General features: G+C 74.2%; 50 protein-coding genes, 3 tRNA genes and 1 riboswitch. Of the genes, 28 read left to right on the top strand and 25 right to left on the bottom strand.

All coding sequences use genetic code 11. The features are described 5' to 3' along the window. Nucleotides 1–47: 47 nt before the first annotated feature. The 3 genes from ACFQ11_RS21010 (at nt 48) to cobM (ending at nt 2722) form a co-directional block, all read left to right on the top strand. A complete protein-coding gene (locus tag ACFQ11_RS21010; RefSeq protein WP_378301130.1) occupies nt 48–458 on the top strand; it encodes a pyridoxamine 5'-phosphate oxidase family protein in 411 nt (136 codons plus the stop codon). A 307-nt stretch (nt 459–765) separates the two neighbouring features. After that, nucleotides 766–1974 carry a precorrin-6y C5,15-methyltransferase (decarboxylating) subunit CbiE gene (gene cbiE, locus ACFQ11_RS21005; RefSeq protein ID WP_378301128.1) on the top strand — a complete coding sequence of 403 codons (1209 nt, stop codon included), beginning with the start codon at nt 766–768 and terminating at the stop codon, nt 1972–1974. Nucleotides 1975–1978: 4 nt separating this feature from the next. Beyond that, nucleotides 1979–2722: a precorrin-4 C(11)-methyltransferase gene (gene cobM, locus ACFQ11_RS21000; protein ID WP_378301126.1), complete on the top strand. Its 744-nt coding sequence runs from the start codon at nt 1979–1981 to the stop codon at nt 2720–2722. A 12-nt stretch (nt 2723–2734) separates the two neighbouring features. Here the strand turns inward: cobM and ACFQ11_RS20995 are convergent, their stop codons facing one another. After that, nucleotides 2735–3766 carry a cobalt-precorrin-5B (C(1))-methyltransferase gene (locus tag ACFQ11_RS20995; RefSeq protein ID WP_378301124.1) on the bottom strand — a complete coding sequence of 344 codons (1032 nt, stop codon included), beginning with the start codon at nt 3764–3766 and terminating at the stop codon, nt 2735–2737. Nucleotides 3767–3777: 11 nt separating this feature from the next. On the opposite strand from ACFQ11_RS20995, the gene ACFQ11_RS20990 reads away from it, so the two are divergent. Then, complete coding sequence (locus ACFQ11_RS20990) at nt 3778–4572, top strand: cobalt-precorrin-6A reductase (RefSeq protein ID WP_378301122.1); 795 nt, start codon at nt 3778–3780, stop codon at nt 4570–4572. Here the strand turns inward: ACFQ11_RS20990 and ACFQ11_RS20985 are convergent. From ACFQ11_RS20985 to ACFQ11_RS20960, 6 genes are read right to left on the bottom strand one after another with little or no spacing between them, the layout of a single operon-like run. After that, nucleotides 4547–6049: a precorrin-2 C(20)-methyltransferase gene (locus ACFQ11_RS20985; RefSeq protein WP_378301120.1), complete on the bottom strand. Its 1503-nt coding sequence runs from the start codon at nt 6047–6049 to the stop codon at nt 4547–4549. The genes ACFQ11_RS20990 and ACFQ11_RS20985 overlap by 26 nt on opposite strands. Further along, entirely contained in the window at nt 6049–6669 is a 621-nt protein-coding gene (locus tag ACFQ11_RS20980; protein WP_378301118.1) for a precorrin-8X methylmutase, read from the bottom strand. The genes ACFQ11_RS20985 and ACFQ11_RS20980 overlap by 1 nt, the downstream gene beginning before the upstream one ends. After that, the gene (locus ACFQ11_RS20975) at nt 6666–7952 is read right to left on the bottom strand and encodes a precorrin-3B synthase (RefSeq protein WP_378301116.1); all 1287 of its coding nucleotides are present in this window, start codon (nt 7950–7952) and stop codon (nt 6666–6668) included. Before ACFQ11_RS20975 ends, ACFQ11_RS20980 begins: the two co-directional genes overlap by 4 nt. 42 nt (nt 7953–7994) lie before the next feature. Further along, nucleotides 7995–9539, bottom strand: coding sequence for a glycoside hydrolase family 43 protein (locus tag ACFQ11_RS20970; RefSeq protein ID WP_378301114.1), 1545 nt, complete (start codon nt 9537–9539; stop codon nt 7995–7997). Further along, complete coding sequence (locus ACFQ11_RS20965) at nt 9536–11881, bottom strand: beta-glucosidase family protein (RefSeq protein WP_378301112.1); 2346 nt, start codon at nt 11879–11881, stop codon at nt 9536–9538. The genes ACFQ11_RS20970 and ACFQ11_RS20965 overlap by 4 nt, the downstream gene beginning before the upstream one ends. Then, nucleotides 11881–12951 carry a LacI family DNA-binding transcriptional regulator gene (locus ACFQ11_RS20960; protein WP_378301110.1) on the bottom strand — a complete coding sequence of 357 codons (1071 nt, stop codon included), beginning with the start codon at nt 12949–12951 and terminating at the stop codon, nt 11881–11883. The genes ACFQ11_RS20965 and ACFQ11_RS20960 overlap by 1 nt, the downstream gene beginning before the upstream one ends. Nucleotides 12952–13227: 276 nt before the next feature. Here ACFQ11_RS20960 and ACFQ11_RS20955 point away from each other — a divergent pair, with 276 nt between their 5' ends. The 5 genes from ACFQ11_RS20955 (at nt 13228) to ACFQ11_RS20935 (ending at nt 17970) form a co-directional block, all read left to right on the top strand. Then, nucleotides 13228–14517 carry an extracellular solute-binding protein gene (locus tag ACFQ11_RS20955; protein ID WP_378301107.1) on the top strand — a complete coding sequence of 430 codons (1290 nt, stop codon included), beginning with the start codon at nt 13228–13230 and terminating at the stop codon, nt 14515–14517. Continuing rightward, nucleotides 14514–15521: a carbohydrate ABC transporter permease gene (locus tag ACFQ11_RS20950; RefSeq protein ID WP_378301105.1), complete on the top strand. Its 1008-nt coding sequence runs from the start codon at nt 14514–14516 to the stop codon at nt 15519–15521. Before ACFQ11_RS20955 ends, ACFQ11_RS20950 begins: the two co-directional genes overlap by 4 nt. Continuing rightward, nucleotides 15518–16351 carry a carbohydrate ABC transporter permease gene (locus ACFQ11_RS20945; RefSeq protein ID WP_378301103.1) on the top strand — a complete coding sequence of 278 codons (834 nt, stop codon included), beginning with the start codon at nt 15518–15520 and terminating at the stop codon, nt 16349–16351. The genes ACFQ11_RS20950 and ACFQ11_RS20945 overlap by 4 nt, the downstream gene beginning before the upstream one ends. 75 nt (nt 16352–16426) lie before the next feature. Continuing rightward, complete coding sequence (locus ACFQ11_RS20940; protein WP_378301101.1) at nt 16427–17095, top strand: haloacid dehalogenase type II; 669 nt, start codon at nt 16427–16429, stop codon at nt 17093–17095. Between the two features lie 161 nt (nt 17096–17256). Continuing rightward, nucleotides 17257–17970: a DUF899 domain-containing protein gene (locus ACFQ11_RS20935; protein WP_378301099.1), complete on the top strand. Its 714-nt coding sequence runs from the start codon at nt 17257–17259 to the stop codon at nt 17968–17970. A 39-nt stretch (nt 17971–18009) separates the two neighbouring features. Here ACFQ11_RS20935 and ACFQ11_RS20930 read toward each other — a convergent pair whose 3' ends face one another. Further along, nucleotides 18010–18213 carry a DUF397 domain-containing protein gene (locus ACFQ11_RS20930; protein WP_378301097.1) on the bottom strand — a complete coding sequence of 68 codons (204 nt, stop codon included), beginning with the start codon at nt 18211–18213 and terminating at the stop codon, nt 18010–18012. 17 nt (nt 18214–18230) lie between these two features. Continuing rightward, on the bottom strand, nt 18231–19100 hold the full coding sequence (locus ACFQ11_RS20925; RefSeq protein ID WP_378301095.1) for a helix-turn-helix domain-containing protein: 870 nt from the start codon (nt 19098–19100) through the stop codon (nt 18231–18233). 182 nt (nt 19101–19282) lie between these two features. Between ACFQ11_RS20925 and ACFQ11_RS20920 the strand changes: the two genes are divergently transcribed. From ACFQ11_RS20920 to cobN, 4 genes are all read left to right on the top strand, one after another. Beyond that, a complete protein-coding gene (locus tag ACFQ11_RS20920) occupies nt 19283–20089 on the top strand; it encodes an ATP-binding protein (RefSeq protein ID WP_378301138.1) in 807 nt (268 codons plus the stop codon). Nucleotides 20090–20099: 10 nt separating this feature from the next. Further along, entirely contained in the window at nt 20100–20894 is a 795-nt protein-coding gene (locus tag ACFQ11_RS20915) for an SAM-dependent methyltransferase (protein WP_378301093.1), read from the top strand. A 42-nt stretch (nt 20895–20936) separates the two neighbouring features. Then, nucleotides 20937–22100: a hypothetical protein gene (locus ACFQ11_RS20910; RefSeq protein WP_378301091.1), complete on the top strand. Its 1164-nt coding sequence runs from the start codon at nt 20937–20939 to the stop codon at nt 22098–22100. 581 nt (nt 22101–22681) lie between these two features. Then, nucleotides 22682–22799, top strand: a riboswitch (cobalamin riboswitch). Between the two features lie 61 nt (nt 22800–22860). Beyond that, nucleotides 22861–26394: a cobaltochelatase subunit CobN gene (cobN, locus tag ACFQ11_RS20905; protein ID WP_378301089.1), complete on the top strand. Its 3534-nt coding sequence runs from the start codon at nt 22861–22863 to the stop codon at nt 26392–26394. An 18-nt stretch (nt 26395–26412) separates the two neighbouring features. Here cobN and ACFQ11_RS20900 read toward each other — a convergent pair whose 3' ends face one another. The 3 genes from ACFQ11_RS20900 to ACFQ11_RS20890 form a co-directional block, all read right to left on the bottom strand. Further along, nucleotides 26413–27039: a CE1759 family FMN reductase gene (locus tag ACFQ11_RS20900; protein ID WP_378301087.1), complete on the bottom strand. Its 627-nt coding sequence runs from the start codon at nt 27037–27039 to the stop codon at nt 26413–26415. Continuing rightward, complete coding sequence (locus tag ACFQ11_RS20895; RefSeq protein WP_378301085.1) at nt 27036–28124, bottom strand: LLM class flavin-dependent oxidoreductase; 1089 nt, start codon at nt 28122–28124, stop codon at nt 27036–27038. Before ACFQ11_RS20895 ends, ACFQ11_RS20900 begins: the two co-directional genes overlap by 4 nt. A gap of 72 nt (nt 28125–28196) precedes the next feature. Continuing rightward, nucleotides 28197–29111, bottom strand: coding sequence for a MerR family transcriptional regulator (locus ACFQ11_RS20890; RefSeq protein ID WP_378301083.1), 915 nt, complete (start codon nt 29109–29111; stop codon nt 28197–28199). Nucleotides 29112–29182: 71 nt separating this feature from the next. On the opposite strand from ACFQ11_RS20890, the gene ACFQ11_RS20885 reads away from it, so the two are divergent. Continuing rightward, nucleotides 29183–29944, top strand: coding sequence for a maleylpyruvate isomerase family mycothiol-dependent enzyme (locus ACFQ11_RS20885; RefSeq protein ID WP_378301081.1), 762 nt, complete (start codon nt 29183–29185; stop codon nt 29942–29944). A 323-nt stretch (nt 29945–30267) separates the two neighbouring features. After that, nucleotides 30268–30960 (top strand): hypothetical protein, encoded by a 693-nt coding sequence (locus tag ACFQ11_RS20880; RefSeq protein ID WP_378301079.1) that lies wholly within the window; start codon nt 30268–30270, stop codon nt 30958–30960. Here the strand turns inward: ACFQ11_RS20880 and ACFQ11_RS20875 are convergent. Together ACFQ11_RS20875 and ACFQ11_RS20870 are read right to left on the bottom strand one after the other, a co-directional pair. After that, a complete protein-coding gene (locus tag ACFQ11_RS20875; RefSeq protein WP_378301077.1) occupies nt 30929–32812 on the bottom strand; it encodes a HEAT repeat domain-containing protein in 1884 nt (627 codons plus the stop codon). The two genes, ACFQ11_RS20880 and ACFQ11_RS20875, sit on opposite strands and share 32 nt — an antisense overlap. A 42-nt stretch (nt 32813–32854) precedes the next feature. After that, the gene (locus ACFQ11_RS20870) at nt 32855–33436 is read right to left on the bottom strand and encodes a YceI family protein (protein WP_378301074.1); all 582 of its coding nucleotides are present in this window, start codon (nt 33434–33436) and stop codon (nt 32855–32857) included. 62 nt (nt 33437–33498) lie between these two features. Here ACFQ11_RS20870 and ACFQ11_RS20865 point away from each other — a divergent pair, with 62 nt between their 5' ends. The 7 genes from ACFQ11_RS20865 to ACFQ11_RS20835 all read left to right on the top strand — a co-directional run bounded on the left by ACFQ11_RS20865 (nt 33499) and on the right by ACFQ11_RS20835 (nt 39481). Then, nucleotides 33499–34341 (top strand): universal stress protein, encoded by an 843-nt coding sequence (locus ACFQ11_RS20865; protein ID WP_378301072.1) that lies wholly within the window; start codon nt 33499–33501, stop codon nt 34339–34341. Between the two features lie 102 nt (nt 34342–34443). After that, nucleotides 34444–35415 (top strand): CHAP domain-containing protein, encoded by a 972-nt coding sequence (locus ACFQ11_RS20860; RefSeq protein WP_378301070.1) that lies wholly within the window; start codon nt 34444–34446, stop codon nt 35413–35415. A 40-nt stretch (nt 35416–35455) separates the two neighbouring features. Then, nucleotides 35456–35528: transfer RNA gene (locus ACFQ11_RS20855), tRNA-Gly, on the top strand. 28 nt (nt 35529–35556) lie between these two features. Next, a tRNA-Cys gene (locus tag ACFQ11_RS20850) sits at nt 35557–35627 on the top strand. A gap of 18 nt (nt 35628–35645) precedes the next feature. Continuing rightward, nucleotides 35646–35717: transfer RNA gene (locus tag ACFQ11_RS20845), tRNA-Val, on the top strand. Between the two features lie 408 nt (nt 35718–36125). Then, nucleotides 36126–37778, top strand: a complete 1653-nt coding sequence (locus ACFQ11_RS20840) for an ABC transporter transmembrane domain-containing protein (RefSeq protein WP_378301065.1) — start codon at nt 36126–36128, stop codon at nt 37776–37778. Then, nucleotides 37775–39481: an ABC transporter ATP-binding protein gene (locus ACFQ11_RS20835; RefSeq protein WP_378301063.1), complete on the top strand. Its 1707-nt coding sequence runs from the start codon at nt 37775–37777 to the stop codon at nt 39479–39481. The genes ACFQ11_RS20840 and ACFQ11_RS20835 overlap by 4 nt, the downstream gene beginning before the upstream one ends. Here the strand turns inward: ACFQ11_RS20835 and ACFQ11_RS20830 are convergent. From ACFQ11_RS20830 to hsaA, 7 genes are read right to left on the bottom strand one after another with little or no spacing between them, the layout of a single operon-like run. Beyond that, entirely contained in the window at nt 39478–40989 is a 1512-nt protein-coding gene (locus ACFQ11_RS20830) for a bis-aminopropyl spermidine synthase family protein (RefSeq protein ID WP_378301061.1), read from the bottom strand. The genes ACFQ11_RS20835 and ACFQ11_RS20830 overlap by 4 nt on opposite strands. A 23-nt stretch (nt 40990–41012) precedes the next feature. After that, entirely contained in the window at nt 41013–41768 is a 756-nt protein-coding gene (locus ACFQ11_RS20825; protein ID WP_378301059.1) for an SDR family NAD(P)-dependent oxidoreductase, read from the bottom strand. 7 nt (nt 41769–41775) lie between these two features. Further along, nucleotides 41776–42012, bottom strand: a complete 237-nt coding sequence (locus ACFQ11_RS20820; protein ID WP_378301057.1) for a hypothetical protein — start codon at nt 42010–42012, stop codon at nt 41776–41778. Next, nucleotides 42009–43160 carry a Rieske 2Fe-2S domain-containing protein gene (locus ACFQ11_RS20815; protein ID WP_378301055.1) on the bottom strand — a complete coding sequence of 384 codons (1152 nt, stop codon included), beginning with the start codon at nt 43158–43160 and terminating at the stop codon, nt 42009–42011. The genes ACFQ11_RS20820 and ACFQ11_RS20815 overlap by 4 nt, the downstream gene beginning before the upstream one ends. Beyond that, the gene (locus ACFQ11_RS20810) at nt 43157–44839 is read right to left on the bottom strand and encodes an FAD-dependent oxidoreductase (RefSeq protein WP_378301053.1); all 1683 of its coding nucleotides are present in this window, start codon (nt 44837–44839) and stop codon (nt 43157–43159) included. Before ACFQ11_RS20810 ends, ACFQ11_RS20815 begins: the two co-directional genes overlap by 4 nt. A gap of 57 nt (nt 44840–44896) precedes the next feature. Continuing rightward, entirely contained in the window at nt 44897–45406 is a 510-nt protein-coding gene (locus tag ACFQ11_RS20805; protein ID WP_378301051.1) for a flavin reductase family protein, read from the bottom strand. Continuing rightward, the gene (gene hsaA, locus ACFQ11_RS20800) at nt 45403–46569 is read right to left on the bottom strand and encodes a 3-hydroxy-9,10-secoandrosta-1,3,5(10)-triene-9,17-dione monooxygenase oxygenase subunit (protein WP_378301048.1); all 1167 of its coding nucleotides are present in this window, start codon (nt 46567–46569) and stop codon (nt 45403–45405) included. The genes ACFQ11_RS20805 and hsaA overlap by 4 nt, the downstream gene beginning before the upstream one ends. 139 nt (nt 46570–46708) lie before the next feature. On the opposite strand from hsaA, the gene ACFQ11_RS20795 reads away from it, so the two are divergent. Next, complete coding sequence (locus ACFQ11_RS20795; protein WP_378301046.1) at nt 46709–47539, top strand: IclR family transcriptional regulator; 831 nt, start codon at nt 46709–46711, stop codon at nt 47537–47539. A 70-nt stretch (nt 47540–47609) separates the two neighbouring features. Beyond that, complete coding sequence (locus ACFQ11_RS20790; RefSeq protein WP_378301044.1) at nt 47610–48530, top strand: tyrosine-protein phosphatase; 921 nt, start codon at nt 47610–47612, stop codon at nt 48528–48530. Nucleotides 48531–48717: 187 nt separating this feature from the next. Here ACFQ11_RS20790 and ACFQ11_RS20785 read toward each other — a convergent pair whose 3' ends face one another. Together ACFQ11_RS20785 and ACFQ11_RS20780 are read right to left on the bottom strand one after the other, a co-directional pair. After that, nucleotides 48718–49449: a glucose 1-dehydrogenase gene (locus tag ACFQ11_RS20785; protein ID WP_378301042.1), complete on the bottom strand. Its 732-nt coding sequence runs from the start codon at nt 49447–49449 to the stop codon at nt 48718–48720. After that, complete coding sequence (locus ACFQ11_RS20780) at nt 49446–50567, bottom strand: LLM class flavin-dependent oxidoreductase (protein WP_378301040.1); 1122 nt, start codon at nt 50565–50567, stop codon at nt 49446–49448. Before ACFQ11_RS20780 ends, ACFQ11_RS20785 begins: the two co-directional genes overlap by 4 nt. Before the next feature lie 98 nt (nt 50568–50665). Here ACFQ11_RS20780 and ACFQ11_RS20775 point away from each other — a divergent pair, with 98 nt between their 5' ends. Continuing rightward, nucleotides 50666–51232 (top strand): PadR family transcriptional regulator, encoded by a 567-nt coding sequence (locus tag ACFQ11_RS20775; protein ID WP_378301038.1) that lies wholly within the window; start codon nt 50666–50668, stop codon nt 51230–51232. Between the two features lie 12 nt (nt 51233–51244). On the opposite strand, the gene ACFQ11_RS20770 is transcribed toward ACFQ11_RS20775, so the two are convergent. Then, nucleotides 51245–51739 (bottom strand): flavin reductase family protein, encoded by a 495-nt coding sequence (locus tag ACFQ11_RS20770; RefSeq protein ID WP_378301036.1) that lies wholly within the window; start codon nt 51737–51739, stop codon nt 51245–51247. A 104-nt stretch (nt 51740–51843) separates the two neighbouring features. Here ACFQ11_RS20770 and ACFQ11_RS20765 point away from each other — a divergent pair, with 104 nt between their 5' ends. Then, nucleotides 51844–53385, top strand: coding sequence for a FadD3 family acyl-CoA ligase (locus tag ACFQ11_RS20765; RefSeq protein ID WP_378301034.1), 1542 nt, complete (start codon nt 51844–51846; stop codon nt 53383–53385). Here the strand turns inward: ACFQ11_RS20765 and ACFQ11_RS20760 are convergent, their stop codons facing one another. Continuing rightward, nucleotides 53386–53982, bottom strand: coding sequence for a helix-turn-helix transcriptional regulator (locus ACFQ11_RS20760; protein ID WP_378301032.1), 597 nt, complete (start codon nt 53980–53982; stop codon nt 53386–53388). Between the two features lie 42 nt (nt 53983–54024). Here ACFQ11_RS20760 and ACFQ11_RS20755 point away from each other — a divergent pair, with 42 nt between their 5' ends. Together ACFQ11_RS20755 and ACFQ11_RS20750 are read left to right on the top strand one after the other, a co-directional pair. Beyond that, the gene (locus ACFQ11_RS20755) at nt 54025–54789 is read left to right on the top strand and encodes a glucose 1-dehydrogenase (protein ID WP_378301030.1); all 765 of its coding nucleotides are present in this window, start codon (nt 54025–54027) and stop codon (nt 54787–54789) included. 13 nt (nt 54790–54802) lie between these two features. Beyond that, entirely contained in the window at nt 54803–55732 is a 930-nt protein-coding gene (locus tag ACFQ11_RS20750) for an alpha/beta hydrolase (protein ID WP_378301029.1), read from the top strand. Nucleotides 55733–55803: the final 71 nt, after the last annotated feature.

Genomic DNA, 55803 nt, shown 5'->3' with positions numbered 1-55803 from the left:
CGTGCGTGCTTCTGCGATCCTGCTGGTCGCGCGGATGAGAGGACGAGATGCAGGGGAAACGGCACCGGATGGAGCTGGACGACGAACGGGTGCGGGAGTTCTGGCGGGAGCGGCACCTCTGCACGCTCGTGACGGTGCGGCCGGACGGGACGCCGCACGCGGTGCCCGTCGGGGCGACGCTGGACCCGGCGGCGGGGATCGTCCGGGTGATCACCTCGGGCCGGTCGGCGAAGGCGCGGCACGTGCGGGACGCCGGGGCGGCGGGGCTTCCGGTCGCGGTGAGCCAGGTGGACGGGCGCCGCTGGTCGACCGTCGAGGGGCGGGCCGTGCTGCGGACGGACACGGAGTCTGTCGCCGACGCGGAGCGGCGGTACGCGGAGCGGTACAAGCCGCCGCGCGTCAACCCCGAGCGGGTCGTCATCGAGATCGCGGTGACGCGGGTGCTCGGCAATGTCTGACGACGCACGGAGCCCGGACGCCCCGATCGTCCCGCCGGACGGCGGCCCCCGTGAGGCCGGGGGCCGCGCGCCGTCCGATCGCGCCGCCGGAGCGCGGAGCGCCGGTGTGCGCGCGGCCGGAGCACGGGCTGCTGAGGCGGGCGCGGCCGGAGCACGCGGCGCCGAAGCTCGCGGTGCCAGGGCACAGGGCGCCGAACCTCGCGGGGCAGGAGCGCAGGGCGATGAGGCGGGCGGGGGCAAGGCGCTCGGTGCCGAGGCGGGTGCGGGCGAGGACGAGGTACCGGGTATCGGGGTCGAGGAGGCGGCGGTGACCGTGGAGGACGTCGGCACCGGCCATCGGATCACCGTCGTCGGGATCGGGGCGGACGGGTGGGACGGGCTCGGGAAGCCCGCGCGGGACGCGGTGCGGGCGGCCGAGGTGCTGGTCGGCGGGGCGCGGCAGCTCGGGATGCTGCCCGACCTCGCGGCCGAGTGCGTCGCGGTGGCGTGGCCGTCGCCGATGCTGCCCGCGCTGCCCGCGCTGTTCGACGAGCACCGGGGCCGCCGGGTGGTGGTGCTCGCGAGCGGCGACCCGATGTTCTTCGGGGTCGGGACGACGCTGGTGCGGCTGCTCGGCGCGGAGAACGTGCGGGTGCTGCCGCACGTGTCGTCGATGTCGCTGGCGTGCGCGCGGCTCGGCTGGTCGCTGGAGGACACCGACGTCGTCACCGCCGTGGGCCGTCCGCTGGCCGCGCTGAACCGGGTGCTGGCGCCGGGACGGCGGGTGCTGGTGCTCAGCGCGGACGCCGGGACGCCCGCGGAGGTCGTCGAGCTGCTGGAGGAGCGGGGGTTCGGCGCCAGCGAGGTCACGGTGCTGGAGCGGCTGGGCGGGCCGGACGAGCGGGTGGGGCCGCCGCGGGCGGACACGGCGGCCCTCAACATCGTGGCCGTGCGGTGCCGGGGAACGGGCGTCCAGACCGTGCCGGGGCTCCCGGACGACGCATACGACCACGACGGGCAGCTCACCAAGCGGGAGATCCGGGCGCTCACGCTGGCGCGGCTCGCGCCCGTCCCCGGGGAGCTGCTGTGGGACGTCGGCGCGGGCGCCGGGAGCGTCGCGATCGAGTGGATGCGGGCGCACCGGGCCTGCCGGGCGATCGCCGTGGAGGCGAACGCCGCGCGGGCGGACCGGATCCGGGTGAACGCCGGGCGGCTGGGCGTCCCGGGTCTGGACGTGGTCGTCGGCGAGGCGCCGCGCGCGCTGGAGGGGCTGGCGGAGCCGGACGCGGTGTTCGTCGGCGGCGGCGTCACCGCGGACGGGATGGTCGACGCGTGCTGGACGGCGCTGCGGCCGGGCGGGCGGCTCGTCGCGAACGCCGTCACGCTGGAGTCGGAGAGCACGCTGGTGGACGCGTGCAAGAAGCTGGGCGGCGAGCTGACCCGGGTCGAGGTGAGCCGGGCGGGGCCGGTGGGCGGCTTCACGGGATGGAGGGCGAAGATGCCGGTGACGCAGTGGTGCGCGGTGAAGGGCCGGTGACGCGGTGACGGTCCACTTCATCGGCGCCGGGCCCGGCGCCGCCGACCTGATGACCGTGCGGGGCCGCGACCTGGTCGCCGCGTCGCCGGTGTGCCTGTACGCGGGCAGCCTCGTCCCGGCGGAGGTGCTGGAGTGGTGCCCGCCGGGCGCGCGGCTCGTCGACACGGCGAACATGGTGCTGGACGACATCGTCGCCGAGCTCGTGGCCGCGCACGGGCGCGGGGACGACGTGGCGCGGCTGCACTCGGGCGACCCGTCGGTGTTCAGCGCGATGGCCGAGCAGATGCGGCGGCTCGACGCGGCGGGCGTCCCGTACGACGTGACGCCGGGGGTGCCGGCGTTCGCGGCGGCGGCCGCGGCGCTGGGCCGGGAGCTGACGGTGCCGGAGGTCGCGCAGACGGTGGTGCTGACGCGCACGTCGGCGCGGGCGACGCCGATGCCGCCGGGCGAGGACCTGGCGACGCTCGGCCGGAGCCGGGCCACGATGGTCCTGCATCTGGCCGTGCAGCGGCTCGACGCCGTGGTGGAGGAGCTGCTCCCGAACTACGGCGCCGGCTGCCCGGTCGCGGTGGTGGCGCGGGCGTCGCGGGAGGACGAGCTCGTCCTGCGGGGCACGCTCGCCGACATCGCCGGGAAGGTGCGGGAGGCGGGGGTGCGGCGGACGGCCGTGATCATCGTCGGGTCGGTGCTGGGCGCGGGGGACTTCGCCGACAGCCACCTGTACTCGGCCGCCCGCCGCCGGGACTAGGCGCGGCGGGGACTAGGCGCGGCCGACGATCGTCCCGCCCCGGTCGATGACGACGACGTCGACCTCGACCGGGGCGCCGCGCAGGACGTCCAGTGCGGTGGCCCGCGCGCGCTCCGCGACGAGGTCGCCGAGCGGGATCCCGGCCTCCTGGCACACCTGGAGCGCGTGCAGGGCGGTGTTGCAGCCGCGGACGCGCTCGGCGGTCTCCGGATCGCCGATCATCGCGGCGAGGACGCCGAAGTCGACCTGCGAGCGCTTGGAGTGCAGGTCGAGGTGCCCGGCGGCGAGCTTGGCGAGCTTGCCGATGCCGCCCGCGATCGTCAGCCGCGGGACGGGATGGCGGCGCACGTACTTCAGCACGGCCCCGGCGAAGTCGCCCATGTCGAGGAGGGCGTCCTCGGGCAGGCCGTGGAGCTCGGCGACGACCTTCTCGGACGTGCTGCCGGTGGCCCCCGCGACGTGCGTGCGGCCCATCGCGCGGGCGACGTCCACGCCGCGCCGGATGCTGTCGATCCACGCCGAGCAGGAGTACGGGACGACGACGCCGGTGGTGCCGAGGATCGACAGGCCGCCGACGATGCCGAGGCGGGGGTTCCAGGTGCGGCGCGCGAGCTCCTCGCCGCCGTCCACGGAGATCTCCACGATGACGTCGGCGTCGCCGAGGACCTCGCGCATCATGCGGCGCGGCACCGGGTTGATCGCGGGTTCGCCGACGTCGAGCGGGAGGCCGGGGCGGGTGACGGTGCCGACGCCGGGGCCCGCGCGGAACGTGACGCCGCCGCCGGGCGGCCCCGGCCGGACGGTCGAGCGGACGAGCGCGCCGTGCGTGACGTCGGGGTCGTCGCCGGCGTCCTTGACGATCCCGGCGGTGGCGCGGCCGTCGCCGAGCTCCTCGACGGCGAGCGCGAACGCGGGCCGCTGCCCCTTCGGGAGGGTGATCTCGACGGGGTCGGGGAACTCGCCGGTCAGCAGGGCGGTGTGGGCGGCCTTGGTGGCGGCCGTCGCGCAGGCCCCCGTCGTCCATCCGTAGCGCAGTTCGCTCATACGATGCCCCCGTGACGAACGCTCCCGTGAAGAACGCCCCCGTGCGCCGGCGTGTGCTGCTGCTGGGCGGGACCGGGGAGGCGCGGCGGCTGGCCGGGCTGCTCGACGCGGACCCGGCGGTCGAGGTGATCAGCTCGCTGGCGGGCCGGACGGCCGCGCCGCAGGCCCCGCCCGGACGGGTCCGGGTGGGCGGGTTCGGCGGCGCGGACGGGCTCGCGGCGTGGCTGCGGGACGAGCGCGTCGACGCCGTCGTGGACGCCACGCACCCGTTCGCCGCGCGGATGAGCGGCAACGCCGCCGCGGCCTGCGCGGCGGCCGGGGTGCCGCTGCTCGTGCTGCGCCGTCCCGGCTGGTCGCCGGGGCCGGGCGACGACTGGCGGCGCGTCCCGTCCCTGGCGGCCGCGGCCGCGGAGCTGCCGGGCGAGCGCGTGTTCCTCACGACCGGGCGCACCGGCCTCGCGGCGTTCGCCGGGGACGATCGCCGCCGCTACCTCGTGCGTTCCGTGGACCCGCCCGAGCCGCCGATGCCGGCCCGGACGACGGTCGTGCTGGCGCGCGGCCCGTTCACCGTCGGGGACGAGACGGCGCTGATGCGCGAGCACCGCGTGGACGTGCTCGTCACCAAGGACAGCGGGGGCGCGATGACGGCCGCGAAGTTGACCGCCGCGCGCCTCCTGGGCGTCCCGGTGGTCATGGTGGACCGGCCGCCCGTCCCGGACGGCGTCCCCGTCGCGGCGACCGTCGAGGACGCGGCGGCGTGGCTGGCTCATGCAGGCCCGCTCATGCCGGGTAGCGGCGGGGCGTGAAGACCGTCGGGCCGCCGCCGCGCTCGGCCACCCGGGTCTGCGACGAGCCGATCAGCAGCAGGCACCGCATGTCGACGCCGGTCCCGTCGAGTTCGGCGAGCCGGACCACCCGGACGCTCTCCTCCGGGCCGCCGACGTCGCGGCCGATGACCACGGGCGTGTCCGGGCCGCGGTGCGCCAGCAGGACGTCGCGGGCCTTCGCGACCTGCCCGGTGCGGGTCTTCGAGGCGGGGTTGTAGATCGCGATCGCGAGGTCGGCGGCGGCGACGGCCGCGAGCCGCCGCTCGATGACGTCCCACGGCTTCAGCCGGTCGGACAGGGACAGCACGCAGTAGTCGTGGCCGAGCGGCGCGCCGATCCGGGACGCGACGGCGTTCGCCGCGGTCAGGCCGGGCAGCACCCGCACCGGGACGTGCTTCCAGCGCTCCTCGGCGGCGACCTCCAGGACGGCGGCGGCCATCGCGAACACGCCGGGGTCGCCGGACGACACGACCGCGACGCGCCGGCCCCGCTCGGCCAGCGCCAGCGCGAACTCGGCCCGCTCGGACTCCACCCGGTTGTCGGACGGGTGCCGCTCCTGGCGGGGGTTGGCGGGCACGCGCGCCAGGTAGGGGGCGTAGCCGACGAGGTCGTCGGCGGCGGCGAGGGCGTCCTGCGCCTCGGGGGTGAGCCAGTCGCGGCCCGCCGGGCCGAGCCCGACGACCGTGACCTCGCCGGGCCCGCCGTCCCCGGGCGTCCGGGGCGGGGGCAGCTCGCGGCGGGTCCGCTCGTGCACGCGGGACGGCAGGATCGCGAGGGAGAAGTACGGGACGGTCTCGGCGTCGACGTCCGCGAGCGGCTGGAGCCGCTGCCCGCCGGTCGTCGCGCGCTCGACGTACCAGGCGTCGTCGAGGCGTCCGGCCTCCGCTACGGCGCCGCGGACGCGGCCGAACGTGCGGCCGAGCTTGAGGACGGCCGCCGAGTCGGTGGCGGCGAGCCGCCGCGCCAGGTCGTCCGGCGGCAGCGTCCCCGGCAGGACGGTCAGGACCTCGTCGCGCTCCACCAGCGGGCGCCCGAGCTCGGCGGACGCGGCGCTCACCGACGTCACGCCCGGCACGGCCGTCGCCGGGTAGCGGCCCGACAGCCGCTTGTGGAGGTGCATGTACGAGCCGTAGAAGAACGGGTCGCCCGCGCACAGCACGACGACGTCGCGCCCGGCGTCCAGGTGCTCGGCGAGGCGTTCGGCGGAGCGCTCGTAGAACTCGTCGAGGGTCCGCTGGTAGTCGTCGGTGTCCTCGGTGGTGACCGGGTAGATCAGCGCCTCCTCGATCTGCCCGTCCCGCAGGTGCGGCGCGGCGATCCGGCGGGCGACGCTGCGGCCGTGCCGGGCCGCGTGGTGGACGATCACGTCGGCGGCCTCGATCAGCCGGACGGCCTTCACGGTGATCAGCTCCGGGTCGCCGGGCCCCAGCCCGACCCCGTACAGGTGTCCGGTCATCATTCTTCCTCGCTGGCGATGGCGTTGATCGCGGCGGCCGTCATGGCGCTGCCGCCGCGCCGTCCGTGCACGACCAGGTGCGGCAGGCCGGACGCGGCGAGCGCCTCCTTCGACTCGGCCGCGCCGATGAACCCGACCGGGACGCCCAGGACCGCGGCGGGGCGTCCCGCGCCCGCGTCGATCATCTCCAGGAGCCGGAACAGCGCCGTGGGGGCGTTGCCGATCGCGACGACGGAACCGTCGAGGCGGTCGCGCCACAGCTCGAGCGCGGCGGCGCTGCGGGTGGTGCCGAGGTCGGCGGCGAGGCCGGGGACGCGGGGGTCGCCGAGGGTGCAGACGACGTCGTTGTCCGCGGGCAGCCGCTTGCGGGTGACCCCGGACGCCACCATCCGCGCGTCGCACAGGATCGGCCGTCCGGCCAGCAGTGCGGCGCGGGCGGCCGCGACCACGCCGGGCGACCACGCCAGGTCGCGGACCAGGTCGGTCATCCCGCACGCGTGGATCATGCGGACCGCGACCCGGGCGACGTCCTCGGGCAGACCGGCGAGGTCCGCCTCCGCCCTGATGGTCGCGAACGACCGCCGGTAGATCTCCGCGCCGTCGCGGACGTACTCGATCACTCGCTCCTCCGTGTTCGGGCGACGGCGGCCGCCGTCGCCGCCGGGTCCCGGGGCCGCGCGCGGACCTCGTCGCCGAGCCGCACCTCGTAGCCTCCGGGGGTGGCCACCACCGCGACGTGCCGGTCGGGCGGGTGCCCGCACCGGCGCTCGCAGCCGGACCAGTGCACCGGCGGCCCGCCCGCGGGTTCGTGCGGGCGCGCCGCCCGGACGGCCGCGGCGGCGTCCGCGCGGACGTCGGTCAGCGACTTCGCGCAGCCGGGGCGGCCCGCGCAGGCGGTGACCCCGGCCCAGTCCGCCGCCGTGACCAGGCCTGGAAAGTGTGGCATGTCCGTGAGGTCGGGGATCACGACGCCCCGCCACGGAGTGACGATGATCTCTTCGGCGTCCCGCAGCGGGGCGGGGTCGAGACGCCCGAGCGGGACGAGCGCGGAGAACGCGCGCCGCCCGTCCCGCTGGGGGATCTCGCCGAGCGGCGTCCGGTTCGGGACGGCCGGGACGGCGACCGGTCCGGCGCGGCGGCGGCCGTGCGCGAGGGCGTCCACGAGGGCGCCGAACCGTCCTGACGGACGCGACGCGCCCGGCGCGGCGTGCTGCGACGCGGTCCGGGGGGCGGCGCCGCGCGAAGGCCCGCCGGGGAGTTCGGATATGCGCCATTCGGTGGTGCGGACGTCGAGGAAGGCGCGGGCGGCGTCGGCCGCGAGCGCGACGGCGTCCTCGGGGCGCGCGCGCAGACCGGAGTCGGTTCCGGCGAGCACGAGCGCGAGTTCGTCCGGTGCGAGCGCGTACAGGCCGATGTCGGGGCGCATGGCGATGACGTCGCCGCGCCCGTCGTCGAGGGCGAACAGGAACCGGCCGGACAGCGCGGCGAGGGCGGGGTCGGCGCAGAGCGCGGCGTCGAGGGCGGGGACCAGCGGACGGACGTCGAGGCGCCCGGCCCCGTCGCGTCCGGACAGGACGCTGGCGGCGATGTTGCGCACGCGCTCGTGCGTCGTCGACGGCAGCAGCCCGGCGGCCCGCAGCCGGTCGCTCAGCTCGGCCTCGGCCCCTTCGGCGAGCCCCCTGATCTGCACGTTCGCGCGGGAGGTCAGCTCCAGGAAGCCGTCGCCGAGCGCGGCGGCGTCGGCGAGCGCGGTGGCCTGCGTGCGCGTGAGCAGCCCGCCGGGGAGCCGGACCCGCGCGAGCCCGCCGTCGGCCGCGGCGTGGACCCGGAGGGCGCCCGGGCAGCGATCCGGGCCGGATCGCGGCGGCGGGGTCGGCGGCGGCGGGGGCAGAGGTGAGGGCACGGCACGGATCCTACGAAGTCCGGCGCCGCCGGCCGACTCCGCCTAGGCCGGTGCGGGGAGCGGCCGGTACTCGAACCAGTCGAAATCGGCGTGGTTCCGGCTCGCCCGCCCGTTCGCGGTCGCGTAGAGGCCGATGAAGACCCCGGTGAAGCCGCCCGCCACCTGGCTGGTCAGCATGTCGCCGTCCACCGGCGGGCCGAGCGGGACGAACGGCCCCGGCTCCGCCGCGTACAGCGCCCGGTACCAGCGGCCGTGCGCCTCGAAGCCGAGCCGGACCCGCCCCGCCGGGGGCGCCTCCGCCAGGACCGTCTCGAGCCCCTGCTCCCGTTTGACGAGCCGCAGCCCGCGCTCGGTCGAGACCAGCAGGACGTGGAACTCGCCGTTCTGCACGAGGGCGAGGCCCGCCTGCTCGTCGTCGCGCGGCGCGAACTCCAGCGCGGTGAACGCGGCGAAGTCGTGGTGGCGCTGCCCGCGCCCGACGAACGACGGGTTCGCCGTGTCGGCGAGGGTCTCCGGCCGGACCCGCAGCCGCAGGTGCCCGGGACGCTCGGTGAGGCTCCACCACCGCTCCCGGGGCGGGCGGAGCATGCTCCAGTCGGGTGCGAGGGCGGGCGCGTCGAAGTGGTCGCATGCCGGTTCGGCGGGCCAGGGCGCCGGCGGCAGGGACGGCGCCGCCCGGACGGGCTCGACCGGGTCGGCGACCGGCCAGCCGTCCTCCCAGCGCACGCGGGTCAGGAAGGTCTCCCGCCCGAGGGCGCAGCGGTCCGCGTGGTGCGGCCGCATCGCCAGCAGCGCCATCCACCATTCGCCGTCCGGGGTCTCCACGAGGTCGCCGTGCCCGGTCCCCACGATGGGGCGCTCCCCCGCCCGAGCGTTCAGGCCGAGGTGCCGCTGCGTCAGCACCGGATTGCGCGGGTTGCCCTCGTAGGGGCCGGTGACGGCGTCGGCGCGCGCGGTCATCACCGCGTGGTCGAGCGCGGTGCCCCCCTCGGCCGTGACCAGGTGGTAGCGCCCGCCGACCTTGTAGATGTGGGACCCTTCGGTCCAGATGGCGCCCTTGACGGTCCCGTCCCAGATGACGTGCTCCTCGCCGACCAGTGCCGGGACGGACGGGTCGTACTCGCGCAGCCAGATCTCGGTGTGCCCGTCGTAGCGCCCGGTGAGCCGGGTCCCGGTGCACCAGGCGCGGCCGTCGTCGTCGAAGAACAGCGACGGGTCGATGCCCTCGCCGTCCAGCCGGTGCGCGTCCGACCACGGGCCGGCCGGGTCGTCGGCGGTCAGCACGAAGTGCCCGGACCACTCGGCGCCGTCCACGAGCGTGCAGACCAGGTGGAAGCGCCCGTCGTGATGGCGCAGGGTCGGCGCGTACAGGCCGCCGGACGCGGGCACGCCGTCCAGCGGGAGCTGGTCCGGACGGTCGAGGGCGTGCCCGACGCACCGCCAGTGGACCAGGTCGCGGCTGTGGAACACCGGCAGCCCCGGGAACCACTCGAACGTGGACGTCACCAGGTAGAAGTCCTCGCCCACCCGGCAGATCGAGGGGTCGGGACGGCAGCCCGGCAGGATCGGGTTCCGGAACCGGTTCACAGGGGGGTCACCTCCGCCGGGACGTCGAGGACGCGGTCGCCGCCGAGGACGCGCACCGGGCCGTCCAGCGTGAAGGCGCCGCGCAGCGGGAGGTCCTCGCTGGAGCCGCCGACCATGACCTCGATCTCGCCCGGCTCGACGATGCGGCGCAGGTCGGGGCCGGTGAACGAGGTGCGGTCGGCGTGCACGGTGAACGCGACGCGGGCGGCGTCCCCCGGTTCGAGGCGGACGCGGGCCCATCCGGCGAGCCACCGGGCCGGGCGGACGACGGAGGCGACCGGGTCGGCGAGGTAGAGCTGGACGACCTCGGTGCCCGGGCGGTCGCCGACGTTGCGGACGACCGCCTCCACGGTCACCGACCCGTCTGTGGGGGCGCGCTCGTCGACGCGCAGGTCCTCGTACGCGAACCGCGTCCAGGTGAGGCCGTGCCCGAACGGGAACAGCGGCGCGGGGCTGACGGCGCTCCAGTCGTGCGGGCCGTCCATCGCCGAGCGCAGGTAGGACACGGGCGGGCCGGACGCGCGGCGCGGGACGCTGATCGGCATCCGCCCGGACGGCTCGACGCGCCCGGTGAGCACCCCGGCGACCGCTCCCGCGCCCTCCTCGCCGGGGAAGAACGCCTGCACGACGGCGGCGGCCCGGTCCGCGAGGTCCTCGATCGCGTACGGGCGGCCCGACAGCAGCACGATCACGGTGGGCGTGCCGGTGCCGAGGACGGCCTCGGCGAGGTCGCGCTGCCGCCCGGGCGGCGCGAGGGTCTCGGCGTCGCAGCCCTCCCCGGACGTGCCGCGCCCGAACAGGCCCGCGCGGTCGCCGATCGCCACGACCGCCACGTCGGCGCCGCGGGCCGCCGCGACGGCCGCGTCGATGTCGTCCTCGGTGACCAGCACGTCCGCGGACGGGACGACGGCGACGCCGGGCAGGTCGCCGCGCAGGGCGTCCGCGAGGGTCGGGACGTCCACGCCGAGCGGCAGGTCGGGCCGGTGGCGGCCGACGTGCGCGGGGAAGGTGTAGCAGCCGAGCATCCCGGCCGTGTCGTCGGCGAGGGGCCCGGTCAGCGCCACGCGGGCGGCGGGCGCGAGCGGCAGCGTCCCGTCGTTGGCGAGCAGGACCACCGACTCCTCCGCCAGCCGCCGCGCCAGGTCGCGGTGCCCGGGCGGGTCGAGGTCGAGGGCGGCCGCACCGCCGGGGGGTGCCCCGTCCGGGGTCGCGCCCTCCCCGGACGGGGCGTCCAGGAGGCCGAGCCCGGCCTTGAGGGCGAGGACGCGGGCGGCGGCGCGGTCGAGCAGTTCCTCGGGGACCTCGCCGCGGCGCACCAGTTCGAGCAGCGGCTCGCCGAAGCAGCGGACGGTCGGCAGCTCGACGTCGATGCCGGCGCGGAGCGCGAGCGCGCCGGCCTCGCCGCGGGACCCGGCGACGCGGTGCCGGGTCTCCAGGAAGGAGATCCCGAAGTAGTCGGACACGACGGCGCCGGTGAAGCCGAGCTCGCCGCGCAGGAGGTCGGTGAGGAGCCGCGCGTCGGCGGCGGCGGGGACGCCGTCCACGTCGGTGTAGGAGTGCATGATCGAGCGGGCGCCGCCGTCGCGCAGCGCCATGACGAACGGTTCGAGGATCACGTCGGCGAGTTCGCGGGGGCCGATCGGGGCGGGCGCCATGTTGCGGGCGGCGCGGGAGGCGGAGTACCCGGCGAAGTGCTTGGGCGTCGCGGCGATCCCGGACCGTTCCAGCCCCCGCACGTACGCGGTGCCGAGGACGGCGACGAGCTGCGGGTCCTCGCCGATGCACTCCTCGGTGCGTCCCCACCGGGCGTCGCGCACCACGTCCAGGACGGGCGCGAGCCCCTGGTGGACGCCCGCCGCGCGCATGCTCGTCCCGATCGCGGCGGCCATCTCCCCCACCAGCTCGGGATCGAAGGTGGCGCCCCACGCGGGCGGGCTGGGGAAGACGGTGGCGCCCCAGGTCATGAAGCCGTTGAGGCACTCCTCGTGCGCGATCGCGGGGATGCCGAACCGGTTCGCGGCGGCGACGCGGCGCTGCAGGTCGCGCAGCCGGGCGGCGCCCTCGGCCGGGGCGGCGGGCGCGGTGCCGAACACGCGGGTGAGCTGGCCGAGGCCGTGCGGGAGGAGGTCGTCCAGCGCGGGCGCCGTCTCGTGCGAGTCGTCCTCCATCGGCGCGACGGGCTCGCCCGGTTCGGCGGGCATCGCCCAGAAGCCGGCGAGCTGGCCCGCCTTCTCCTCCGGGGTCATCCGGGACAGCAGGTCGGCGACGCGCTCGGCGACCGGCAGCGCGGGATCGCGCCACCGTTCCGCGGCGGCCGTGGCGGGGGTCAGGGCTTCGGTCATCACTGCTCCGTGGGGGCGGGCGGGGCGGTGGAGGCGCGGACGCGCAGCTCGGTGGCCAGCTCCACGCGGGGGGTCAGCGGCGGCCGTCCGTCCAGGAGCTGGAGCAGGGTGCGGGCGGCGACCCGGCCCATCTCCTCCAGCGGCTGCCGGACGGTCGTGAGCGGCGGCGACAGCCACTCGCAGGTCGGCAGGTCGTCGAACCCGACGACGCTCAGGTCCTCGGGGACGCGCAGGCCGGCGAGGCGGGCGGCCTGGTAGGCGCCCATGGCCTGCTGGTCGCTGCCCGCGAAGATCGCGGTGGGCCGGTCCGGCAGGTCCAGCAGCTCCCGGGTGCGGGCGAAGCCGCCCTCGTGGTGGAAGTCGCCGTACCGGACGAGGTCGCGGTCGGCCTCGATGCCGGCGCGGTCCAGCGCCGTCCGGTAGCCGTCCACCCGGGCCTGCGTGCACAGCATGTCGGCGGGGCCGCCGATCATCCCGATGCGGCGGTGGCCCAGCCCGATGAGGTGCTCGGTGGCGGCGAGGCCGCCCGCCCAGTTGGTGGCGCCGACGCTGGCGATGTCGGTGTCCGGCAGGTTCACCGGGTCGACGAGGACGAGCGCGACGCCGGCGCGTTCGAGCTGCGCGCGCTGCCGGGCGGTCATCCGGGACGTCACGAGGATCACGCCGTCGCTGTGGTGCAGGGCCGGAAGGTTCTGCCAGCTCGGCGGGCGCGCGTCGTCCTCGCGCACCAGCGACACCACGACGCCGGTGCCCTGCTCGGCGCACTCGGCCTCGACACCGCGCAGGATCTCCACCGCCCACGGGCTGTCGAGCCCGGCCAGCACGAGGTCGATCAGTCCCGACCGGCGGGCGCGGCGGGATCCGCCGGGGCCCGGGTAGTTGTGGTCGCGCAGCAGGGCCTCGACGCGCTCGCGGGTCGCGGCCGCCACGTCCGTCCGGCCGTTGAGGACCTTCGAGACGGTCGCCTGCGACACCCCGGCCTCGGCCGCGATCAGCGCGAGGGTGGGCCGGGACGGCGCGGCCCGCGGGCCCGGCGGGTCCGGCGGGTCTTCGGTGGTGCGCACGGTCACGCTGCTTCTCCTCCCCGAGGAAACGATTGCGAACGTTATCGCAATATTTCGCTCGCTCCTAGCCCTCGATCGTCCTTCGTTCGGCGCAGTGGCACCGCCCATGGGGTGACGGAGCACACACGAATCCGCCGCGAAGCCTTGACCCCGAGGGGTGCCCTTCTTAGAGTTTCTCGGCAACAGACTATCGAAGAGTTTCGAAAAATTTCGAGCGATTCTTTTTTCGCCCTTCGGGCCCGGCCCTGTCCCCCCTCGCCCACCCCCTTCCAGGAGGCCACCATGGGCATCTCACAGCCGTCCCGCCGTTCCCTGCTGACCGCGCTGTCCGCGGGCGCCGCCATCGCCGTCGCCGCGCCGGCGCTCACCGCCTGCGGCGGCGACGGGTCCGGCTCCGGCAAGGTCACGATCGAATGGCTCGACATCGCCACCACCGAGCCGTCCAAGACCATCTATCCGGAGATCGCCGCGGCCTACGAGGCGGCGCACCCGAACGTCGACATCCAGTTGACGAACATGGAGAACGACGCGTTCAAGGCCAAGATGACGGCCGTGACCGCGTCCGGCGACCTGCCCGACATCTTCGTGACCTGGGGCGGGGGCGTCCTCAAGCAGCGCATCGACGCCGGGCTCGTCAAGCCGGTCGACGACTCCGCCTTCCTGGACGGCTTCATGCCGGTCGCCCTGCAGCCGTACCAGTTCGACGGCAAGACCTACGCCGTCCCGTACGACATGGGCATGGTCGGGTTCTGGTACAACAAGGACCACTTCGAGAAGGCCGGGATCGCCGAGCCCCCCGCGACCTGGGCGCAGTTCCTCGACGCCGTCCGCAAGCTGAAGACCGCCGGGATCACCCCGATCGCCCTGGCCGGCAAGGACAAGTGGCCCGGGCACTACTACTGGGCCTACCTCGCGCTCCGCCTCGCCGGGCCGGACGGCGTGAAGCAGGCGGCCGAAGCCCAGAACTTCGGCACGCCCCCGTTCGTCCAGGCCGGGCAGAAGCTCAAGGAGCTCATCGACCTCGACCCGTTCCAGCAGGGCTTCCAGGGCGCCGCGTACGACGCCCCCGGCGGGCAGGCCGCCACCATGGGGGCCGGCAAGGCCGGCATGGAGCTGATGGGCCAGTGGGCGCCCGTCGTGCAGAAGGACGCCTCCGGGCAGGACCTCGGCGACGCCCTCGGCTTCTTCCCGTTCCCCGCCGTCGAAGGCGGCCCGGGCAAGGTCACCGACGTGTTCGGCGGCGGCAACGGGCACGCGCTGGGCAAGGACGCCCCGCCCGAGGCGCTCGACTTCCTCAAGTTCCTGATGAACAAGGAGAACGAGGCGCGGCTCGTGTCGTCCGGCGCGTTCATGCCCGTCGTCAAGGGCGCCGAGAGCGCGATCGAGGACGCCAACCGCAAGCAGGTCGCCGGGATGCTGAACGGCGCGACCGGGTTCCAGCTCTACCTCGACCAGGCGTTCCCGCCCGCCGTCGGGCAGGAGGTCAACGACGGCGTGGCCCAGCTCATGGGCGGCCAGGCCACCCCGCAGCAGGTCGCGCAGTCGATCACCGAGGCGGCCGAGAAGGCATGACGCTGTCCTCCACGTCGAGGTCGTCCGCGTCGAGGTCGCCGAAGTCGGCCGCGCCCCCGCCGGGCGGCCCGCCGCCGCGGCGGCGCCCGGCCCGCGGACGGCGGCTGCGCGGCTGGTTCGCCACCACCTGGTTCCTCGTCCCGGCGCTGCTGGTCTTCGTCCTGTTCGTGCTGGTCCCGATCGCGATCGCCCTCTACACGAGCTTCTTCCGGTGGGGCGGGTTCGGGTGGCCCGAGGACTTCGCCGGGCTCGGCAACTTCCGCGAGCTGTTCGCCGACCCGGTGTTCCGCGGCGACCTGTGGCGCGGGCTCGTCCTGGTCGTCCTGTCGGTCGCGGTGCAGCTTCCGCTCGCGCTCGGCACGGCCGTCCTGCTCAACCAGCGGATGCGCGGCCGCGCGGTCTACCGGGCGATCTTCTTCGCGCCCTACATCCTGTCGGAGGTCATCGCCGGGGTCCTGTTCGGGATGATCTTCCTGCCCGGCTCGGGTCTGGCCGACGCCCTGATCGAGGACGTCCCGCTCGTGGGCGGCCTCGCCGGCACCTGGTTCTCCGACCCCGGCACCGCGCTGCCCACGCTGTTCGCCGTGATGACGTGGAAGTACTTCGGCTTCCACATGATGATCTACCTGGCCGGGCTGCAGGGCATCCCCAAGGAGGTCCTCGAGGCCGCGGCGATCGACGGCGCGGGCCCCTGGCACCGGTTCCGGCACGTCACCCTGCCCCTCCTCGCGCCCACCATCCGGATCAGCGTGTTCCTGTCCGTCATCGGCGCGATCCAGCTCTTCGACCTCGTGTGGGTCACGACCGGCGGCGGGCCCACGCACTCCACCGAAACGATGGCCGTCTCCATGTTCCAGTTCGGATTCCAGCGCTACCAGATGGGTTACGCGAGCGCGATCAGCGTCGTCATGTTCGCCATCAGCCTCGTGTTCTCCCTGCTCTACCAGCGTTTCGCGCTCCGCCGCGACCTGCAGGGCGCCATGACCTCGGGAGGCGGGCGATGAGCGCGGCGACCCGGAGGCTCCGCGGCCTGTCGCGGCACGCGCTCGTCTGGATCCTCGGCTCCTTCATCGTCGTCCCGCTGCTGTACGCGGTGCTGTCGGGGTTCAAGACGACCGGGGACCTGACCGACGACCCGTTCGGGCTGCCCTCGCCCTGGCAGGTGTCGAACTACACCGGCATCCTGGGGTCGGGCGACTTCTGGCGGCAGGTCGGCAACAGCATCATGATCGCGACCGCGACGGCGCTGATCACCGTCGCGGTCTCGGCGCTCGCCGCGTTCGCGTTCGCCCGCTACGCGTTCCGCGGCCGCGAGGCGTTCTTCACCCTGTTCGCGGTCGGCCTGATGTTCCCGCCCGCCGTCGCGGTGCTGCCGCTGTTCGTCCTGCTGCGCACCTTCGGCCTGCTCGACAACCCGCTCGGCGTCATCCTCCCCCAGGCCGCGTTCGCGCTGCCGATGACGATCATCATCCTGCGGGCGTTCTTCCGGACGATCCCCGGCGACCTGGAGGAGGCCGCCATCATCGACGGCTGCTCGCGGTTCGCGTTCTTCTGGCGCATCCTCCTGCCGATGGCCCGCCCCGCCATCGGCACGGTCTCGGTCCTCGCGATCGTCACGAGCTGGAACAACTTCTTCCTCCCGCTGCTCGTGTTCACCAACCCCAGATGGCACACGATCCCCGTCGGGATCCAGCAGTTCCAGGGCCAGTACTCGACGAACTACGCGCTGGTGTTCGCCTACATCGTCCTGGCGATGATCCCCGCGCTCGCCTTCTACGCCGTCGCCGAGCGCCAGCTCATCGGCGGCCTCACCGCGGGCGCCACGAAGGGATGAAGCCGACGAACATGCACGTTATGGCCGTCCGCTGGGTACGGAGCCCTTCGAGGCCGGCAAGGGAGGCGGCGACCGATGATCCAAGTGGTGCTGTTCGACGTCAACGAGACGCTGGGCGACCTGTCCTGCCTGCGCGCACGCCTGGAGGACGTCGGCGCGCCCGGCCACCTCCTCCCCACCTGGTTCGCCGGGACCCTCCGCGACGGCATGGGGCTGACCGCCGCCGGGGCCTACGCCGACTTCGCCGAGGTCGCCGACTGCGGCCTGCGGAGCCTCCTCACCGGCCTGGACGGCTGGGCCGGCGACGCGCGCCGCGCCTCCGCCCACGTCGTCAGCGGCTTCACCGACCTCGACGTGCACCCCGACGTCCCGGACGCCGTCCACGCCCTGCACGCCACCGGCCTGCGCCTGGCGACCCTCACCAACGGGTCCGTCGCCGTCACCGAACGCCTGCTGGAGCGCGCCGGTCTCCGCGCCCGTTTCGAGACGCTGCTCGACGTCTCCGCCCCGCGCGCGTGGAAACCCGCCGCCGCCGCGTACCGGCACGCCGTCGACCGCCTCGACACCGCCCCCGACCGCGTCCTTCTCGTCGCCGTCCACCCGTGGGACGTCGACGGCGCCCGCCGCGCGGGCCTGCGCGCCGCGTGGCTGAACCGCGACGCCCTCCCCTATCCCTCGATGTTCGAGCCCCCCGACCACACGATCACCGACCTCCGCGACCTCCCGGACGTCCTCACCGCTTGACCCGCCACGGCCGCCCTGGCCGCCGCCGAGGGCCTGCCGGACCGAGCCCCGCTCGGACATGTCCGCTCACAAAGTTCGACCAACCGGGCCCGGACGCGGTGATTTCCGCCGCCGTCCCCGGTCGACACATCAGAGAGGACCACCCGAGCCGAGGAGGCACCATGACCGAGCAGACGGCCCGCGCCCTTCCCCCGGTCGTCGACCGGCGGACCTGGCAGGCCGCACTCGACGATCTGCGGGAGCGGGAGAAGGCCGCCACCCGCGAACTCGACGCCATCGCCGCGCAACGCCGCAGACTGCCGATGGTCGAGCTCCCCGACTACACGCTCATCGGTCCGGACGGCCCGGTCCGGCTGGTCGACGTGTTCGACGGGCGCTCCCAGCTCATCGTCTACAACCACATGTGGTCCGACGGCGCGGAGTGGCAGTGCGGCGGCTGCACGGGGTTCACGTCGCAGTACGTCCGGCTGGACTTCCTGGACAACTACGACGCCCGGTTCGTCATCGTCACCAACGGCCCCATCGAGGAGGCGCTCGCCTACAAGGCCAAGGTCGGCAACAAGATGGACTGGTACTCCTCGTCGGAGAGCTCCTTCGGCGCCGACATGGACGCGCCGCCCGGCGGAGGCTTCGCGGTGAACGTGTTCCTCCGCGACGGCGACACGGTCTACCGCACCTGGCACACCAGCGGCCGCGGCACCGAACAGCTCAGCCACACGTTCGCGCTGGTCGACGTCCTGCCGTGGGGCCGTCAGGAGGAGTGGCAGGACTCCCCCGACGGCTGGCCGAAGTCGCCCACCTACTCCAAGTGGCTGGACTCTCCCGATGTCGCCCGCCTCTACGGCCCGGAGGCGGACGCCGACGCGAGGCCGTGACGCCGACGACGCCGGATCCTTTCTCAGCGGCCGCTCCGCTCAGAGGTCGTACACGCCCCGCTTGATCTCCGTCAGCAGCGCGTTCCACGTTCCGCCGTCCAGGGCGAGGCACCCGCCGTCCGGGTCCTTGGAGTCGCGAACCAGATGGTCCTGGCCAAGGACGGCGGCTTCCACGCAGCCATTGGCCCCTTCACTGAAGCTGCTCTTCCGGAAGGCGGCACAGGCCGGGTCGAGATTAACCACTTTGTCCCTCCTTGCATTCAATGCGCGGCAAGCCGTTCGAGCATAGCCAGGGACTCTTCGGGGCTCAGGGCCATGGCCCCCATCTGCTCGAACGCGAGGGAGTACGTGTGCACCTCCTTCTCGTCCTCGATGTACAGCGCACTGGTCATGTTCTCGACGTACACGATGTCCGGGGTGAAGCGCTGAGGGAAACCGACCAGCGTGAAGCTACCCACCACGCCCGGATGGCCACCGGCCCCCAGCGGCATGACCTGGAACATCACGTTCGGCAGATCGGCCAGTTCGAGGATGCGCTTGTACTGCGCGCGCATGACCTCTGCCCCTCCGATCACGCGCCGCAAGGCGGTCTCGTCCAGGATCGACCAAAGGCGTACGGGATCGTCGCGTTCGAGCCACGCCTGCTGCCGAGCCATCCGCGCTGCAACTCGCCGTTCCACCTCGGAGGCCGGAGAAAAGCGCATGAGGATGGACTTCGCTACGTGTTTGGTGTACTCGTCCGTCTGCATCAAGCCATGAACGAGTCCCATGGTGTAGGAGTTCAGCCACTCGGCCTCGGCCTCCAGGCCCATGTAAGTGGCGTAGTCCGTGGGAAGTGTGCTCGCGTAAGCGTCCCACCATCCACGCTGTCGGGCCGTCCGGGCGAAGCGGACGAGCGCCTCCATGCGCGGTCCGCTCATGCCATATGCCGCGAGGATCTCCTGCACCTCGGAGGCCGAGACTCGCCGAACGGCGTTCTCGATACGCGACAGTTTGGTCTTGCTCCAATTGAGCCGTTCGGCGGCCTCTTCCAGGTTCATGGGGGTGTTCGTCTCGCGCAGACGGCGCAACTCGCCTGCGAGACGGCGCTCACGGATGGTCGGCGGCCTTCCTGACATGTGACCGATCATGCCCGCTGTGTAATCGGCCGACAAGCTGATCGACTCAAGTTCCCAAGATCATGTCTGGATTCCTTCCTTAAAACTGTTGCGGACACCATGGCGAGCGCGCACCATGTCAGCAGACCTGCACGGACGGTGACTGTCCGGTCACAGTCACGGCGGGGCGTTCGCTGACGGAGGTGCTCCCCTTGGTGATCGACGAGTTCCCCAACCTGGCCGCGGGCGGTGTGTGCGCGTGGCGGCTCCCCGCCGACGAGACCGGGCCCGCGGCGGCTCGGACGCTGCTGCACAGGACGATGTCCCGGCTCGGGCTGGGACGGGACGTGATCGAAGACGGCAGGCTCGCCGTGTCCGAGACCGCGACGAACGCGCTGCGCCACGCGCGTCCGTCGACCGGCCGTCCGCACCCGCCGCCGGAGCTGTGGATATGGGCCCGGACGGCGCCCGCGCCGCAGCTCGTCGTCTCGGTGTTCGACCACGCGCGGGACGTCCGCCCCCGCACGTCCGGGGCCGGGCTGCTGGACGAGCACGGCAAGGGGCTCGGGCTGCTCTCCGAGTTCACGGCCGGGTGGGGTTCGGCCCCGTCCCGGTCGCGGACGGCGGGCCGCCCCGTGCCCGGTAAGACCGTCTGGTTCGCGCTCCCCCTGCCGGGCGACTGGCCGGGGTGCCGGCTCACCGTGTCGCCGGGGACGGCCGCCCAGTGCCTCCTGCTCGCGATGGCCCGGCGCGGGATGGACGGACGGCGCAGCGGCGACCGGGACGGGATCTCCGTGGTCGAGCTTCCCGGGCTCAACGTCTGGGTCCTGGAGCGCCACTTCACCTGGCGGCCCCAGCCCGAACGGTTCGTCCGCCGTCCGCTGGTGGACCTCCAGGAGACCGTCGAAGACCTCGTCAGGCACTTCGAGGGTTCGAGGGAGTGGCCTGATGCGGCGAAAGCGCCCCACAAAGACGATCTTGGTTGTTGGATGGGTCCTGACGGCCCGAGCACCCCCGAGTGAGGATGGCAGCGTGACGGACGAGACGTCCCCGATCAACTCCGAGATCCCGCAGACCGCCCGCATCTGGAACTACTGGCTGGGCGGCAAGGACAACTTCGAGGTCGACCGGCAGGTCGGCGAGGAGATCCTGAAGGTCATCCCGAACATGGCGCTGATGGCCCGGGCGACGCGCCAGTTCCTGCAGCGCGCCGTGCACCATCTCGCGGCCGATCTGGGCGTCCGGCAGTTCCTCGACATCGGGACGGGCCTGCCGACGGCCGACAACACGCACCAGGTCGCGCAGCGGGCCGTCCCGGACGCGCGGGTGGTGTACGTGGACAACGACCCGCTCGTCCTGACCCACGCGCGGGCTCTGCTGACGGGCACGCCGGAGGGGGCGACCGCGTACCTGCCCGCCGACCTGCGCGAGCCCGAGAAGATCATTACGGGCGCGGCCGAGACGCTCGACTTCGACGAGCCCGTCGCGCTCCTGCTGATGGGGATCCTCGGCCACATGACCGACTACGACGAGGGGCGGTCGATCGTCCGGCGGCTGGTGGACGCGCTGCCGAGCGGCAGCTACCTCGCCCTGTACGACGCCACGAACGTGGTCGACCCGGCGACCGCAGAGGCCATCCAGATCTGGAACCGGTCCGCCGAGCCGCCGTACATCCTGCGGACGCCGGAGCAGCTCGCGGGCTTCTTCGAGGGCCTGGAGCTCCTGCCGCCCGGCCTCGTCTCCTGCCCGCTGTGGCATCCGCCGTCCACCGACATCGGCACGGCCGAGGAGATCGACGAGTTCTGCGGCGTCGCCCGTAAACCCTGAGACCGGTCGGTTCGTCACCGGCGGGCTCTACGCTCACCGGCCATGACAGCCAAAAGGAAGCCGGCCGTGCCGCCGCGGCCGATCGCGGCGGGGGACGTCGTGGCCGCGTTCTGCGCCGAACTCGGCGAGTGGACGGCGGCGCAGATCGTCGGGATCGACGCCGAGTGGGAGAAGGCGGCGGTGCTCGACCTGGACTGGTCCGGGCCCGAGCCCATGTCGGTCGGCGAACTCGGTGACGTGACGCCGCTGAGGATGACGCACCATTCGTGGAACGGGAACCTCGCGTACTGCAATTTCGAGTGGGTGCTTCCGCGCAGTTACAAGGTGGTCGGGCGGATGCCGCTGCTGCACGACGGTCCGTCGAGCAGTTACGGCTTCGGCTGGCGGCTCGGTGACCGGCTCGCCCGGCAGCGGCGGTGGGACGCGGGGGTGCGGGAGGACCCGCCGACCCCGTGGAAGCTGACGTGCACCGGCGACGAGGTCGACGGGACGGCCGAGGCACGTCCGGACGTCACCCACCTGGCCGTCCGGGACGTCGGGACGCTCGACTGCGGGCGGATCGCCCGGCTCTTTCCGAACCTGACGAACCTCGATCTGCGCGGCGATCTCGGGCTGCTCGCGGCGGCGGGACGGCTGAACGAGCTGACGGCGCTGAAGGAGCTCTCCATCGCCGATCTGTTCGGGATGACGAAAGAGGACCGCCTGAAGCCGCGGTGCACGCCCCACCTGGAGGCGTTGTACCTGGACGGCGTCCCGGCCGAGTACGCGAACGCGATGCGCTCGACGTGGCGGCCGGAGATCCCGAACGGGACGCACGTCGAGATCCGCGGCGCCCGCAAACCGGAATGGGTCGCCGAGAACCGGGACAACCCGCTCCGCGACTGGGACGGGCGCGGCAACATCAGCAAGACGAACTTCAAGAAGTCGGTCGCGCAGTACAAGGCGACGCGGCACGCGGTCATGGCGGTGTTCTCGGAGGGTGCTGGGGCCGATCGGCCGCAGCGGCTGACCGGGATCGGGCGCGAGTTCGGAGAGGCGTTCAACGAGTTCGATCGCCGCGCGGGCTTCATCGAGACCGTCGAACGCGAGGAGCTGTTCGACGTGCTGCACCGCATCGCGAAGGACGCCGAGGCCGCGTTCGGCCTCGAACCGGGGTGGGTGTTCGAGAGCCTCGCCTCGGGAACGGAATCCGTCCGCGACTGGTGACCGGTCAGCCGCGGGCGTCCGGCCGGGGGCGCTTCCGCAGGGAGGCGCCCGCGGCGCGTTCGGCGGCGGCGTGCCACCAGGCGGGCGGGGACGGACCGACGATCTCGGAGGTCGGCTGGTCGGGGTGGAGCCCGAGGCGGCGCAGCGCGTCGGGGTCGACGCGGACGTCGTACCGGCCTCGCCAGCGGCCGGTGCGGGGGTCGGGGCCGCAGGCCAGCCCGACGACGACCTCATCGTCGCGGAACGGCGTCCAGTCGATGCCGCGTTCGCGCAGTCAACCCCGCGTCGCCGCCATGGGCGACGGGGCGCCGGGCAGGTTCTCGTACGAGGTGATGAGGATCCAGTCGCCGTGGGCGGTCATATGGCCATGATGCCCGAAGGTTCCGTTGCTTGGCCGGACGGCTGCCGCGTCGCCCCGGGGCCTGGCCGCCGGTAGGGGGACGCGTTCGCCGAGGTCCGCACGGCGGGCAGCGTCGTCCGGCGGGGCACCGGAGGTCTCTCTCGGCGCGGGGCCGGGGCGTCCGGCATCCGGGGGGCCGGGCCGGGCGGGGGCGCGTTAGGGTGTGGGCGGCGACAAGCGGAGGAAGCCGGTGCGAGTCCGGCGCTGTCCCGCAACTGTCACCGGGGAGCGGACCCCACGGAAGGCCACTGCGCGAGCGGGAAGGCCGGGGCGAGCGTCGATCCGGGAGCCAGGAGACTCCGCGTCGCCGCCGCTTCCCTGCGATTCGGGGCGAGGACCCCGGGTGAGGACTCGATTCGCGTGATCCTGCTGCTGTCCACCTCGGACACCGACCTGCTCAGCGCGCGCGCCAGTGGCGCCGACTTCCGTCTCGCGAACCCCGCGCGGGTCGCGGTGGAGGACCTTCCCGGACTCGTCGAAGGCACCGACCTGGTGGTGGTGCGGTTGCTCGGCGGGCGGCGGGCCTGGGAAGAGGGGCTGGACGCCCTCCTCGCGGGGCCCCGGCCGGTGGTGGTGATCAGCGGCGAGCAGGTTCCGGACGCCGAGCTGATGGGGCTGTCGACGGTCCCGGCCGGGGTCGCGGCGGAGGCGCACGCGTATCTCGCGCACGGCGGGCCCGGGAATCTGGGCGAGCTGTTCCGGTTCCTTTCGGACACCGTGCTGCTCACCGGGTTCGGGTTCGCGCCGCCCGCGGAGACGCCCACGTGGGGCGTCCTGGAGCGGGACGCGGCGGACGGCGAAGGGCCGCTGGTCGGGGTCCTGTACTACCGGGCGCACCACCTCGCCGGGAACACCGCGTTCGTGGACGCGCTGTGCCGGGCGATCGAGTCGAAGGGCGGCCGGGCGCTGCCGGTGTTCTGCGCCTCGCTGCGGACGGCCGAGCCCGGGTTGCTGGAGACGCTCGGGCGCGTGGACGCGCTGGTCGTGACGGTCCTGGCGGCGGGCGGGACGAAGCCGGCGCTCGCGGGGGCGGGCGGGGACGACGAGGCGTGGGACGTCGGCGCGCTCGCGGACCTGGACGTCCCGATCCTGCAGGGGCTGTGCCTGACGAGCGAGCGGGCCGCGTGGGAGGAGAACGACGACGGGCTGTCGCCGCTGGACACCGCGACGCAGGTGGCGGTGCCGGAGTTCGACGGGCGGCTGATCACGGTGCCGTTCTCGTTCAAGGAGACGGACGAGGACGGGCTCAGCGTCTACGTGGCCGACGAGGAGCGGGCCGCGCGGGTCGCGGGGATCGCGGTGCGGCACGGGGCGCTGCGGCACGTGGCCCCGGCGGACAAGCGGGTCGCGCTGATGCTTTCGGCGTACCCGACGAAGCACGCGCGGATCGGCAACGCGGTCGGGCTGGACACGCCGGCGAGCGTGGTGCGGCTGCTCGCGGCGCTGCGCGAGCGGGGCTACGACGTCGGGGACGCGCTGCCGGACGAGGGCGACGCGCTGATGCACGCGCTGATCGAGGCGGGCGGGCAGGACGCCGGCTGGCTGACCGAGGAGCAGCTCGAGCGGAACCCGGTGCGGGTCCCGCGGGCCGAGTACGAGGCCTGGTACCGGACGCTGCCGGACGGGCTGCGCGAGGGCATCGAGCGGCACTGGGGGCCGCCGCCGGGCGAGCTGTTCGTGGACGGCGACGACATCGTCCTCGCGGCGCTGCGGTCGGGGAACGTGGTGGTGATGGTGCAGCCGCCGCGCGGGTTCGGGGAGAACCCGGTCGCGATCTACCACGACCCGGACCTGCCGCCGAGCCACCACTACCTGGCCGCGTACCGGTGGCTGGAGGCCGAGTTCGGCGCCCATGCGGTCGTGCACGTGGGCAAGCACGGGAATCTGGAGTGGCTGCCGGGCAAGGCCGCGGGGATGTCCGCCGAGTGCGGGCCCGACGCGGCGCTGGGCGATCTGCCGCTGATCTACCCGTTCCTGGTGAACGACCCCGGTGAGGGCACGCAGGCGAAGCGGCGGGCGCACGCGACGCTCGTCGACCATCTGATCCCGCCGATGGCGCGGGCGGAGAGCTACGGCGACATCGCGCGGCTGGAGCAGCTCCTCGACGAGCACGCGAACGTCGCCGCGATGGACCCGGCGAAGCTTCCGGCGATCCGGGCGCAGATCTGGACGCTGATCCAGGCGGCCCGGCTCGACCACGACCTCGGGCTGGACGACCGTCCGCACGACGCGGAGTTCGACGACTTCCTGCTGCACGTGGACGGGTGGTTGTGCGAGGTCAAGGACGTGCAGATCCGGGACGGCCTGCACGTGCTGGGCGTCGCGCCGGACGGGGGCACCCGGGTCGACCTGGTGCTGGCGATGCTGCGGGCCCGGCAGTTGTGGGGCGGCACGCAGTCGCTTCCGGGGCTGCGTGAAGCGCTCGGCCTGGACGAGAGTTCGTCGGATCGCGCGCAGGTCGACGCGTTCGAGGGGCGGGCGCGCGCGCTGGTCGAGGCCATGGATGACCGGGGCTGGGATCCGTCTGCGGCCGGGGAGGTCGCCGAGGGGAAGGCGGCGGAGATCCTGCGGTTCGCGGCCGAGGAGATCGTGCCCCGGCTGTCGCGGACGTCCGACGAGATCGGCATGGTGCTGCACGCGCTGGACGGCGGGTACGTCCCGGCGGGGCCGAGCGGTTCGCCGCTGCGGGGCCTGATCAACGTCCTGCCGACGGGCCGCAACTTCTACTCGGTCGACCCGAAGGCGGTCCCGTCCCGGCTGGCGTACGAGACGGGCCGCGCGATGGCGGACTCGCTGCTCGAACGGTATCGGGACGAGACGGGCGAGTGGCCGCGCTCGGTGGGCCTGTCGGTGTGGGGCACCAGCGCGATGCGGACGTCGGGCGACGACATCGCCGAGGTGCTCGCGCTGCTCGGCGTCCGCCCGGTGTGGGACGAGGCGTCGCGGCGGGTCACCGGGCTGGAGGCCGTGCCGCTGGAGGAACTGGGGCGCCCGCGCATCGACGTGACGGTCCGGATCAGCGGCTTCTTCCGCGACGCGTTCCCGCACGCGGTGGCGATGCTGGACGACGCGGTCCTGCTGGTGGCCGCGCTGGACGAACGCGACGACGACAACTTCGTGCGCGCGCACGTCCGGGCGGACACGGCGGCGCACGGCGACGAGCGGCGCGCGACCATGCGGGTGTTCGGGTCGCGGCCGGGCGCCTACGGCGCGGGCATCCTGCCGCTGATCGACAGCCGGAACTGGCGCGACGACTCCGACCTCGCCGAGGTGTACGCGGTGTGGGGCGGCTACGCGTACGGGCGCGGCCTGGACGGCGTCCCGGCGCGCGGCGACATGGAGAGCGCGTACCGGCGGATCAGCGTGGCCGCGAAGAACACCGACACGCGCGAGCACGACATCGCCGACTCCGACGACTACTTCCAGTACCACGGCGGGATGATTGCCACGGTGCGGGCCCTCACGGGGAAGGCGCCGAAGGCGTACATCGGCGACAGCACCCGCCCGGACGCCGTCCGGACGCGGACGCTCGACGAGGAGACGTCCCGCGTGTTCCGCGCGCGGGTGGTGAACCCGCGGTGGCTCGCGGCGATGCGCAGGCACGGGTACAAGGGCGCGTTCGAGCTGGCCGCGACGGTCGACTACCTGTTCGGGTACGACGCCACGGCCGGGGTCGTCGCCGACTGGATGTACGAGAAGCTCGCCCGGACGTACGCGCTCGACGAGGAGAACCGCGCGTTCTTCGAGCGGTCGAACCCGTGGGCGCTGCACGGCATCGCCGAACGCCTGCTGGAGGCGGCCGACCGGGGCATGTGGGAGCACCCGGAGCAGGCCACCCTCGACGCGCTCAAGCGGCTCTACCTGGAGGTCGAGGGCGACCTCGAGGACGGCTGACCGGGCGGCGGCGCGGCGCTACCCGGCGCGGCCGGCGGAGCCGAGGAGGTCCTCGAAGGGGACCGGGTTCTCGTAGGGGTCGTCCCGGGCGGGGGCCGGGCGGCCCGCGACCAGGGCGGCCAGTTCGGCGCCCGCGCGGGCGACGCGCTCGCCGAGCGCGTCCTCGCCGCTCCCCCAGTCCGCGGACGCCGCGTACACGGCCGTCGGGACGACGTTCGCCCGCAGGTACGCCAGCAGCGGGCGGACGGCGAAGTCGAGGGCGAGCGAGTGCCGCTCGGTGCCGCCGGTCGCGCCGATCAGCGCGGGCGTCCCGTCCAGGGCGCCGCGGTCGAGGACGTCGAAGAACGTCTTGAACAGGCCGCTGTAGGACGCGTTGAACACCGGCGTGACGGCGACGAGGCCGTCCGCGCCGGTCACGGTCTCGACGGCGGCGCGGAAGTCGCCGGACGGGAAGCCGGTGAGGGTGGCGTCGACCATCGCGTGCGCGTGGTCGCGGAGCTCGACCGGCTCGATGACGACGTCGGCGCCGTGCTCGGCGCGCAGGGCGTCCGCGGCGGCCCCGGCGAGCCGGTCGGCCAGCAGGCGGGTGGACGACGGGCGGCCGAGGCCGGCCGACACGACGGCGAGAGTGCGGGTGGTGCTCATCGGGCCTCCTCGGCGGCCTTCGCGGCGCGGGCCGCGTGCGTCGGGGCGGTGGCCGGGACGTGCGCCGGGCGCAGCGCCTCGAACTCCTTGCGCAGCACGGGGACGACCTCCTCGCCGAGGATGTCGAGCTGCTCCAGGACGGTCTTCAGCGGCAGGCCCGCGTGGTCCATGAGGAAGAGCTGGCGCTGGTAGTCGCCGAAGTGGTCGCGGAACGTCAGCGTCCGGTCGATGACCTGCTGCGGGCTGCCGACGGTGAGCGGCGTCTGGGCCGTGAACTCCTCCAGCGACGGGCCGTGCCCGTACACGGGGGCGTTGTCGAAGTAGGGGCGGAACTCGCGGACGGCGTCCTGGGAGTTCTTGCGCATGAACACCTGCCCGCCGAGCCCGACGATGGCCTGGTCGGCGGAGCCGTGCCCGTAGTGCTCGTAGCGCTGCCGGTAGAGGCCGATGAGCCGCTGGAAGTGCGTGGTGGGCCAGAAGATGTGGTTCGCGAAGAACCCGTCGCCGTAGTAGGCGGCCTGCTCGGCGATCTCCGGGCTGCGGATCGAGCCGTGCCAGACGAACGGCGGGACGCCGTCCAGCGGGCGGGGCGTCGAGGTGAACGACTGCAGCGGCGTGCGGAACTCGCCCTCCCAGTCGACGACGTCCTCGCGCCACAGCCGATGCAGGAGGTGGTAGTTCTCGATCGCGAGCGGGATGCCGTTGCGGATGTCCTGGCCGAACCACGGGTAGACCGGGCCGGTGTTGCCGCGCCCCATCATCAGGTCGACGCGGCCGTCCGCGAGGTGCTGCAGCATCGCGAAGTCCTCGGCGATCTTCACCGGGTCGTTGGTGGTGATCAGCGTGGTCGCGGTCGACAGCACGAGCCGTTCGGTGCGGGCCGCGATGTAGCCGAGCATCGTCGTCGGCGAGGACGGGACGAACGGCGGGTTGTGGTGCTCGCCGCTCGCGAAGACGTCCAGCCCGACCTCCTCGGCCTTCAGCGCGATCGCGACCATGGCCTTGATCCGCTCGGCCTCGGTGGGCGTCCGGCCGTTGGTCGGGTCCATGGTGACGTCGCCGACCGAGAAGATCCCGAACTGCATGTCGGCCTCCCAAATAGTAGAACGTTCAACCATCCTAACCCGGCCCGGCGGGGACCTATTCCAGGGCGCCGGTCAGGCCGGAGCCACGCTGCCGCGCAGCGCGTCGGCCAGCCACAGGACGACCGCGCCCGGAGCGGCCGCGTCCCCGATCACCTCGCCGTTCAGCGCCCAGTACCGGCGCATCCGCGGGTCCTGCTCCGGCGCGACGGCCGGCAGGAGGGAGCGGCGGAACTCCACCGAGTCCCGCTCGCGCCGGCCCGCCGCGTGCGCGTCCACGAACCGCTCCAGGGCCGGTCCCGCCTCCGGTGCCCGGCCCGCGCGCACGAGCGGCATCGCCAGCTCGACGGCCTCGCGCATCCCGTACAGCAGCGTCGGCTCGTCCACGACCCGCTCGGCGTTCCGGCGGCCCCCCTCGCGCAGCCGCCGGAACAGGGCGCGGTCCCCCGCCACCGCGACCATCCCCGCGTACGCGACGACCTGCTCCGGCGTGGGATCGGCCGGCGGCTCGGGCACCGTCATCTCCAGGTGCACCCGCACCACCTCGTCGGGCACCCGCACCACGACCCGGCGGCGCCAGAAGTCCAAGAGCGCCTCGTGCGCCCGCGGCCCGTCCTGCACGGCCGCCAGCAGGTCGAGACGCGCCGCGCGCTCGGCGGGATCCGCGTCCTCGACCGCGCGCAGCGACGCGCGCCGCCACGCCAGCGCCGACAACTCGGCGTCCAGCGCGGCCCGCTCCGCGGCGACCGCCTCGTCCAGCGACCGCTCACCCGCCAGCACGGCCGTGATCGCGGGCAGGCCGAGCCCGAGCCCGCGCAGCCGCCGGACGAGCCGCAGCCGGTCGGCCGCTGCCGCGTCGAACCGCCGGTGCCCGCCCGCGCTGCGCACCGGTTCGAGAATCCCCTCGTCGCAGTAGAACCGGATCGTGCGCACCGGCACCCCGGTGAGCGCCGACAGGTCCCCGATCGCGAGCGATGTGCCGTCCGTCACAGCTACTTGAACCTCCACCGGACTGGAGTTCCTACGGTACGCGTGCACGCACCGGAAGAGAGGAGCGGGACATGGACGTCCTGGACATCACGCGCATCGCGGAAGGGCTGCGGGAGCACACCGCCGGGCTCGCGGACGCCGCCTCCGGCCCGGACCCCGACACGATCGTCCCGACCTGCCCGGAATGGACGCTGCGGGACCTCGTCGGGCACGTCGGCCAGGCCCACCGCTGGGCGGCGGCCATGTTCCGGACCGGCGGCACCGACGTGGCCGTCGAACTCCCCCGCGACGCCCCGGCCGACCCGTCCGGCTGGGGCGCGTGGCTCCGCGAGGGCGCCGCCGAGGCGATCGCCGCGCAGGCCGCGAACCCCGGACCGGTCGCGCACCCGGTGATGGGCGACGCCCCGTCGGCGATGTGGCTGCGCCGGATGCTGCACGACACGTCCGTCCACCACGCCGACGCCGCGATCACCGCCGGGACGCCCTTCACGATCGCGCCCGACCTGGCGGCCGACGAGATCACCGAGACGCTCGGCCTGCTCACCGCCCCCGCCGCCGCGCGCCTCAAGCCCGAGCTCGCCGAACTGCGCGGGACGGGCGAGACGCTGTGCCTGCGGGCCGACGAGCCGTCCGTCCCCGGCTGGCTGATCACCCGGACCCCGGACGCCGCCGTCGTCGAGTACGAGACCCGCGACGCGGACATGACCATCGCGGGCCCCGTCCGCGACCTGATGCTCGTGTTCGCCCGCCGCGTGACCCCGGACGACGCCGCGGTGAAGGTGACCGGCGACCGCGCGCTGCTCGACCACTGGCTGGCCCACACCGCCGTCTGACCGTCGGCCGGAACGGAGCGCAGCGGAGTGAAGGCCCGCCGGCAGACGACCGCCCTTGCGGCGGGCGTGGGGATCCTCCCCACGATGGTGCGTCTGGCCGCCGGCCGCCGGATCCGGCCTCGGCGGAGTGGAGGCGCACCATCGCACGGCCGCCCTTCCCGGGGGCGTGGGGCGGCTCCCCGCGATGCCTCCCCCGTGGGGCGGTCGACGGCCTCGTTCGCGGGGAGGCTGTGGGCTCCCGCGACGCCCCGTCCGGCCGGGGGCTCGGGCGGGGTGTGCGCGAAGGCGCGCCCTGGTTCGTTCGGGTCCGTCAGAATGGCGCGATGGCGGACGGGTGGCGGCTGGTGTGGGACGCGGTACCGGGGCGGGACGGGCTGGAGGCGTTCGCGAGCGTCGAGGACGACCGGGCGGGGTCGCATCCGGGCGTCCGGCACATCAAGGCGCTCGGGACGATGTACCGGTTCGACATCCACCATCCCGGCGACGTCGACCGGTCGCCCGACCGGCAGCGGCAGGAGGTCAAGGGGATGCGCGCGGGCGGCCGGAAACTGGTCGCGGGGCGCGGCGAGACGTGGCGGTTCACCTGGTCGTGGTACCTGACGGGCGCGCTGCGGGCCACGACGAGCTTCACGCACGTCCACCAGATGTTCGCGGGCGGGAAGGGCGGCTCGCCGGTGCTGGTGACGTCGCTGCGGCGGCGCGGCGGACGCGACCTGCTGGAGCTGAACGCGATCCATGCGGGCGTCGTGGCCGGGGAGACCGAACTGCGGCCGCTGCGGAGCCGGTGGATCGACGTCGAGCTGGAGGCCCGGTTCGCCGAGGCCGGGAGCGTCCGGTGGCGGGTGTCGTCCGAGGACGGCGTGGCGATCGACGTCGCGCGGGACGGTCTCGACCTGTGGAACGACAAGGGCGATATCGCCCCCAAATGGGGCATCTACCGGTCGTTGAAGGACGCGAAGCGGCTGTCCGACGCGCACCTGCTGATCAAGGACCTGCGGGCGTACCGCCCGGCGTGATCGAGTCGAGGATCCGCCCGAGGCTGTAGCGGGTCAGGTCGTCCTCCTCGGCGGCCAGCGCGGCGAGGATCACCGGACGGCACTCCGCGGCGCACGCCTTCTTGCCCAGAATGTGAACCGCGGTACTCCGGCGGTCCCCGTCGCGGTCGCCGAGGGCGCGGTGCACGACCTCGTGGACCGGGCCGCCGGGCCGCAGCGCGCCCGGCGGCTCGCCGCGCCGCACGCTGCGCAGCGTCCCCCACATGGCGAGGTCGCGCGCGGCGCCGCGCAGATCGTCCAGCAGCCGGGCCCAGTCGGCGGCTGGCGGCGGCGCCTCCGCCTCGACGAGCGCGACCAGCGCCCCCGCCCGCACCTGCGGGTCCGGGTCGCCGCGCATCAGTTCACGCGCGTCCGCGGCCCAGTAGCGGGCGGGCACGGCCATCGCCCGGGCGGTGCCGAGGCCCAGCCGGTACAGCGTCTCGTACCGGATCACGGGGTCCGGGTCCGCCAGCAGGACGGGCACGGACCGCGGCCGCGCCGACCGCCCGGCGAACCGCAGCAGGTGGCGCGCGGCCGCCCGCCGCACCGGGACGGCGGGGTCGGTGAGGGCGGCGTGCAGCATCGGCTCGATCCAGGGGACGTCCCCGTGCGCGAGGCCGAGCGTGGCGACGGCGGCGGCGCGCACGTCCGGGTCGGGGTCGCGCAGCAGCGGGCGGGCGGCGGCGACGGCGTTCCGCCGGTCGTCCGGTGCGGAGGAGCCGGTCGGAAGCTCGTCGAGGGCCGCCGCGCGGGCACGCGGGCCGGGATCGGCGAGCAGCCCGGCCAGGACGTGGTCCGCGCCCAGCGCGGCGGCCGCCGCGGCCCGGACCTCCGGATCGGGGTCGGCGAGCAGCGGACGGAGCGCCGCCGCGGCCTCCGCGTGCTCCAGCGCCGCCGAGCGGAGTTCGGGGGCCTGCTCGGCGAGCAGCGGACGGAGGGCCGACTCGGCCTTCGCGAACTCCGCCGCGCCCGGGAGGGCCACCGAGCGGACCACCGAGCGGACCGCGATGCGCCGGACGCGCGCGTCCCGGGCGCGCAGGAGGGGCAGGGAGTAGCGGCCGACATCGCGGCGGACCCGCGGCAGGGCCCAGGCGGCGGCCGCCCGGACGTGCGGGGACGGCGCGTCCAGGGCCATCTCCGCCAGTGCCCTGCAATCGGCCGGCAGCGCCTGTTCCGCCACCCGGTTGCCCGTGCGGGCCGCGTAGACGTGCGTGGCCCAGAGGACCTCGTCCTGGTCGGAGTCGTCGCGTTCCCTGGGGAACGACCAGCCCAGGCGGTCGAAGTCCGAACCGGACCCGTACCGCCGCGCGGACGGGTCGTCCAGCCACTCCTCGTACCAGGCGAGGAAATCGGGGGCCGGGTGGTAGATCGGCGGGAACCACTCGTGACTCGCGTCCACGAGGACGACGCGGCCGCGCCCCGGGCCGGACAGGACGAGCCGCGACTCCGGCTCGGCGGTCTCGTGGTACTCCCACTCGATGTCGTGCTGCCGCGCGAGCGGGATGCTCCCGCGATACCGCGTCCAGTACCTCCACTCGGCCGTCTCCCGGCGCCACCTGCCCGGGAGGTCGCCCGGCCCGTAGGGGAACTCCCCCGAGAGCCGGGGGTCGCAGACGCCGACGTCGAGGGCCCGCAGTCCCTCGTAAGGGCCGGGGCCGCCGTTGCCGATCGTGGTGACGAACCGGCGGTAGGCGTCCGGCAGCCGGATCCCGTTGAGCTCCTCGAACGCCGCCACCCGTTCCTCCGGCAGCGGCGGGCCGAACGCGGGCGCGTCACCGTCCGCCCGCAGGGCCTGGAGTCTTTCCGTCACCCGCGCGAGACGTTCTTCGATCATCGCGAATCGGACGGACCGCGGCGCCCGGCGGTTCCGCGCGGCTCAGGCGGGCGAGTCGGCGGTGGCGAGGACGGCCTGGATCTCGAGGGCGATCGCGATCGTGTCGCCGAGCATGACCTTGTCGCCCTGCAGCGGCACGTTGAACTCGATGCCGAAGTCGCCGCGGCTGATGGACGTCGTGGCGGTGAAGCCCGCGCGGGTGCCGCCCCACGGGTCGGGGCTGATGCCGTGGAACTCGGTCAGCAGCCGCACCGGGCGGGTGACGTCCTTGATCGTCAGCTCGCCGTCGACCTGGTAGCGCGGGTTGCGGGCGCGGCGGCCGATCGCGGCCCGTTCGACGCGGTGGCCCTCGAAGGTCATGACCGGGTGGTTGCCGACGTCGAGGAAGTCGGCCGAGCGGACGTGCGCGTCCCGTTCCTCGCTGCGGGTGTCGATCGAGGCCATCCGGATCTCGGCGCGGGCGCGGGAGTCGAGCGGGTCCGCGCCGATCTCGACCTCGCCGGAGAAGTCGGTGAACGAGCCGCGCACCGTCGTCATCAGGTGCCGCACCGTGAACGTGATCTCCGAATGCACCGGGTCGACGGTCCAGCGCCCGGCTTCGAGGTCGGACACCTCGGCCCCCATGAATCCCCCCAAATAGCGACAACTCCGAAAAACTACCTCATACCTCCACAAGATCGCCTAGCGTGGAGGGGTCTGACCTGTCGTTCGAGGGGAATGCTCCGCTTGTGATCGGAGACCACGTGCTCGTCGGATACGTCCACGACACCGGCGGCCGGGAGGCGCTCGAGCTCGCGCGGGCCATCGTGGCGGTGACCGGCGGCCGGCTGAGCGTCGCGACCGTCCACGCACCCGACCGGCCGGGCGCCGCGAGCGAGGCGCACACCGTGCTGGAGCAGGCGTCCGCGCTCCTGGAGGAGGAGCCCGCGGAACTGCACGCCCAGGAGGGACGCAGCGTGGGGCGGGGGCTGACCGCGCTCGCCGGGCGGGTCGGCGCGGACGTCATCGTCGTGGGCTCGCCCGAGGGCGGGGCGCACGGGCGCATCGGCGTCGGCGCCGCCGCCGACCACCTGCTGCACTCGGCGACGGAGGCCGTGATGCTCGCCCCGTCCGGGTACACCGCGCGCGACGGCCTCGACCGGATCACGGTCATGTACGTGCGGCGCCCGCAGTGCGACGAGGCGGTGGTGCGCGCGGCCGTCGCCGCCGAACGGCTCGGCGTGCCGCTCCGGCTCGTCACGCTCTGTCTCGGCGAGGACCCCGAACGGCTCCGCGACGACCAGGCGCTGGCGATCAGGATGGCGCTCGAGTCGGCGGACGTCCCGGCCGAGGACGTCACCGCCGAGCTCGCCGAGGGCGCCGACGTCGCGGCCGCGATGGACGACGTCGTCTGGGCCGAAGGCGAGCTGCTCGTCTGCGCGTCCAGCGAGGACGCGGCCGCCCACCGCGTGTTCCTGGGCGAGGTGGCGCTCAAGGTCCTGCGGGCGGCGCCGTGCCCGGTGACCGTCCTCCCGAGGGGCTACTTCTGAGTAGTCGGAAATGACCGCTTCCCCGGATCGGCTTGCCGCCTGCTCTTTACCTCCGCTACATTCCGTCGAGATCAGAACGTGACCTTGATCGGGGGGAGCGGCATGGACCCCGTCGGCGAGAAGCTGCTCGAGGTGGCCCGGAAGGAACTGGGCTACACCGAGAAGGACGACGGCTACACCAAGTTCGGCGACTGGTGGACGGAGAACGTCGACGACGACCACAACCCGTACTTCACGACGGCGCCCTGGTGCGACATGTTCCTCGCCTGGGCCGCCGACAAGGCGGGCGTCACCGAGCAGGCCGGCCAGTTCGCCGCCACCCCGGACCACGCGAAGTGGTTCGAGGACCACGACGCCTGGGGCGACGACCCCGAGCCCGGCGCCATCGTCTTCTTCGACTGGAGCGGGTCGAAGGACCTCGACCAGATCGACCACGTCGGCATCGTCGAGAAGGTCGACGGCAAGACGATCCGCACGATCGAGGGCAACGCCGACGGGTACAAGCTGACCCGCAAGACCCGCGACATGGACCACGTCGTCGGCTTCGGCTATCCCGGCAAGGTCCAGGTGGCGCGGAAGTACACCCCCAAGCACGCGGCGCCCGCCCCCAAGGTCGACCAGCTCGCCAACCCGCGCGCCGCCACCGGCTCCCACGAGAAGGACCACGGCGCCCCCGCCGAACACCAGCATCCGGTCCAGGAGGTCGCGCTCGGCGGCGTCCTCGCCCTGGTCCTGTGCGGCACGGCCGCCCTGGCCGTCGGCCGCGCGGCCGCCGCCAAGACCCCGGCCGCACCGCCCATCCGCGTCCGCAAGCGCGGCAAGCACCACCGGCCCGCCGTCCCCGCCGCCCTCCCCGCCGACGTCACCCCCGCCGACCTGGACGCCGCCGAGGCCGGCACCACGGTCATGCCCGTGCTGTCGCTGGCCGCCGCCCACGAAGCCGAGGACCGGGAGTTCTGGGGCCGCATCGCCCACCTCGAAGAGGACAAGGAACTCGCGTTCTGGAACTCCCTGCACGCCGAGACCGTCGACTCGTCCGCCGACGAGTACGCAACCGGTCTGAAGTTCCGCTAGAGTTGTCCATGTCGCCAGGGGGCGAGCCCCCGGAGGACAAGCGGACGTGGCTCAGTTGGTAGAGCATCACCTTGCCAAGGTGAGGGTCGCGGGTTCGAATCCCGTCGTCCGCTCTGAATGAGGCCCAGGCGGCCTCGCTCTGGTGGAGTGGCCGAGAGGCGAGGCAACGGCCTGCAAAGCCGTGTACACGGGTTCAAATCCCGTCTCCACCTCGCGACGCGTTTGCGCAAGGGCGATTAGCTCAGTGGGAGAGCGCTACCTTGACACGGTAGAGGTCACTGGTTCAATCCCAGTATCGCCCACTTCGAGGCGGTGCGGGCTGCTTGATGCAAGCATCCGCGCAACGACCCGAGGTGTTCGTCCGGGGCCACGATCCCCGGCCTCCGATGGGAACTCCGCCCCCACGCCCCGCCCATCGGGCGATGCGGGCCACTCCCAACGCGCGGCCGACCGCAGTACGCCTTCCCGCACGCGGCCGCAAGCCCCCGCCGGGTTCACGGCCTTCCCCCCTCTCCGTGAACGACCCCGAACCCGAGCACGGTGCGACGACTGCCGGTCACCCGCGCCCCTGCGAGGACCCCGCCGACTCCCCCGCCTCCCCTTGATCGTTCGCCGCCGCGCCTGCGAACGGACGGGCGGATCGACCCGGATGCACCGGTTCCGGACACGACTATTAGGCTTGCCTAACTTTGACCTCGAAGGGGGCGGGTATGGCGGGCGGGCGGGACGTGCTGTGGGGCGCGGTTCGCGGGCAGCGCGGGGACGTGACGGTCGCAGCGGTACTGGCGTCGGGGCACCAGATCGGCGAGACGTTCGTGCCGGTGCTCATCGGGGTGGCGATCGACGCGGCGGTGGGGACCGGCGACGGTCGTGCGCTGCTCGTGTGGCTGGGCGTGCTGGCGGCCGTGTACGCGGGACTGTCGTGGTCGTTCCGGATCGGCGCGTACAAGGGCGAGCGGGCCGGGGCGCGGGCGGCGCACGAGCTGCGGACGGCGATCGTGGCGCGGGTGCTGGATCCGCGGGGCGGGGCCGAACGGGGACGGCTCCCCGGGGCGCTCGCGTCGATCGCGACGGAGGACGCCCGCCGGGTCGGTGCGGTCAACGTCGCGCTGATGGCCGGGATCGCGGCGGTCGTCGCGCTCGTGGCGAGCGCCGTGGTGCTGCTCGGGATCTCGGTGCCGCTGGGGCTGCTGGTGCTGCTCGGGGCGCCGCCGCTGCTGTGGGCCGGGCATCTGCTGAGCAAGCCGCTGGAGCGGCGCAGCCGCGCGGAGCAGGAGCGGGGCGCGCACGCGTCGGCGGTCGCGGCCGACCTGGTCGGCGGGCTGCGGGTGCTGAAGGGCATCGGCGCGGAGCGGGCGGCGGTGGAGCGGTACCGGACGACGAGCGCCCGGTCGCTGGAGGCGACGCTGCGGGCGGCGCGGGCCGAGGCGTGGCAGAACGGGACGGTGCTGGCGCTCACGGGGATCTTCATCGCGGTCGTCGCCCTCGTCGGCGGGCGGCTCGCCGCCGCGGGGGACATCGGCCTCGGGGAGCTGGTGAGCGCGGTCGGGCTGGCGTTGCTGCTGCTGGGGCCGCTGTCGACGCTGTCGTGGGTGAACACCGAGCTGGCGCAGGGACGGGCGTCGGCGGCGCGGATCGCGGAGGTGCTGGCGGCGCCGGAGGCGGTCCCGGCGGGGACCGCGGAGCCGCCGCGCGCGGTGGACGGACGGGTGCGGCTGCGCGACGTCGTGTGCGGTTCGCTGGCCGGGCTGACCCTGGAGGCGGAGCCCGGCGAGCTGCTGGGCGTCGTGGCCGACCCGGCCGACGCGTGGAACCTCCTGCGCTGCCTGGGGCGGGAGGCCGACCCGGACGCGGGCGCCGTCGAGCTCGACGGGGTCCCGCTCGCGACGCTGCCGCCGGGCGCGGTGCGCGCGTCGATCCTCGTCGCGCCGCACGACGCCGACCTGTTCGCGGGCGGGCTGGAGGACAACGTGGCGGCGGTCGCGAGGATCGACGTGGGCAAGGCGATGGCGGCCGCGGGGGCCGACGAGGTGCTGCGGGACGCCGTCCTCGGGGAGCGGGGGCGGACGCTGTCGGGCGGGCAGCGGCAGCGGGTGGCGCTGGCGCGCGCCCTCGCGGCGGACGCGGACGTCCTGGTGCTGCACGATCCGACGACGGCGGTGGACGCGGTCACCGAGGCGCGCATCGCCGAGGGGTTGCGGGCGATCCGGACGGGACGGACGACGATCGTGGTGACGGCGAGCCCGGCGCTGCTGGCGGTCGCCGACCGGGTGGTGCTGCTGGCGGAGGGCCGGGTGGCGGCGGCGGGCGCCCACGCCGAGCTGGCCCGGCGCGCGGACTACCGGACGGCGGTGCTGTCGTGACTCGGCTTCCCACGGCGAGCGGCGCCCGGACGCGGGCGGTGCTGGGCGAACTGGTCCGGCCGCACCGCGGCCTGGCGGCGGCCGGGTTCGGGGTGCTGACGGCGGCGACGGCCACCGGTCTGCTGACCGCACCGCTGGTGGGGCGGATCGTCGACACCGTCGCGCAGGGGCGGGACCCGGACGCCATCACGTGGATCGTCGCCGGGCTGATCGCCGTGGCGATCATCCAGGGCGTCACGACCGCGGCGGGGCTGTCGCTGATCTCCCGGCTCGGCGAGACGGTGCTGGCGCGGCTGCGGGAGCGGTTCGTCGAGCGGGCGCTGCACCTGCCGCTGGACGAACTGGAGCGTGCGGGCTCGGGCGACCTCGTCGCGCGGGTCACCGGGGACGTCTCGCTGGTCGCGGAGGCGGTGCGGCGGGCGCTGCCCGAGCTGGTGCGGTCGTCGCTGGCGATCGTCCTGACGCTGGGCGCGCTCGCGCTGCTGGACTGGCGGTTCCTGCTCGCGGCGCTGTGCGCGGCGCCGGTGCAGGCGTACACGGCGCGGTGGTACGTGCGGCGCGCCGTGCCGCTGTACGCGGAGCAGCGGGTGGCGAACGGGACGCAGCAGCAGCAGTTGCTGGATTCCATCGGCGGTGCGGCGACCGTGCGGGCGTTCCGGCTGGAGGACGAGCACACGGGGCTCGTCGCGCGGAAGTCGCGGGCACTGGTCGACCTGACGATGCGCACGATCCATCTGGTGCTGCGGTTCTACTGCCGGCTGCACGTGGCGGAGTACACCGGGCTCGCGGCGGTGCTGGTCGCGGGGTTCGTGCTGGTGAGCGGCGGCCACGCGTCGATCGGGACGGCGACGGCGGCGGCGCTGTACTTCCACAACCTGTTCGCGCCGATGAACACGGTCCTGGTCCTGATCGACGACGCGCAGGCGGCCGGGGCGGGGCTCGCGCGGCTCGTCGGGGTCGCCGACCGCCCGGCGCCGGGGGCGCCGGTGCGGGCCGCGGCCGGCGACGGCTCGGTGACGGTCGAGGCGGTCGCGCACGAGTACGTGCCGGGACGTCCGGTGCTGCACGGGATCGACCTGCGGGTGCGGCCCGGGGAGCGGGTCGCGCTGGTGGGCGCGAGCGGCGCCGGGAAGACGACGCTGGCCAAGCTGGTGGCGGGCGTGCACGAGCCGTCGGCCGGTACGGTCCGGGCGGACGGCGTCGCGCTGGTGACGCAGGAGGTGCACGTCTTCGCCGGGACGCTGGCCGAGGATCTGCGGCTCGCGGACCCGGACGCGCCGGCCGAGCGCCTGCGCGACGCGCTCGCGCGGGTCGGGGCCCTGGAGTGGGCGGAGGAGGAACTGCCGGACGGGTTCGGCACCGTCGTCGGGGAGGGCGGGCACCGGCTGTCGAGCGCGCGGGCGCAGCAGCTCGCGCTGGCCCGGCTGATCCTCGCGGACCCCCGCGTGGCCGTGCTGGACGAGGCGACGGCGGAGGCGGGCAGCGCGGGCGCGAAGGTCCTGGAGCGGGCGGCGGAGCGCGCTCTGGAGGGACGGACGGCGCTGGTGGTCGCGCACCGGCTGACGCAGGCCGCGTCCGCCGACCGGGTGGTGGTGATGGACGGCGGGCGCGTCGTGGAGAGCGGCACGCACGCGGAGCTGCTGGCGGCGGGCGGCGCCTACGCGGAACTGTGGTCGGCGTGGTCGGGGGCGCGGGACGCCTAGGAGAGCGACTTGAGGCGGTGCGCCGGCAGTTCCAGGACGGTGACGTCGCGCGCCCACGCGGGGACCTCGGCGCGGGCCTCGCGCTTGGTGAGCCCGCGGGCGCGCATGAGGGCGTCCCGCCAGGCGTTCGCGACCTTCCCGTGCGCGCGGTCCATCAGCGTGCGGGCGAGCGTCCCGGACGGGGGGCGGCGGACGGCGTCCACGTGCGTCCCGCGGCCGGTCAGCTCGTACACCGGCGCGAGGATCTCGGCGGGTTCGGCGGGGTCGGCGGCGGTGAACACGCGCACGCGTTCGGCGCGGGTGGCGAGCAGGACGCGGACGAGCGCGGGTTCGAGCCCGGGCGGCAGCGCGATCGCGGCACGGCGGACGGTCGCGGCGTAGGGCTTGTCCAGCCAGGTCGTCAGCCGGACGCGCGGGACGCCCGGCAGCACGTCCTTCGGCCAGGCCCCGACGAGGACGTCGGGGCCGAGGTCGGCGACCGACGCGGCGGTCAGCTCCGGCCCGGCCGCCGACTCCACCGACTGCGGGCCGTGCGTGTAGATGGCGGAGGCGAACCGCCCGGCGCGGGCGAGGGCGGCGGGCATGGTCTTCGTGGTGGGGCGCAGGACGTACAGGTCGGCGGCCGACCCGATCGCCTCGGCACCGAAGTAGCGGTTGAAGTCGGGGTAGATCGCCTCGGAGAGGAGGTTCAGCTCGCCGAGGGCGTGCTGCACCTTGAGGGCGAGGGCCGGGGTCAGGTCCCCGGCGCCGTAGGCGAGCAGGACGCGGCCCCGCGCGTGGTCGCCGAGGCCCTCGGCGGCGCGGGCGGCGAACAGCCCGACGCCGTCCGGCGTGTAGGGCGGGTCGGTGATCGCGAGGTCGTGGTCGCGGGCCGAGGGCGGCAGGCCGAGCCGCAGGTCGGCCCAGCGGGTGCGGACGTCCAGGCCGAGCCTCTCCGCCTCGGCGTCGATGTAGGCGAGGATGCGGTCGTCGATGTCGACGACGGTGGTCCGGACGTGCGGGTGGATCAGCCCGACGGCGAGCGACGTCAGGTCGTGGTCGCCGACGCACAGCAGTCGGGGGGCGGGTGCGCCCGGCGGCAGGAAGCGGGCGCCGAGGAACAGCGCCCGGCGGACGACGGTCTCGGGGGTGGCGGACACGTGGTCGAGCGCCCGCCGCGCGCGGGGCGCGCGGGCGATGAGGTCGGCGAGGCGCTCGACGTCCGCGGCGTGCCGGGGCAGGAGGTGCCCGACGGGGTCGGCCGGGGCGGAGTGCGGCGGGACGGGCGCGGCGGCCGCGCGGCGGTAGCGGTCGCCGGACCGCTCGACCGGGACGGTGCGCAGCAGCGCCTCGATCGAGCGGCGCGGCGCGGCCGTCGCGCGGACGAGCTCGGCGCGGGTCCGCCACCCCTCGGCGAGGAGGGCGAGGGCGGCGTGGACCCGCGTCGGGTCCATGCCGTCCACGACCGGCAGCGCCGCGTCCTCGCCGCCCGCGTCCTCGCCGAGCTCACGGGTCCCGGGTTCGTCCATCCGGGCAGTTTATTGCCCGCCGGTCAGTAGCCGGGTCCGCTGAGCAGGCCGCCGTCGACGAGGATCTCCGTGCCGGTGCAGTACGCCGACTCGTCGGACGCCAGGTAGACGGCGGCGCCCGCGACGTCGTCCGGCTCGCCCCAGCGCGGGATCGGCAGCGCCTTGAAGAACGCGTCGGGGTCGATGCCGACGCCGTCGGCGACGCCCGGGTCGAGGGCCAGCTCGGTGGCGATGCCGCCGGGATGGATCGAGTTGACCCGGATGCCGAACCGGCCGAGCTCCTGCGCGGCGGCCTTGGTGACGCCGCGGACGCCGAACTTGCTCGCCGCGTACGCCGACAGGCCCGCGGCGGCCGCGTACCCCTCGATGGACGACGTGTTGACGATGGAGCCGCCGCCGGACGCCTTCATCGGCTCGACGACCGCCTTCACGCCCAGCCAGGGGCCGATCAGGTTGACGTCGAGGACCTGCCGGAGCTGCTCCTCCGTCATGTCGGCCAGGAGCCGGTAGCGGAGGATCCCGGCGTTGTTGACCAGGACGTTCAGGCCGCCGAACCGGTTCACGGTCTCCCGCACCGCGTTCGTCCAGTCGTCCTGTTTCGTCACGTCCATGGGGACGAACACCGCGCCGGTGTCGGCGGCGAGCGCCGCGCCGCGGTCGTGCAGGAGGTCGCCGAACACGACCTTCGCGCCCTCGGCGACGAACCGGCGCACGTGCGCCGCGCCGATGCCGCGGGCACCGCCGGTGATCAGCGCGATCTTGCCGTCGAGTCTTGCCATGGATCCCTCATTCCGGAAAGGCGATGGTCACGCGGCCCTCGGCCACCGCCCGGTCGATGGAGGCCCGCAGCGCCGTGCAGTGCGGCACGCGGGCGGCGGGCTCGCCGGCGGCCACCCGCGGGGCGATCTCCCCGCAGGCGGCCGCGGCGTCGGTCGTCCACTGGACGCTGGTGTGCGGCGGGGTGATCTTCTCGACGAGCACCCGGGTGCCGCACGCGCCGCAGTCGACCGGCTGCGCGCTCACGTGCGCTGCGACGCCGGGATCATCGAGAACGAGACGCCGTTGGCGACGTTCTCGGCGACCTCCCGCCGCCACGTCTCCACGGCGCGGGACGTGTCGATCTCGAACTCGAACCGGTTCGTCATCTCGGGCGTGACGTCCTCGACGTCCACGTAGAACTGCTCGTACCAGCGGCGGAGCTGGTAGACGGGGCCGTCCTGGTCGCACAGGAGCGGGTTGTCGATCGGGGCCTTGTTCTTCCAGATCTCGACGTCCTGCAGGAAGCCGAGCCCGACGCCCTCGGCGACCTGGGCCGCCATCGCGTCGGCCTCCTCGTCGGACATGCCGGGGAACTTCTTGACGATCGCGCCCCACTGCAGCATGAAGCTGCTGGACGAGATCGGGTAGTGGCAGTTGATCAGGACGGTCTCGACCGTGACGCCCTCCGCCTCGTTCCACAGGTAGTCGATCATGTAGGACGGCCCGTAGTACGCCGCCTCGGACCGCTGGTTGATCTTCTGGTCGGCGGGGCCCGGGATCATCCCCAGGTGGGCGTCGTCGCGGGACGTCCCGTCGAAGTACTGGGTCGCGACGTGCCCCTCGAAGACGTTCTTGAAGTACGTCGGGAGGGCGTAGTGGACGTAGAAGAAGTGCGCCATGTCGACGACGTTGTCGACGATCTCTCGGCAGTGGGAGTTCTCGACGCGGAGCGTGTTCCACGTCCAGTTGCTCCACTCGTCGCTGAACGCGCCCTCGATGCGCGGGATCGTCACGTCCGGCGGCGGCGGGTTGCCCTGCGGGTCGTTCCAGACGAACAACTGCCCGTTCTCCTCCAGCGTCGGCCAGGAGGCGGTGCGGGCGACGCGGGGCACGCGCTTGGCGTACGGGATGCCGGCGCAGCGGCCGTCCCCGCCCCAGCGCCAGTCGTGGAACGGGCACGCGATCGCATCGCCCTTGACGGTGCCCTGGCTGAGGTTCCCGCCCATGTGGGGGCAGAAGCCGTTGAGGACGTGCAGGCCGCCGCTCTCGCCCTGGAACACGACGAGCGTGGTGCCGAACGCCTCGACGGCGTGCGGCTTCCCGTCCTTGAACGAGTCGGCCAGGCCGAGGCAGTGCCAGCCCCGGGCGAACCGCTCGGGCGGCGGCGCGGCCTCGATGACGCGGTGGTTCATGCCTTTCCTCCCTGTGTGACGGCGTTCTGCGCTGCGGCGATGTGCGTGGCGGCGACGTAGCCGAACGTCATGGCGGGGCCGATGGTGGCGCCCGGGCCGGGGTAGGTCTCGCCGGTCACGGCGGCGGAGCAGTTCCCGGTGGCGTACAGGCCGGCGATCGGGGTGCCGTCCTCGCGGAGGACGCGCGCGTCGGCGTCGGTGACGAGCCCGCCCTTCGTGCCGATGTCGCCCGGGACGACCCGGACCGCGTGGAACGGGCCCTTCTCCAGCGGAGCGAGGTTCGGGTTCGGCAGCGTCGGATCGCCGTAGTAGTTGTCGTAGGCGCTGTCGCCCCGCCGGAAGTCGGCGTCCTTCCCCGCACGGGCGAACCCGTTGAACCGCTCGATCGTCGCTTCGAGCTTCGCCGCGGGGACGCCGATCTCGGCGGCGAGCTCGGCGGGCGTCCGCCCGGTCCTGACGGCGCCGGTCTCGTGCCAGCGCTTCGGGAACTTCTGGCCCGGGAACAGCCCGACGACGATGTAGCGCGCCTTGGCCCGCGCGTCGATGATCATCCACGAGTTCATCGCGGGCTCGCCGTGCTCGTACATCCGGTCGACGAACTCGTGGTACGGCAGCGACTCCCGGGCGTACCGTTCCCCGTTCCCGTCCACGATCACCATCGCGGGGACGGCCCGGTCGGCCACGAGGAAGAACGGCGGCCCGTCCGGCGTCGGGACCGACGGCGCGCCCCACACCTTGTCCATCAGGTCGACGGCCGCGCCCGCGCGGAGGCCGGCGAGCAGTGTGTCGCCCGTCTGCCCCTCGGCGGCGTGCGTCCAGTCGGTGGTGGTGGGCGACGGGAGGTACTTCTCGCGCAGGTCCTGCGCGTGCGAGAACCCGCCGGCGGCCAGGATCACCCCGTGCCGCGCCCGCACGGTCGTCTCGCGGCCGCCCCGGTGGACGCGTACGCCGGTGACGCGGCCGTCCTCGATCACCAGGTCGCGGAACGGGCTGTCCAGCCACAGCTCGCCGCCCGCCTCGGCCAGCGCCAGCCGCAGCCGCGCGACGAGCGCCTCGCCGAGGGACAGCAGCCTGCGGCCGGTGAGCAGGGCGCCGACCGCGCGCAGCCCCACGCGGACGGCGGTGCGCTTGCCCTTCCAGGTGCGGGTGACCATGTTGAGCTTGCCGAAGTCGGCGGAGGTCATCGTGAGGCCGTAGGTGGGGAGCCCGGCGCGGCGCATCCGCGCGAACTCGGGGCCGAGCCTGCGGCCGTCCACGATGCACGGTTCCACCGACCGTCCCTCCGGCTTCCCGCCCGGCCGCTCCGGGTAGTAGTCGGAGTAGCCGGGGGTGTAGACGAACCGCACCCACCGCGTCCGGTCGTGCAGGTACCTCAGCATCTCCGGCCCGCGCGCCAGATAGGCGTCCTTGCGTTCGGCGGGGACCCGCTCCCCCACCGTCGCGTCCAGGTAGGCGCGCGCGTTCTCGGGGGTGTCGCGCTGCCCCGCCTCCTCCAGGTACAGGTTGTTCGGCACCCAGATGGCACCGCCCGACAGCGACGTGGAGCCGCCGAACCGGCCGGTCTTCTCGATGACGACCGCGGACAGCCCGCGCAGCCGTGCGGTGAGGGCCGCGGTGAGCCCGCCCGCGCCGGAACCGACCACCACGACGTCGTACTCGTGCTCGTGCTCTCTGTCCATGTCCGCTGAGTCCATGTCGGCTGAGTCCATGTCCGCTGAGTCCATGTGCGTCTCCGGCTAGGCGTCGGCCACGGCGTGGTCGCTGGTGAAGTAGTCGCCGCGGTAGTAGAGCAGGGGGCCGCCGCCGTCGCGCGCGTCCAGTTCCCGGACGGAGCCGACCACGATCAGATGGTCGCCCGCCTCGTGGACGTCGGCAATGGTGCAGTCGACGGTGGCGAGGGCCCCGTCGAGGTGGGCGGTGCCGTGCGGCGAACGGGTCCAGGAGAGGCCCGCGAACTTGTCGCCGCCGCTCACCGCGAACGCGCGGCACACGTCCCGCTGGCCGGCGGCGAGGACGTTCACCGCGAAACGTCCGGTCCCGGCCATCTTCGGCCAGCTCGTCGACGTCCGCGCGACGCAGAACAGGACGAGCGGCGGGTCCAGGGACAGCGACGCGAACGACTGGCACGCGAAGCCCGCCGGGCGCCCGGCGGCGTCGATCGAGGTGACGACGGTGATCCCGGACGCGAACCGGCCGAGCGCGTCCCGGAACGCGGCCTCGCCGGGGGCGGGTGCGGGCGCCGTCACAGCATCACGTCCGTGACCTCGAGGCCGAGCGCGCCCTGACCGTACAGCGACAGTGCGCGCTCGGGGTCGTTGACGGCGTGGACGCGGCCCGCGTGGGCGTCGCGCCACGCGCGTCCCACCGGGTTGCCCTCGCCGAGCGCGCGCCCGCCGGCGTTCTCGAACAGCAGGTCGACGGCCTTGATCGCGCGGGCGGTGCCGAGGACCTGGTCGCGGCGGGTGCGGAGCCTCAGCTTGAGGCCGAACTCCCGCCCGGCCTCGGCGTCGGCCATCAGGTCGCGGATGTTGCGTTCCATCAGCGTCCACGACGCGTCGATCTCGCCGGCGGCGGTGGCGATGCGGACGTGCGCGTGCGGGTCCTCGGCGACCTTCTGGCCGCCGTAGGAGATCCGGATCCGGTCGCGGGTCGCCTTCAGGTAGGCGTCCAGGGCCCCCTGGGCGATCCCGGCGATCGGCATGCTGATCGTGGTGCTGAACACGGCCGCGAACGGCAGCTTGTACAGCGCCGCGGTGTTGAGCTCGTGGCCGGGGCAGGCGAGGGCGGACGTGTCGGCGAAGCCGAGCGTGCGGTGCTCGGGGACGAACGCGCCCTCGACGACGATGTCGTTGCTGCCGGTGCCGCGCAGGCCGATCGTGTTCCAGACGTCCTCGATGCGGTAGTCGGCGCGGGGCAGCAGGAACGTGCGCATGTCGGGCGGGCCGCCGTCCTCGTCGAAGACCAGCCCGCCGAGGAACACCCAGTCGGCGTGGTCGCAACCGGACGAGAAGCTCCACCGGCCGTCCAGCCGGAACCCGCCGTCCACCCGGGTGACCTGGCCGGTCGGGGCGTAGGACGAGGAGATGCGGGTGTTCCGGTCGGCGCCCCACACGTCTTCCTGCGCCTGAGCGGGGAACAGGCCGAGCTGCCACGGGTGGACGCCGACGACCGAGGCGACCCAGCCGGTCGACCCGCAGGCCGCCGCGATCTCGCGTACGGCCCGGTAGAACAGCGCCGGGTGGGCCTCGTGTCCGCCGAACGCCTTCGGCTGAAGCAGCCGGAAGAACCCGGCGTCCGCCAGCTCCTTGACGGTCGCGTCGGGGATCCGCCGCGCCGCCTCGGCCTCCGCCGCCCGCTCGGCGATGCCGGGCACGAGGCCCCGGACGGCCTCGAGAACCTGTTCGCTCATGCTCGCTCCTTGCTCCCGCGCCAGGTGATGCGGATCACTCGGCGGCTTGCGAGCACGCTAGGCGAGGTGTTCCAATTAGAAATACGACCTTCCCGGTCACCGGGAAGGTCGCTCGGGACGGGGAGAAAGGAAGCACCCCATGCCGACACCCGCAGCGGCGACCGCGCCGCCCCTGGAGTCGTCGATGCTGGCCCGGGCGGCCCGCATCCTGTACGCGTTCACCACGACCACGCCGGAGCTGTCGATGAGCGACGTCGTCCGGCGAACCGGGCTGCCCCGCTCCTCGGTGCACCGCATCATGGACCAGCTCGTCCAGCTCCGGGCGCTGGAACGGACCGGCTCGCGCTACCGGCTCGGCCTCGGCCTGCTCGAGCTGGGCGCGCTCGCGGTCCACCAGAACCGGCTGCGCGAGACGGCCCTGCCGCACCTGCGCGCCCTGCACACGGCCACGGGCGCGATGGTGCACCTGGCCGTCCTGGACGGCCACGAGATCGTCTACCTGGAGAAGATCGGCGGGTCGGCGGGCGGGCGCGCGCCCTCCCGGCTCGGCGGCCGCCAGCCCGCGTACTGCACCGGCGCGGGCAAGGCGATCCTGGCGTTCGCGGACGCCGACCGGCTCGCCGAGGCGCTCGCCGCCGGGCTGCCCGCCCGCACCCCCTTCACGATCACCGACGAACGGGTGCTGCGCCGCGAGCTGGCGCGCATCCGCGAGCACGGCGTCGCGTTCGACCGGGAGGAGGGCTACCGGGGGATCGCGTGCATCGCCGCGCCGCTGCGGGACGCCGGCGGCGCCCCGGTCGCGGCGATCTCGATCTCCGGGCCGCCCGCGAAGATGGACCCGCAGCGGCTCGTGCCGCCGCTGCTGACGACGTCGCGGGCGGTGTGGCGGGCGCTGTTCGCACCCGGGCGGCGGCGGGCGGACGCGCCCCCCGCGGCCGAATCCGGTTTCCCGGTCATCGGGAAGGGGTGACGCCGGACACGTGTGACGCTCCTTACGTTGAGGCCGTTTTCCCTGGCCACGACATTCGGGAGCCCTCCCCATGCGAAGAACCCCCGTCATCGCCGCCGTGGCGCTCGCCGCGCCGCTGTTCACCGTCCCGAGCGCGCTCGCCGCGCCGTCCGCCCCGCCCGCGGTCGTCCAGCGGCACGGCGGGCACGGGCCCGCGTCCCGCCTCGCCGGCGTCGAGGGCACCGTCAACTTCCGCGACCTCGGCGGGTACGAGACGTACTTCCACGCCCGCGTCCGGTCCGGCGCGATCTTCCGGGCGGACGCGCTGAACCACGTCACCGACGCCGGCCGGGCACGGCTCGCGGAACTCGGCGTCGAGCACGTCGTCGACTTCCGCACGCCCCTCGAGGTCTCCACGGACGGGCCGGACCTGCTGCCGGACGGCCTGCGCGCCACCGCCCGCCCGGTCGGCGACGGCGGCATGTTCGCCACCGTGAACGCGGTGATCGGGTCGAAGGACCCGGCGCGGCAGGAGGCCGTGCTCGGCGACGGGCGCGGCGCGGCCATCATGCGGAACCTGTACCGGACGTTCGTCACCGACCCCGAGTCGGCGGCGGCGTTCGGCCGCACGCTGCGGGAGGCGGCCGACCGGTCGCGGACGCCGATGGTGTTCCACTGCACCAGCGGCAAGGACCGCACGGGCTGGACGAGCTACCTGCTGCTGCGCGCCGTCGGCGTCCCGCACCGGACGGCGATGCACGACTACCTGCTGTCCAACGAGTACCGGGCCGAGGCGGACGCGGCCGTGCGCGCGCGCCTGGAGGCCGCCGGGTACATGAAGAACGCCGAACTCCTGAAGCCGATCCAGGACGTGCGTCCCGAGTACCTGGAGGCGGCGCTGGAGGTGGTCCGGCGCGAGTACGGCTCGGTGGAGCGCTACCTGCGCGAGGGGCTCGGCATCGACGGGCGCACCCGCGCCCGGCTGCGCCACAACCTGCTGATCCGCCGCTGACCCGCCGCCGAGCGGCGCACGCTCACAGGCCGCCGGGCTCCGCGCCCGGCGGCCTTCGCGTGCCCGCCCCTCGCCACCGGCGCCGACCGGGCGGCCGCCGCCGCACCGCGAGCGGTACGGACGTGCCGGAGGCCGCCGGTTCCGGACGGCCCGGCGGCCTTTCGCGGGGGAGAGGGTCGGTTCGACGTCAGTTGGTGGTGAGGCCGCCGTCGACGGCGAACTCGGTCCCGGTGATGTAGGAGGACGCGTCGGAGGCCAGGAAGAGGACGAGGCCCCCGACGTCCTCGGGGACGCCGGCGCGGCCCAGCGGGACGCGCGGGGTCTTCCCGGCGCCGCGCTCGACGCCGAACTCCGCGATCATCGGGGTGTCGACGATGCCGGGATGGACGGAGTTGACGCGGATTCCGTCGGCGGCGAGGTCGAGCGCCGCCGAGCGGGTGAGGCCGCGCAGGCCGAACTTGCTCGACCCGTAGGCCGCGTGGCCGCGGATGCCGCGCAGGCCGGCGGTGGACGAGACGTTCACGATCGACCCGCCGCCCGCCTCGCGCATCGCGGGGACGACGGCCTGCACGCCGAGGAACGGGCCGACGAGGTTGACCTGGAGCATCTGCTCGAACCGCGCGCGGGTCTCCTCCTCGACGGGCGCGGTCCGCCACAGGCCCGCGTTGTTGACGAGGACGTCCACGCGCCCGAACCGTTCGCGGGCCGTCCCGACGGCGCGGGCCCAGTCGTCGGCCGAGGTCACGTCGTGCCGGACGAACGCCGCCGCGGGCCCGATGGACGCGGCGACGCCCGTCCCGTCCTGGACGTCGGTGAGGACGACCTTCGCCCCGGCGCCGGCGAACATCCGGGCCTCGGCGGCGCCCTGCCCGCGGGCCGCGCCGGTGATGATCGCGACCTTGCCGTCCAGGCCGCTCATGCCTTGTTCCGGAAGTGCGGGATGACGGTCTCGCCCCACTGGCGGATGGTCTCCATGGCCGCCTCCTGCGGCACGGTCCCCATCTGGACGAGGCACATGATCTCGTCGACGCCGATGTCGGCGAGCCGCTCCACGTACTCGATGGCGTCGCGGGCGGTGCCGTAGGCGTGCTCGGCGTTGAACGCGCCGGTGTCCTGCGGGCGGGCCGGGATGTTCGCCTCGTTGAGCTTGGCGACGAGCGCCTCCTTGTCGCGGGCGAGGGCGGCGATGTTGTCGTCGTCCTCGGTGTCCTCGGCGGGCGCCGGGCCGTGGCCGTACCAGTGCGCGATGGCCTCGGCGAAGAACCGCTGCCCGCGCGCGCCGATGCGCAGGGCGCGGTCGGGGTCGTCCAGGACGATCGTGGGGCAGAGCGCGACGAACTTGTCGTTGGTGTCGGGGCCGACGAGCCGGTCGCCGCCGCGGGTGCGGATCGTCGCGTGGTAGAGGTCGTACATCTCCTTGACCTCCTCGGGCCCGGCGAAGCCCATGACGAGCGCGCCGACGCCGAGCTCGGCGGCGAGCTTGACGGTGTCGCGCTTGCTGCACGCCATGTAGAGCGGCGGGTGCGGCGTCTGGACCGGGCGCGGCATGATCTTGGCGGGGCCGACGTCGAGCAGGTCGGTGTGCCAGTCGGCCTCGTCCTTGCGCCAGGCGTTCGCGAGGAACCGCAGCGACTCCTCCATCTGGGGGTAGGTGTCGGCCGGGTTCACCCCGTACATCCCCATCTCCATGCGGGTGGAGCCGCGTCCGCCGCCGACGTCGAGGCGCCCGCCCGACAGCGCGTCCAGCATCCCGACCCGCTCGGCGACCCGCACGGGGTGGTTGTACTGGAACGGCATGCAGACGACGCCGTGCCCGATGCGGATACGGGACGTCTTCGCCGCGACCCACGACAGGAAGATCTCGGACGCCGTCATGTGCGCGTACCGCTCGAGCCCGTGGTGCTCGACGGCCCAGACGCGGTCGAAGCCCATCTCCTCGCCGTAGACGGCCTGCTCGACGCAGTCGAGGAGCACCTGGCGCTCGCGTTCGGGGGTGGGGTTGGCGAGCTGGGCCTCGAAGATCATCGAGAACTCCATGAGGGGACCTCCTGTATTTCGATTAGGAATACTTCTAACAGATATATCGGAGTGGTGCTACATCACGGTCCGGTAGGCGGGAGCGCTACGCTGGCCGGGTGACCGACCTCCCGAACCTGCCGCCGACAAGCTGGGCCGTCCTCGGGCTGCTCTCGTTCGGGGAGGAGCTGTCGGGCTACGACCTGAAGAAGTGGGCCGACTGGAGCCTCAAGTTCTTCTACTGGAGCCCCTCGTTCAGCCAGATCTACGGCGAGCTGAAGCGGCTCGAGAAGGTCGGGTACGCGACGTCCCGCGTCGAGCTGACCGAGAGCACCCGCGGCAAGCGCGTCTACGCGATCACCGAGGACGGGCTGGACGCCGTCACCCGCTGGGCCCGCGAGTCGCCCGTCGAACCGCCCGTCCTCAAGCACGGCGTGATGCTGCGCGCCTGGCTCGGCCACCTCCTGACGCCCGAGCGGCTCCGCGAGGTGCTGGAGGAGCACGGCGCCTACGCCGCCAAGATGAGCCGGCGGGCGGAGGCGGACGCCGAGGGCGCCGCCGAGGTCGCCGAGTGGGCCTACCCCGAGCTGGTGCTGCGCTGGTCGGCGCGCTACTACGAGGCCGAGCGGGAGCTGACCCGGCAGATGCTCGCCGACCTCGACGAACTGGCCGCCCGCGAGGACTGACGGCGGCCCCGGTCACGCCGCCAGGGCGCCGAACCCGCCCCGGAAGAACAGCAGCGGGCCGGCCGTCCGCACGGACGCGAGGTGCCGCACCCGCCCGATGACGATCGCGTGGTCGCCTCCGGGCAGCTCGCGCTCGACGTCGGCCTCGATCCAGGCGAGGGCGCCGTCCAGCAGCGGCGAGCCGCCCGGGCCCGGCTCCCAGGACACCCCGGCGAACTTGTCCCGGCCGGCCATCGCCCGGCACAGCTCGCCCTGGTCGGCGGCCAGCACGTTCACCGCGAACCGCCCGGCGGCACGGATCCGGGGCCACGTCGTCGAGGCGTCCGACGGGCAGAAGCAGACGAGCGGCGGGTCCAGCGACAGCGACGCGAACGACTGGCACGCCATCCCGACCGGCTCGCCGCCGTCCACCGCCGTGACCACGACGACGCCGGTGCAGAACGTGCCGAGCACCCGCCGCATCCGCTCCCCGTCGATCTCCCCCGCCGTCGCCGTACGCACCGTCATGACGCCTCCAGGTCTCGAATCGGCATATTTCTATTAGGAACATTCCGATTAGAAGCATCGGTGTGGTTCCATGTCAAGGCGACCCGGCCCGAAGGAGTGGATCCATGACCGCAGAGACGATCCCCGCACTGGTCGAGCACGCGGCGCGCGTCCACGGCGACCGCGAGGCCGTCGTCTCCGGCGAGACGCGCTGGTCGTTCGCCCGGCTGCGGGACGAGGTGCAGGGCGCGGCGCGCGCGGCGATCGCGGCCGGCGTGCGGCCCGGCGACCGGGCGGCGATCTGGGCGCCGAACGGCGTCGAGTGGATCGTCGCGGCGCTGGGCGCGGTGAGCGCGGGCGCCGTCCTGGTGCCGCTGAACACGCGGTACCGGGGCGCCGAGGCCGCCGACGTCCTGCGGCGGAGCCGGGCGAGCACGCTGTTCACCGTCCGGGGGTTCCTGGGCAACGACTACCCGGCGATGCTCGCGGGCGAGGACCTGCCCGAACTGCGGCGCGTCGTGCTGCTGGAGGGAGACCCCGCGGGCGGCGAACTCGGATGGGCCGGGTTCCTCGCGGGCGCCGCGGCGGTGGACGCGGACGCGGCACGCGAACGCGCGGCGGGCGTCCGGCCCGGCGACGTCGCCGACATCGTCTTCACCTCCGGCACCACCGGACGCCCCAAGGGCGCGATGTCGACGCACGACGCGACGCTCTGGGCGTTCCGGGCGTGGAGCGAGGTCGCGACGCTCCGCGCCGGCGACCGGTACCTGCTGATCAATCCGTTCTTCCACACGTTCGGGTACAAGGCCGGGATCCTCGCGTGCCTGCTGAACGGCACGACGATGCTGCCCGAGAGGGTGTTCGACGCCGCGGCCGTCGCCGCGCGGCTGGCCGCCGATCGCGTCAGCGTGCTGCTGGGCCCGCCGACGATCTTCACCTCGCTGCTCGAGCTGCCGGACCGTCCCGCGCACGAGGTGCGGCTGGCCGGCACCGGGGCCGCCGACATCCCGGTCGACCTGATCCGCCGGATCCGCGGCGAGCTGGGCGTCCCGCACGTCTTCACCGCGTACGGGCTGAGCGAGGCCGCCGGGGTGGTGTCGGTGTGCCCAGTGGACGCCGACGCCGAGACGGTCGCGCGCACCTGCGGCCCCGCGCTGCCCGGCGCCGAGCTCCGGATCGCCGGGCCGGACGGCCGGGCGCTGCCGCCCGGCGAGCAGGGCGAGATCCAGGTGCGCGGACGCCACGTCATGCTCGGCTACCTCGACGACCCCGAGGCCACCGCCAAGGCGATCGACGCGGACGGCTGGCTCGACACCGGCGACCTCGGGCGGCTGGACGCCCGCGGCTACCTCACCGTCACCGGGCGCCTCAAGGACATGTTCGTCGTCGGCGGGTTCAACGCCTACCCGGCCGAGATCGAGAGCGTGCTCGTGACGCACCCCGCGGTCGTCGAGGCCGCGGTGCTGGGCGTCCCGGACGCGCGGCTCGGCGAGGTCGGCGCGGCCTGGCTCGTCACCCGCGCGGAGGTCGACCCGGAGGAGCTGACGGCGTGGCTGCGGGAGCGGCTGGCGAACTTCAAGGTGCCCCGGCACGTCCATGTCGTCGACGAACTCCCGCGCAACGCCGGGGGGAAGGTCGTCAAGGAAGCGCTGCGGAGGCGCGCGTGATCACCCGGACGGGCGGCGGGCGGCGAGCTCGTCGAGATCGGCCAGCATCCGGTCGGCCAGGTCGCGTTCGGCCTCGTGGTAGCGGACGGCCCAGCGCGCCACCAGTTCGGCGTGCGCCCAGCCCGTCCCGGTGGCGGCGACCCGGCGGGAGTACTCCGCCTCCTCCACGAGCCGCTGCGCCCGGTCGCGCTGCTCGGTCACGACCTGCCGCAGCCGCTCCGGCCCGGCGAGGTGGCCGAGCCACACCCGCAGGGCGGGCCCGTGCTTGAGGACGGGCGGGCCGATCGGCGCGTCGGCCGCCCACGCGGCGAGCGCGTCCCGTCCGTCCGGGGTGATCGCGTAGACCCGGCGGGGACGGCCGTCGCCCGCGACGTCGGTCCGGGAGGTCGCGTAGCCGGCCTTCTCCAGCCGCTTGAGCTCGGCGTAGATCTGGCTCATGGCGGGAGACCAGTAGAAGAACCGCAGGATGTGCTCGGCCCACTTGCGGATCTCGTACCCGGTCAGCTCCTCGCCGAAGGAGAGCATGCCGAGGACCGCCCACGCCGTGGCGGGGAGCGTCGCGGGCTCGGCGCGCGACCGGGGCGGGGGGTTCACCATGCGCCTCAGCGTAGTCAACAAGAGATGATCAAGGAGACGTCGATGTCGGAACAACTGCAGGACAAGGTGGTCATCGTGACGGGCGGCGCCCGCGGCCTCGGCGCGGCGGCGGCGCGCCGGATGGCAGGGGACGGCGCGAAGATCGTCGTCACGGACCTGCTCGAGGAGCCGGGCGAGCAGACCGCGGCCGAGGTCGGCGGCCTGTTCGTCCGGCACGACGTGACCGACCGGGACGGCTGGGCGGCCGTCACCGCGGCGGCGCTGGAGGAGTACGGGCGCGTCGACGGGCTGGTCAACAACGCCGGCGTCTCGTCCAACGCGCTGCTGGAGAACGAGACCCTGGAGTACTTCGAGAAGGTCGTGCGGATCAACCTGACGGGGGTGTTCCTCGGGTTGAAGGCCGTGATCGAACCGATGAAGGCCGTGGGCGGCGGGTCGATCGTGAACATCTCGTCCGCCGCCGGGCTGACGGCGCTGCCGCTGACCAGCGCGTACGGCGCGTCCAAGTGGGGCGTGCGCGGGCTGACCAAGATCGCCGCGACGGAGCTGGGGACGCACCGGATCCGGGTGAACTCGGTGCACCCCGGCATGACGTACACGCCGATGACGGCCGAGCACGCGACCGAGGGCGAGGGCGGCTTCCCGCTGGCCGCGCTCGGCCGCGTGGGGCTGCCGGAGGAGATCGGCGAGGCGGTGGCGTTCCTGATCTCCGACGCGGCCCGCTACGTGACCGGCGCCGAGCTGGCCGTGGACGGCGGCTGGACGGCGGGGGAGGTCGTCATGATGGCGCAGGCGGCGGCCGGCTGAGGAGCGCCCCGACATGCCTCTCGACCCGCTGGCGGCGAAGATCGCGGACATCATGACCGCGGCGTTCCCCCGCATCGGGACCGAGGTGACGGACGCGGCGGAGGCGCGGCGGATCCTGGCCGCCGCGCCCCCGCCCGATGTCGCCCCGATCCCGGTGGCCGCCGTCGAGGACCGCGTCCTCGGCACGCCCCGGCACCTGCCCGTGCGGATCTACCGGCCGGACTCCCCCGCGCCCGCCCCGGTCGTCGTGTTCTTCCACGGCGGCGGGTTCGTCCTGTGCGGCCTGGACTCCCACGACCGGCCGTGCCGCGCGCTCGCCGCCGACACCGGGATGATCGTCGTGTCGGTGGACTACCGGCTGGCGCCCGAGCATCCGTTCCCGGCGGCGGTCGAGGACGCCCGCGCGGCGGTCGCGTGGGCGCACGCGAACGCCGCCGCGCTCGGCGGCGACCCGGACCGGATCGTGGTCGCCGGGGACAGCGCGGGCGGCAACCTCGCCGCGGTGGCGTGCCTGGCCGCCCGCGACTCCGGCGGCCCGCCGATCCGCTTCCAGTTGCTCGTCTACCCCGTGACCGACGCCGCACGGGACAGCCCGTCCTACCGCGAGTTCGCCGCCGGGCCGTTCCTCACCGCCGACCACATGCGCTGGTACCTGGAGCAGTACCTGCCGGACCGGGCGCGCGGCGGCGACCCGCACGCGTCGCCGCTGCGCGCGCCCGACCTCGCGGGGCTGCCTCCGGCCTGCGTCATCACGGCCGAGTGCGACCCGCTGCGCGACGAGGGCGAGGCGTACGCGACGCGTCTGGCCGACGCCGGCGTCCCCGTGCGGGCGCGCCGGTTCGACGGGATGTTCCACGGCTTCTACGGGCTCGACCACGTCCTTCCCGGGGCCCGGGAGGCCCGCAGGCTTTCGGCCGGGGTGCTGCGGGACGCGCTCAGCTGAGCAGCCGGCGCGCGGCCACGGCCTCCGCTCCCCCGGCGGCCGCCGCGGCGGCGACGCCCGCGGCGCGGCGC

Origin of the sequence: Actinomadura sediminis (assembly GCF_042675525.1) — a bacterium.
GTDB lineage: Bacteria > Actinomycetota > Actinomycetes > Streptosporangiales > Streptosporangiaceae > Spirillospora > Spirillospora sediminis.
The sequence above is the reverse complement of the archived record's forward strand: the minus strand, read 5'-3'. Positions and strand labels throughout refer to the sequence as shown.

Coding starts and splice junctions, on each gene's coding strand:
- ACFQ11_RS21010 (WP_378301130.1), top strand. CDS start 48: ATGCAGGGGAAACGGCACCGGATGGAGCTGGACGACGAACGGGTGCGG.
- ACFQ11_RS20995 (WP_378301124.1), bottom strand. CDS start 3,766: ATGAGCGAACTGCGCTACGGATGGACGACGGGGGCCTGCGCGACGGCC.
- ACFQ11_RS20985 (WP_378301120.1), bottom strand. CDS start 6,049: ATGACCGGACACCTGTACGGGGTCGGGCTGGGGCCCGGCGACCCGGAG.
- ACFQ11_RS20965 (WP_378301112.1), bottom strand. CDS start 11,881: ATGACCGAAGCCCTGACCCCCGCCACGGCCGCCGCGGAACGGTGGCGC.
- ACFQ11_RS20955 (WP_378301107.1), top strand. CDS start 13,228: ATGGGCATCTCACAGCCGTCCCGCCGTTCCCTGCTGACCGCGCTGTCC.
- ACFQ11_RS20950 (WP_378301105.1), top strand. CDS start 14,514: ATGACGCTGTCCTCCACGTCGAGGTCGTCCGCGTCGAGGTCGCCGAAG.
- ACFQ11_RS20945 (WP_378301103.1), top strand. CDS start 15,518: ATGAGCGCGGCGACCCGGAGGCTCCGCGGCCTGTCGCGGCACGCGCTC.
- ACFQ11_RS20940 (WP_378301101.1), top strand. CDS start 16,427: ATGATCCAAGTGGTGCTGTTCGACGTCAACGAGACGCTGGGCGACCTG.
- ACFQ11_RS20935 (WP_378301099.1), top strand. CDS start 17,257: ATGACCGAGCAGACGGCCCGCGCCCTTCCCCCGGTCGTCGACCGGCGG.
- ACFQ11_RS20925 (WP_378301095.1), bottom strand. CDS start 19,100: ATGATCGGTCACATGTCAGGAAGGCCGCCGACCATCCGTGAGCGCCGT.
- ACFQ11_RS20910 (WP_378301091.1), top strand. CDS start 20,937: ATGACAGCCAAAAGGAAGCCGGCCGTGCCGCCGCGGCCGATCGCGGCG.
- ACFQ11_RS20900 (WP_378301087.1), bottom strand. CDS start 27,039: ATGAGCACCACCCGCACTCTCGCCGTCGTGTCGGCCGGCCTCGGCCGC.
- ACFQ11_RS20895 (WP_378301085.1), bottom strand. CDS start 28,124: ATGCAGTTCGGGATCTTCTCGGTCGGCGACGTCACCATGGACCCGACC.
- ACFQ11_RS20885 (WP_378301081.1), top strand. CDS start 29,183: ATGGACGTCCTGGACATCACGCGCATCGCGGAAGGGCTGCGGGAGCAC.
- ACFQ11_RS20880 (WP_378301079.1), top strand. CDS start 30,268: ATGGCGGACGGGTGGCGGCTGGTGTGGGACGCGGTACCGGGGCGGGAC.
- ACFQ11_RS20875 (WP_378301077.1), bottom strand. CDS start 32,812: ATGATCGAAGAACGTCTCGCGCGGGTGACGGAAAGACTCCAGGCCCTG.
- ACFQ11_RS20870 (WP_378301074.1), bottom strand. CDS start 33,436: ATGGGGGCCGAGGTGTCCGACCTCGAAGCCGGGCGCTGGACCGTCGAC.
- ACFQ11_RS20860 (WP_378301070.1), top strand. CDS start 34,444: ATGGACCCCGTCGGCGAGAAGCTGCTCGAGGTGGCCCGGAAGGAACTG.
- ACFQ11_RS20840 (WP_378301065.1), top strand. CDS start 36,126: ATGGCGGGCGGGCGGGACGTGCTGTGGGGCGCGGTTCGCGGGCAGCGC.
- ACFQ11_RS20830 (WP_378301061.1), bottom strand. CDS start 40,989: ATGGACGAACCCGGGACCCGTGAGCTCGGCGAGGACGCGGGCGGCGAG.
- ACFQ11_RS20825 (WP_378301059.1), bottom strand. CDS start 41,768: ATGGCAAGACTCGACGGCAAGATCGCGCTGATCACCGGCGGTGCCCGC.
- ACFQ11_RS20815 (WP_378301055.1), bottom strand. CDS start 43,160: ATGAACCACCGCGTCATCGAGGCCGCGCCGCCGCCCGAGCGGTTCGCC.
- ACFQ11_RS20810 (WP_378301053.1), bottom strand. CDS start 44,839: ATGGACAGAGAGCACGAGCACGAGTACGACGTCGTGGTGGTCGGTTCC.
- hsaA (WP_378301048.1), bottom strand. CDS start 46,569: ATGAGCGAACAGGTTCTCGAGGCCGTCCGGGGCCTCGTGCCCGGCATC.
- ACFQ11_RS20795 (WP_378301046.1), top strand. CDS start 46,709: ATGCCGACACCCGCAGCGGCGACCGCGCCGCCCCTGGAGTCGTCGATG.
- ACFQ11_RS20790 (WP_378301044.1), top strand. CDS start 47,610: ATGCGAAGAACCCCCGTCATCGCCGCCGTGGCGCTCGCCGCGCCGCTG.
- ACFQ11_RS20785 (WP_378301042.1), bottom strand. CDS start 49,449: ATGAGCGGCCTGGACGGCAAGGTCGCGATCATCACCGGCGCGGCCCGC.
- ACFQ11_RS20780 (WP_378301040.1), bottom strand. CDS start 50,567: ATGGAGTTCTCGATGATCTTCGAGGCCCAGCTCGCCAACCCCACCCCC.
- ACFQ11_RS20770 (WP_378301036.1), bottom strand. CDS start 51,739: ATGACGGTGCGTACGGCGACGGCGGGGGAGATCGACGGGGAGCGGATG.
- ACFQ11_RS20765 (WP_378301034.1), top strand. CDS start 51,844: ATGACCGCAGAGACGATCCCCGCACTGGTCGAGCACGCGGCGCGCGTC.
- ACFQ11_RS20760 (WP_378301032.1), bottom strand. CDS start 53,982: ATGGTGAACCCCCCGCCCCGGTCGCGCGCCGAGCCCGCGACGCTCCCC.
- ACFQ11_RS20755 (WP_378301030.1), top strand. CDS start 54,025: ATGTCGGAACAACTGCAGGACAAGGTGGTCATCGTGACGGGCGGCGCC.
- ACFQ11_RS20750 (WP_378301029.1), top strand. CDS start 54,803: ATGCCTCTCGACCCGCTGGCGGCGAAGATCGCGGACATCATGACCGCG.